Below are 55016 nucleotides of genomic sequence, written 5' to 3'. Positions count from 1 at the left end.
TGCGGATGTAGCGCAGTTGGTAGCGCATCACCTTGCCAAGGTGAGGGTCGCGAGTTCGAGTCTCGTCATCCGCTCCATTTTTCGACGCCGTCCCCGTTGGGGGCGGCGTTTTGTATCTTCGCGCTCGGGTGGGGGACAATCGGGGCACAACTAGTAGCAGTGAGATCTGCGCCATTGTTGGGAACTACTTCCAGCAATGGGGCGACTAGTCGGATACGCGTCGCGCAGCGCGGCGGCAAGCCCGCGGTGTGTGCCGCTGCGACCTTGGAACGACCAGGCGAGTCCTCGCCGTAAGGAGCAGTACATGTTTTCATTTTCCCCGCGCACTGCAGGCGCCGCGGTGGCAGCCGGGGCCCTCGGCCTGTCCGCGTGGGCAGCGCCGGTAGCCCTGGCTCACGATGCCGTCATCGGCGGCACCGTCACCGAAGGTCAGGTCCTCGACGAATTCCCCGAGACCATCACCCTGGAATTCTCCGGAATCCCGCGGGAGGGCTTCAACAACTTCGCCGTGACCAACGAGGAAACCGGGGACGTACTGTTTTCTGCCGAGCCTAAGCTCGACGATCGCAACCTGACCATCGAGACCCCGGACGACGTCGACCCGGGTCCCGGTGACTACCAGGTCGGCTTCCAGATCACCTCTTCGGACGGGCACGCCACCCGCGGGGGAGTCAGCTTCACCGTGGCCGGCGATGACGACTCCAGCGTCGCCGTCGACGAGTCCGCCGTCCCCGAGCCCGGCGAAGAGATCGGCGGCGCCGATGGCCCGCTGAAGTGGATCCTCGCCGTCGGCGGCGTGTTGGTGCTGGCCGCCGTCGTCGTGCTGGTTCTGGCCAAGCGTCGGCCCATTGATGAACAGTAAACAAAGGAATCTGTCATGAAATACCCCCGTCTTGTAGTCTCCGCTGTAGCCGCCTCGGCCCTGTCCCTGGCGGCCTGCTCCCCGAGCGAAGAGCCCGCGGACCAGAACGACACGCAGACCACCACCTCCGCCGAGTCGGAGCAGGCCGCCGAAACGGACGTCACCTTTGAAGGCGGCGTCGTGCGCGCGATGGCCGAGGATTCGGACATGACCGCCATCTTCGGCACCCTGGTCAACCACACCGACTCCGACCTGGAGGTGGAGTCGTTTAGCACCAGCATCGAAGCGGAGATGACCCAGCTGCACGAGACTGTCGATGGCCAGATGTCCGAGATGACCGAACCGCTGACCATTCCGGCCGGCGGCGAGGCCACCCTGGAGCCGGGCGGCGACCACCTGATGCTGATGGGTGTGAAGGAGCCGGTCATGGCCGGCGAGTCTGTGACGATTACGCTGCACCTGACCGACGGCAAGACCATCGACCTGGGCGAGGTGCCGGTGCGCAGCATCGGCGCCGGCGACGAGGACTACGGCGACCTGGGCTCCACCGATCACAGCAACCACGGCGACCCGGGTGACCACGCCGAGGACACCGACCACGGCGATCACAGCGATCACGCCGAGCACAACAAGCACGGCGACCACGCCGATCACGGTGATCACGGCGACCACGCCGATCACGAAGGCCACAGCGGCCACTAGGGGAAGGTAAGCGAAAGCCATGACGGGACTTAATCGCCGGCACTTCCTGCAGGGCGCGGGCGCGGTGGGGGCGGCATCGTTCGCCTTGAGCGCGTGCAGCCAGGCGGAGGAAAAGGACGCGATTGAGCAGGCCAGCCAGTCCGAGCCGCTGGCGGAGGCGATCGTTGCCTTTGACGGCGAGCACCAGGCGGGCGTGGACACGGACATGCAGGCCCACCTGAACTTGGTGGGCTTTGACCTGAAGCCGGGCATCGGCAAGCGGGGCTTTCGCAACCTGATGAGCCTGTGGACGGAGGACGCCCGGGCGCTGTGCACGGGCGAGACCCCGCTGGGCTCCCTGGAGCCGGAGATGGTGGACGTGCCCGCCAACCTCACCATCACCTGCGGCTGGGGCGAGCCGGTTTTCGACAAGCTCGACGCCGCGGACCTGAAGCCGGAGTGGCTGCGGGACATCAAGCCCTTCTCGCGGGACCAGCTCAGCGACAAATGGGGCCAGACCGACGTCGTGCTGCAGATCTGCTGCGACGACGCGGTGATGGCCTCCCACGCCATGCGGCACATGATCCGCGCCGGTACCGATTACGCCAAGGTCACGTGGCTGCAGCAGGGCTTCGCCAACTCCTTCGGCTCCCTGCCGCAGGGCGCGACCCACCGCAACCTGTTCGGCCAGCTCGACGGCACGGTTAACCCGCGCGGCGAGGAAGAATACGACGAACAGGTCTGGATTGATGAGGGCCCCGACTGGGCCCAGGGCGGGACCTGCATGGTGGTGCGCCGCATCCGTATGAACTTGGACACGTGGGAAAAGCTAGACCGGGCCACGCGGGAGAACTCCGTGGGGCGCAAGCTTTCCAACGGCGCGCCGCTGACGGGCGAGGAGGAGCTGGACGAGGCGGATTACTCGGCCACCGACAAATACGGCCTGCCGGTCATCGATCCGAACTCCCACATGGCCCGGGCCCGGCCGCCGGCCGACCACCCCGAGCAAAAGCTCAAGCGGCGCCCGTACAGCTACGACCTGATGCCGGACTACGCCGAATCCCAGGAAGAAGACCTCATCCAGCTGTCCAACGCGGGCCTGGTCTTCATCTGCTTCCAGAAGGACCCGACGCGCCAGTTCGAACCCATCCAGGCCCGCCTGGACGAGGCCGATCACCTCAACACCTGGATTAGCCACATCGGCTCCGCGGTCTATTTCGTCCCACCCGGGACCAGCAGCGGCGGCACGGGCTCGGCCTTTTGGGGATCCGCACTGCTGGACGCGGTAAGATAAGCCCCGGAATAATAAACCGCGGGCCGCGGCCAGGTATGCTGCTGCCCGCATGAGCGCAAAGGAGCGCACCAAATGGCGGAAGCTATTCCTGCAGTCCCCGTGAACTACGAGTCCTTCGTCTGCCCGGCGGGCACTGCCGTCGGGGCAGCGATGCGCGAGCTGGACTTGCCGAACAAGGGCCCGGAGGCCGTCGTGGTTGTGCGCGACGCCGAGGGCAACCTCAAGGACCTGTCGCACGTCCCGGAGACCGACCAGACCTTTACCCCCGTCGCCGCCAGCGAGGAGGAGGGCCGCGCGGTGGTCCGCCACTCCTGCGCCCACGTGCTGGCCCAGGCCGTCCAAGCGGAGTTCCCGGGCACCAAGCTGGGCATCGGTCCGGCCATTGAGAACGGCTTCTACTACGACTTCCAGACCGAAGAGCCCTTCACCCCGGAGGACCTCAAGGCCATCGAGAAGCGCATGAAGAAGATCATCAAGACCGGCCAGCGCTTTGCCCGCGGGGTCTACGAGAGCCCGGAGCAGGCCGCCGAGGCGCTCGCCGACGAGCCCTTCAAGCTGGAGCTCATCCAGGACAAGGGCAACGTCGACCCGGATTCGGACGAGGCCGCCGAGGTCGGCGCCGGCGACCTGACCTTCTACGACAACGTCAACCCGCGCACCAACGAGGTCGAGTGGTTCGACCTGTGCCGCGGCCCGCACCTGCCGACCACCAAGTACATCCCGGCGTTCGCGCTGACCCGCTCCTCGGCCGCCTACTGGCGCGGCGACCAGTCCAAGGCCGGCCTGCAGCGCATCTACGGCACCGCCTTCGAGTCCAAGGAGGCCCTGGAGGCCTACCAGACGCTGATGGCCGAGGCCGAAAAGCGCGACCACCGCCGCTTGGGCGCGGAGCTGGACCTGTTCAGCTTCCCGGATGAGATCGGCTCCGGCTTCCCGGTCTTCCACCCGAACGGCGGCATCGTGCGCATGGAGATGGAAAACCACTCCCGCCGCCGCCACCTGGCGGACGGCTACTCCTTCGTCAACACCCCGCACATCACCAAGGGCGACTTGTTCAAGAAGTCCGGCCACCTGGACTTCTACGCGGACGGTATGTTCCCGCCCATGCAGCTGGACGGCGAGTACGACGCGGAGGGCAACTGCACCAAGCAGCCGCAGGATTACTACGCCAAGCCGATGAACTGCCCGTTCCACAACCTGATCTTCGCCTCTCGCGGGCGCTCCTACCGCGAGCTGCCGCTGCGCCTGTTCGAGTTCGGCACGGTCTACCGCTACGAGAAGTCCGGCGTGGTCCACGGCTTGACCCGGGCGCGCGGCTTCACGCAGGACGATGCCCACATCTACTGCACCGAGGACCAGCTCGAGAACGAGCTGACCAAGGTGCTGGAGTTCATCATCTCCCTGCTGCAGGACTACGGCCTGGACGACTTCTACCTGGAGCTGTCCACCAAGGACCCGAACAAGTTTGTCGGCTCGGACGAGATCTGGGAGCGCTCCACCAGCATCCTGGAGCGCGTGGCCACCAAGTCCGGCCTCGAGCTGGTCCCGGACCCGGCGGGCGCGGCCTTCTACGGCCCGAAGATTTCGGTCCAGGCGCGCGACGCCATCGGCCGCACCTGGCAGATGTCCACCGTGCAGCTGGACTTCAACCTGCCGGAGCGCTTCGAGCTGGAATACACCGCCCCGGACGGCTCCAAGCAGCGCCCGATCATGATCCACCGCGCGCTGTTCGGCTCCATCGAACGCTTCTTCGGCGTCCTGCTGGAGCACTACGCCGGCGCCTTCCCGGCCTGGCTGGCCCCGCAGCAGGTCATCGGCATCCCGGTGGCGGACGAATTCGTCTCCTACCTGGAGGACGTCACCGCGAAGCTGCGCTCCCGCGGCATCCGCGCCGACGTGGATACCTCCGACGACCGCATGCAGAAGAAGATCCGCAACCACACCACGGGCAAGGTTCCGTTCATGCTGCTGGCCGGCGGCCGCGACGTCGAGGCCGGGGCGGTCTCCTTCCGCTTCCTCGACGGCTCCCAGGTCAACGGCGTGCCGGTCGACGAGGCCGTCGAGCTCATCGACAAGTGGGTGACCCAGCGGGTCAACGACCAGCCGAGCGAGGACAACCTCCGTGGCTAGTGGCCAAAACGCGGAATCCGCACAGCCCGAACCCGGCGCCTACGTCGACGCCGGGGCGGGTGAGCCAGACCGCCTTGAGCGGCTCTGGGCCCCGTACCGCATGGCCTATATCCAGAAGCGGTCGAAGGACCCGTTCGTCGAAGCCCCGCAGGGCAGCGACGAGGACGGGCTCATCATCGCCCGCGGTAGGCAGGTCTACGCGCTGCTGAACCTCTTCCCTTACAACGCGGGACACCTCATGGTGGTGCCTTACCGCAAGGAGTCCCAGCTGGAAAACCTCACCGAGTCCGAGACCGCGGAGATGATGGCCTTTGTGAAAAAAGCAATTCGCGTCCTCAAGCGGGTGTCGCGTCCGGAGGCGGTCAACGTGGGGCTTAACCTAGGTAAGGCTTCCGGCGGCTCGGTGGGAGACCACCTGCACATGCACGTCGTGCCGCGGTGGCCGGGAGATAGCAATTTTATGACTATCCTGGATGGGGTTAAAGTACTGCCACAGCTGTTGCAGGAGACGCGTCGTCTTTTGGCCGCAGCGTGGCAGGACATAGACGAGGAGGATTCGCGTGCTTAGTGTGCACGGCAGGAAACCAGCCGCGGTAGTGGTGGAACCGGTAGCCAAGGCGGCTCTGAAGGTCGGGCTGACCCCGAATGCAGTGACCGCGGTCGGCGCCATCGTGACCATCGCCATCTCGGTGCTGTTGATCCCCTCCGGGCACCTGGTCTGGGCGGCGGTGCTGTCCGGGCTTTTCGCCGCCTTCGACATGATCGACGGGACCATGGCCCGCATCCGCGGCGGGGGCACGCCGTTTGGCGCGACGCTGGACGCCTCCTGCGACCGTGTGACCGACGGCGCGCTTTTCGCGGCCATTATCTGGTACCTGGTCTATACCGTCGACGCCCACCCGTCCACCGTGGCGGCCGGGCTCATCGTCCTGGTCTCCTCGCAGGTCATCTCCTACGTCAAGGCCCGCGGCGAGGCCTCCGGGCTGCGCATGGTCGGCGGGCTGATTGAGCGGCCCGAGCGGCTCATCATCGGCCTAGTCGGCGTGGGGCTGGAGGGCTTCGGCGTGCCCAACGCGTTGGCTATCGCCCTGTGGATCCTAGCCGTCGGCTCGGTGTTTACCATCTACCAGCGGCTCATCATGGCCATGAAGCAGGACAAGGTAGCCGACCGAGCTTAACTTTAAGGGGCAGCAATGGCGCGGTTTCTCGCACGCGATATCGATTTCTCGGCGCTCGGGTATCTGGCCGGCTGGCGGGTAGTCCGCTGGCTGCCGGAGTCCTGGGCCTCCTGGCTCTTCGACCGGATCGCGGACCTGGCCTGCGACCACGGGCGGGGCATGGACCAGCTGCGCCGCAACCTGGCCCGCGTCGTGGGGCCTGAAAACGTCACGCGCGAACTGGTGCGCGCGTCGATGCGCTCGTATATGCGCTACTGGAAAGAGGCCTTCCGCCTGCCGTCCATCCATGACGACCCGGGCCTGCACGCGGCCCTGCAGCGCGACCTGGTCGGCCGCGAACACCTGGAGGAGAGCCTGGCTCGCGGGCGCGGCGTCATCCTGGCGTTGCCGCACTCGGGGAACTGGGACATGGCCGGGGTCTGCCTGGTGGGCATGCACGGCCAGTTCACCACCGTGGCCGAGCGCCTGCGCCCCGAGGTGCTTTTCGATGCCTTCGTGGACTACCGCGAGTCCCTAGGCTTCGAGGTCCTGCCGCTGACCGGGGGAGCCCAGCCGCCCTTTGGCCGGCTGAAGGAGGTGCTGGCCGCAGGGGGCATCGTCTGCCTGCTGGCCGAGCGGGACCTGTCGCGCACCGGCGTGCCGGTCGATTTCTTCGGGGAGACGGCGAATATGGCCGCCGGCCCGGCCCTGCTGGCCGCGCAGACCGGCGCGCGCCTGCACGTGGTGCACCCCTGGTTCACCGAGGATGGCTGGGGCCTGTCCTGCGCGCCGGCACTGGAAGTGACCGACGTGGCGGAAACGACCCAGCGGATGGCGGACGGTTTCGCTGAAAATATCGCGGCACACCCGGCCGACTGGCACATGCTGCAACCGCAGTGGAACGTTGATGTCGAGCGGCGGCGGGCCGAACGCGCCCACAAGGCCGAGAAGAAGGGGAGCTAGCGCCCATGCGGATTGGTATCGTGTGCCCCTATTCCTTCGACGAGCCGGGCGGAGTTCAAGCGCACATCCTTGACCTAGCGACGGTCTACCTGGAACAAGGGCACTACGTGCGCGTTATCGGGCCGGCGGACGAGGAGACCGAGCTGCCGTATTTCGTGGTCAAGGGCGGGCGTTCTATCCCCATCGCCTATAACGGCTCCGTGGCCCGCCTGGCCGTGGGACCGCAGGTCTTTCGGCGGCTGCGGGAGTTCATCACCGAAGGTGATTTCGACGTCCTGCACATCCACGAGCCGAATTCACCGAGCTATTCCATGGTGGCGCTCTACCTCGCCACCGGGCCCATCGTGGCGACCTACCACGCCTCGGCCGCCAACTCGACCATCCTGACCCTGGCCAAGCCCGTCCTAGCGCCGATCCTGGAGAAGGTCCGCGGCGGGATCGCGGTCTCCGAGATGGCGCGGCGCTGGCAGGTCGAGCAGCTCGGCGGCGACCCCGTGCTCATCCCCAACGGGGTGGACACGTCGGTCTACGCGCGCTCCCGCCAGGCGCAGGAGGACGCGGAGCGGACAGACCCGCGCCCCGAGATCGTTTTCCTGGGCCGGCTGGACGAGCCGCGCAAGGGCCTGGACATCCTCTTAGAAGCCTTACCTCTGGTCCACCACGAGGTGCGGGTGACCGTGATGGGCGGGGGACGGGCCCGCGAGGTCGACGGGGTGGACTTCGTCGGCCGCGTCAGCGACGCCGAAAAGGCCGAGATCCTCGGCCGGGCGGATATCTACGTCGCGCCGAATACCGGCGGCGAGTCCTTCGGCATCGTGCTGGTGGAGGCCATGGCGGCCGGCTGCGCGGTCGTCGCCAGCGACCTCGAGGCCTTCGCGGCGGTCTGCGACGTGGAATCGGACGATCCCGCCGGCCTGCTCTTTAGCAACGGGGATGCCGCCGCGCTGGCCCGGCAGCTCAACCACGTGCTGGACAACCCAGAGCTGCGCGCCAAGCTGACGGCCGCCGGCACCCGCCGGGCGCAGACCTACGACTGGGATCACGTGGCCGCCCAGGTGATGGCGGTCTATGAAACCGTCCAAGACGGATCGAAAGTGCAGGTGAAATAAATGGGTACCGCGCTGATCGTGGTCGCCGCCGTGGTGGTGACCGTGGTGATGCTCTGGGCTTATTTCACGGCCCAGCGGCTCAACACGCTGCACATCCGCACGGACGCCGCCCTGGCGCAGCTGCAGGCGGCGCTGGATAGGCGCGCGGCGGTGGCGGCCGCGTTGGAGCCGCGGCTGGCGGAGGCCAGCGCGCAGGCCGAGGCGACCGCCCTGGTGCCGGGCCAGTTCACCCAGCGCAGCGACCTCGAGCACCGGTTGGGCGAGGAGATCCGCCGCCTGTGCGATCCGGCGCCGGCGCAGCTGGTCGACGCCGAGGTGCGCGTCCAGCTGGCCCACCGCTTCTACAACGAGGCCGTGGCGGACACCCGCGCGCTACGCCTGCGCCCCCTCGTGCGCACCTTCCGGCTGGGCGGCACCGCCCGGCTGCCCGAGTTCTTTGATCTCACGGCGTTCTAGCCCCTGGGCGCGCAGCTCCAGTACCCACCACACCAGCGCGAGCACGAACATGACCACGACCAGCGCGTTGCGTGCGACCAACGCGGCCACGGGGGCCAGCTGCTCGCCGACGAAATTCCAGAGGTAGTCGTAGCCGAAGGGGTAGATATAGGTCCCCAGGCCGGCGCAGACCACGGTCATCACGCCCAGGGCCGCCACCGCCTTGCGGCGCGCGCTTCCCGGCGCCGTCGTGCGTAGGGCGACCGCGACGAGCGGGCCGAACCAGATGATGTACTGCGGGGAGAAGACCTTGTTGGTCACGATAAGGCCCAGCACGACGACGGCGGCCCAGGAGATGGTGGTCTGCGGGCTCCAGCCGCCCCAGATGAAGCGGTAGAGCGCCCAGAGCAGCGCGAAGGCGATAACGATGCCCATCGCCCAGGCCGTGGCCTGCACCGCGCCGTCGGTGCCCGCGCCGGTGATCTCGAAGGACTTCGACGGCGCCATGCCAATCTCGTAGGCCGCCGGGTGCCGGTAGGCGTCCCACATAAAGGGCGTGGCCGCGACCGACTCGATCTGCAGGCCGCGGACGTTTTGGTAGTCCAGGGGACTGGTCAGGCGCTCCCACCCGCCCGCGAGCAGTGTGATGCCGGCGAAGGCCACCAGGGACACCCCGAAGCTCAGCACCCGCAGCCAGGCGCGGGCGCTGGAAAAGCGCCCGACCAACCCGGCGGCGAGTACGCCCGGCCACAGCTTCATCGCGCAGGCCAGGGCGATAAGGCTGGAGGAGAGCACGGGCCAACGGTGAATGACCAGCGCGGCAAAGCCGACGGCCAGCCCGGGGAAGATGTCCAGGCGCATGAGGAAGACGTGGCCGGCGGCCAGCCCGAACAGCACCCAGAACCAGGCGGCGGCAAAGGCGGTCGGGCGTGTGTCGTGGCGGTGGAGCAGGGCGGCGAGGAAGGCGGCGTCGCAGGCCAGGCAGAAAAGGGCGAAGACGAACATGAAGGCCATGATCTCGCTGCCGCCCAGCCAGGCGGCCAGGTAGGTCGGCCAGGTCCCGGCGTGCGGGTATTCGGTCATATCCTGCGGGTTCGAGCCGAAAATGGCCGCGTGGTAGTAGAAAAGATCGCCCCGCGGCTCGTGGTTGAGCTTGATGAGCACAGCCAGGCACAGGCGCGCGATGGCCCAGCCGACCCACACGACCGGGACGCGGCGGAGTCCACCGCGTGCCCGCAGGAGCTTAGTCATTATTCAAAAGTCTTTTCATCATCACAACACGGACAGAAACTGGCGCCAACGAGCGCCGGGCTACGGCGAGCCAAAGCGCTCGCGCAGCTGGAAGGAAGGGCCTTAAGAACCGCTGATGATTCCTTCGACATCGACGGGCGGGCCCAGCGTCACGAGGACCCCAAATACGATAGCAATAACCACTACCGCCAACAGGATAGAGCGCACGGGGTGGCGCACCGCTTGCGCCAACAGCGCGTCGGCGGGCCCGGCGGGGGTAGCCGCGCTGTCCGTGTCACGGTAGCGCCATCCGCCGGCCACCAGGCCGCGGCGGGCCGTCCAGAGGGCGAAGGGCAGGGCGGCGAAGGGGATGGCGGAAACGGCCAGGCCCAGGACGCCGACGCCCAGGGGCCACCGGTTGTTGATCCAGATCAGGCAGGTCATGACCAGGAAGCTCAAGAAACCGAAGCCATGGATGCTGCCGGCGACCGGGACGACGGCCTCGGTCATACCGGAGTATTTCAGGGCCATGCCCACCAACAACAGGGTCCAGGTAAACATCTCGAGCACGGCGGCGGACAGGTGTAGTTTCTGGGGAGTCATCGCCCGACCATCTTACGGAGGCTCGCCCCACGGGGTAAGGTGGGCAGCCGTATATGTGGTGGGCGTCATAGTTCCCGGACTGGCCCGGGCGCTAGCTCGCGCGCACTGGCGCGGCGCCCGCCTGCCAGAAGAAGGGAGTTTAGGGTGTCGTTTCGGCAGGTAATTGAGATGTCCGACCTGGGGGATAGGCGCTACCGCGGGCCCGGGGTGCCCTCGGAGATGAAGCGCACCTTCGGCGGGCAGGTCGTCGGCCAGGCGCTGCAGGCGGCGCAGCAGACCGTGGAAGGCAAGACGGCGAACTCGCTGCACGCGTATTTCGTCGGCGGCGGACTGTCTGCCGAGCCCATCGATTTCACCGTGCACACCATCCGGGACGGGCGCACCTTCAGCCACCGCCGGGTCACCGGCTGGCAGGGGGATAAGGAGATCGTGGAGATGCTGGTCAGCTTCCGCCGCCCCGGCGACCAGGGCCCGGAGCACGCCGCGCAGCTGCCGGACGTGCCGGGCCCGGAGGAGTGCCGCGCGAGCGCGGAGGATTGGCCGTCGTCCTCGCGCATCGTGTTGGGCGAGTGGAGCGACTGGGACGTGCTCATGGTCCCTGACGAGCACGACAATTCCCGCCACGCCCAGGACAAATACGGCGCCGGCGCGCGGCACATCTGGTTCCGCTACAACGCCGGGCTGGGCGACGACCCGGCCCTGAATCAGGTCGCGCTGTCCTACCTGTCGGATATGACCCTGCTGAACTCGACGCTGATTTCCCACCCCGAGGCCCGCGTGCAGATGGCCAGCCTCGACCACAGCCTCTGGTTCTTCGACGAGATCCGCGTCGACGAGTGGTTGCTCTACGAGCAGGACTCGCCGTTCGCCGGCGGCGGGCGCGGTTTCGCCCAGGGGCGGGTCTACCGCCAAGACGGGGCGCTGGTGGCCCAAGTGAGCCAGGAGGGGCTCATCCGTTGGCTGAAGGAATGACCGACTTGGGCCGCGTGTGCGGGGTCTTAGTGAGACGCGGCGACCGCGGCACGTATAATCGCGTTAGTTAAAACCAACTAGGAAGGGGCACACCTTATGTCCGGCCACTCTAAATGGGCGACGACCAAGCATAAAAAAGCTGCCAACGACGCCAAGCGCGGCAAGGAATTTGCCAAGCTGATTAAGAACATCGAGGTGGCGGCGCGGACCGGCGGCGGCGATCCCGCGGCCAACCCGACGCTGGACGACATGATCAAGAAGGCCAAGAAGGCCTCCGTTCCCAACGACAACATCGAGCGCGCCCGCAAGCGCGGCTCCGGCGAGGAAGCCGGCGGCGCCGACTGGGAAAACATCATGTACGAAGGCTACGGCCCCAACGGCGTGGCCATGCTCATCGAGTGCCTGACCGATAACCGCAACCGCGCGGCTACCGAGGTGCGCACCGCCATGACCAAGAACGGCGGCAACCTGGGCGAGTCCGGCTCCGTGTCTTATATGTTCTCCCGCGTCGGCGTCGTCGTCGTCCAGAAGGGCGAGCTGGCCGAGGACGACCTGCTGCTGGCCGTGCTCGAGGCCGGCGCCGAAGAAGTCAACGACCGCGGCGAGCAGTTCGAGATCACCTGCCAGCCCGCCGACGTGCGCGCGGTGCGCACCGCCCTGGAAGAGGCGGAGATCTCCGTCGAGGACTCCGACACCGACTTCCGCCCGTCCGTCGAGGTTCCGCTCGGCGCTGACGATGCCAAGAAGATCTTCCGCCTCGTCGACGCTCTGGAAGACTCCGACGACGTGCAGAACGTCTACACCAACATGGATCTTAGCTACGAGGTCCTGGCCGAGCTCGAGGACTAATCAGCCGGCCCAGGTCTTAAGAACCTGATAATGGGGCAGTCGGGGCGAGTATTTCTTGCCGCGGCTGCCCTTGGTCGTGTCTGCCCGGCTCTTAACAACCGCGGCACCCAGGCTGGCCTGCCTGCCACGGCGCGTGTAGGATGCGTGATAAGGTACTAGAACATATGTGTGACGGAGGTGACCGGTGAACCTGGAGGGCTTGCGCGTCATGGGCATCGACCCGGGCCTTACGCGCTGCGGCCTGTCGGTCGTACAGGCGGGCCGGGGCCGTGCCGTCATCCCCATCTCCGTCGGCGTGGTGCGCACGCCCGCGGACAAGGATCTCACCGAGCGCCTGCTGCGCCTGTCCAAGGCCGTGGCCGAGTGGATGGACGAGTACCAGCCGGACGTGGTGGCCATCGAGCGCGTCTTCGAACGCGGCAACGTCTCCACGGTCATGCAGACCGCTCACGCCGTCGGGGTCTTGGTGCTCGCCGCGGCCGAACGCGGCCTGGACGTGCACATGTACACCCCCTCGGAGGTCAAGAAGGCCGTTTCCGGCAACGGCCGCGCCGACAAGAAGCAGATGACCGCCATGATCACCCGTATCCTGGGGCTGAGCGAGCCACCCAAGCCGGCCGATGCCGCCGACGCGCTAGCACTCGCCGTCAGCCACTGCTGGCGCGCTCCGGCCCTGGCCCGCGCCGAGCAGGTGCGGGAGAGGACCCAGGCCCAGCGGCAAGCCCAACAGCAAGCCCTGGCGCGCGCCCGCTCCACCCAGTCCGGCTAGGCGGCAGGCCTAGCACCACGTCGCCCGAAACCTAAAAAACCTAGAACTCTACCCCCGGGAAGAAAGGACAACCCCGCCATGATCGCATCGCTGCGCGGAGAGGTTATCTCCATCGCGCTGGACCACGCCGTCATCGAATGCCAGGGCGTGGGCTACCTCGTGCACGCGGCCCCGCCCACCCTCGGCCGGCTGACCCGCGGGGAAGAGGCCTTCGTGCTGACCTCCATGGTGGTCAAGGAAGACTCCATGACCCTCTACGGCTTCGGCACCGCCGAGGACCGGGAGATGTTCCACCTGCTGCAGTCCGTCTCGGGGCTCGGCCCGAAGCTGGCGCTGGCCGCACTGTCGGTGCTGGAGGCCAACGAGCTGGCGCAGGCGATTAGCCAGTCGGACGCCAAGCGCCTGCAGACCATCCCGGGCGTGGGCAAGCGCATGGCGGAGCGGCTAGCGCTCGAGCTCAAGGACAAGGTGGCAGGCTTCGCCGGGGCCGGCGCGGCCGCGGGCGAGGGCGCAGCCGCCGGCGGGGTCCCCGCGGCCAGCGAGCCGGTCGTCCAGCAGGTCACCGAGGCGCTGGTGGGCCTGGGCTTTACCGAAAAGGCCGCGGCCGGGGCCGTCGAGGCGATCGTCGCCGAGCAGCCCGATGCCGCCACGCCGGTGGTCCTGCGTAGCGCGCTGGCCCGGCTGGGCAAGAAATAAGTAGGCGCACGCCAGGGGTTCACGACGGGTAGGGTGTTAGGACATGTCAGATATTGAGCGCACCGAGTTTCAGCTGCCAGACGGGCTAGAAGCCGCCCGGCAGGGCAGCGCGCAGGCGGCGGAGCGCCGCAACGACGACGTCGACGGGCACGCGCAGCAGGGCGAGCGCGACATCGAGCGCTCCCTGCGCCCGAAGAGCCTGGACGAGTTCATCGGGCAACCGAAGGTCCGCGAGCAGCTCTCGCTGGTGCTGCAGGGCGCGAAGAAGCGCGGCGTGACCCCGGACCACGTGCTGCTGTCCGGCCCGCCCGGGCTGGGCAAGACCACCATGGCCATGATCGTCGCCCAGGAGCTGGGCACCAGCCTGCGGATGACCTCGGGCCCGGCGCTGGAGCGCGCCGGCGATCTGGCCGCCATGCTCTCCAACCTCATGGAGGGCGACGTGCTCTTTATCGACGAGATTCACCGCATCGCGCGCCCGGCCGAGGAAATGCTGTACATGGCCATGGAGGACTTCCGGATCGACGTCATCGTGGGCAAGGGCCCGGGTGCGACCTCCATCCCACTGGAGATCCCGCCGTTTACCCTGGTGGGTGCGACCACCCGCGCCGGCATGCTGACCGGCCCGCTGCGGGACCGCTTCGGGTTTACCGCGCAGATGGAGTTCTACGACACCGCGGATCTGACCCGGGTTATCAAGCGCGCCGCGCAGATCCTCGACGTGGACATCACGCGGGAGGCCGCCGTGGAAATCGGCTCGCGCTCGCGGGGTACCCCGCGTATCGCCAACCGCCTGCTGCGCCGCGTGCGCGACTACGCCGAGGTCAACGGCGACGGCGAGATCGATCTGGCGGCCGCGCAGGGGGCCTTGGCCGTCTTCGACGTGGATGAGATGGGCCTGGACCGCCTGGACCGGGCGGTCCTGCACGCGCTCATCGAAGGCCACAACGGCGGGCCCGTCGGCGTGAACACCTTGGCCATCGCCGTGGGGGAGGAGCCCTCCACCGTCGAGGAGGTCTGCGAGCCCTACCTCGTGCGCGCCGGCATGATCGCGCGCACCGGGCGCGGGCGCGTGGCCACGGCGGCGGCCTGGCAGCACCTGGGGCTGACCCCGCCCGACGGGGCGATTGGCCTGTTTTAATAGATTCTTACTGCCAAACGGCGTTTGATTAACAGTTAAACTGAAATTTCTGGCACACTGGACGGTATGGAACTAGTACTATTTATCGTCCTCGTTGTCCTTCTAGTCCTGCCTACCTTCTTCGCAATGCGCAAGCAGCGCCAGCGCCAGAAGGAAGTTGCCGCCTTCCAGGCCTCGCTGACCCCGGGTAAGCGCGTCGTGACCGCCGGCGGCATCCACGGCACCGTGACCGCGGTGCGCGAAGGGGATATCGACCTGGAGGTCGCCCGCGGCATGATCATCACCGTCGACAAGATGGGCATCCTGCGCGCGGCCAACACCGCCCCGAACGTGGTGGGTGATGCCCCGGCCGATCCGCAGCAGACCGACTTCCACCCCGACGACAACCCGCGCAACCCGGACGAGCGGAACTAGGTCAAGCGGACCCGCCCGTCCTGGATTCCACTCACCGCCCGCCTTGGGCGTGCCGAGCGCACGCCACCGGCAGGCGGATTTTTTCTATTTTCCCCGCACTGTGATCGTTGTCATGGTCACACTATGCGCTTTTCTGGCTCCCTGTTGAGGTTTTGCCAGCGATATGACGTACCATGATGGATCGTGTTCGCTCCTTTCACCGTTAAAGGTAGCGATTTTTACTTAGCCCTGTAACTTGCAATGCACAGGAGATTGTATTCGTGTCCGCTCCTCACAAAGGCGCCATCAACAACGCCAGTAGGAAATGGCCGAAGCGCGCCATCATGCTCTTCGTCGTCATCCTGCTGGCGGTGTGGGCGCTCGTATTCTTTACTGGCGATCGCACCGCCAGCACCAAACTCGGCATCGACCTGCAGGGTGGTACCCGCGTCACGCTGGTCCCGCAGGGCGAAGAACCGACCCAGGACCAGCTGCAACAGGCTCGCGAGATCCTGGAACAGCGCGTCAACGGCATGGGCGTGTCCGGATCCGAGGTAGTCATCAACGGCAACACCCTGGTCATTACCGTCCCGGGCGAGGACACCCAGGAAGCGCAGTCGGTGGGCCAGACCTCGCAGCTGCTCTTCCGCCCGGTGGCCGAACAGCCCACCCCGGACATGACCAAGCTGCTGCCGGAGATGGAAGACATGGCCAACCGCTGGGTCAAGTACGGCGTCTTGAGCAAGGATGAGGCGAACCAGTCCCTGAAGCGCGTGACCGACGCCATCAACCAGGCTAACGAGCAGGCCGAGGGCCAGGGCTCGAACAACACCAAGGTGGATGAGAAGAAGGTCAGCGCCGAGCCGCTGCCGGAGCCGGAGAACTCCCTGGAGCAGGCGGAGCGCCGCGAAGAGATGACCGACATGCTGCTCAAGGACCGCCAGTCGGAGGACCCGACCACGCTGTCCGCGGCCTCGGCTCTGATGACCTGCACCCAGGACACGGATCCCCTGGCGGGCGCGGACGATCCCGCCAAGCCGCTGGTGACCTGTGACTACTCGCAGGGCATGCCGTACATCCTGGACCCGGCCCCGCTGCTGGACGGCGTCGAGGATCCGAACGGCACCCGCCTGACCGGCTCGGAAATCGACACGGATTCCCCGATCGACGGCGGCCTCAACCCGGACACCGGCCAGATGCAGATCAGCTTCTCCTTCCAGACCGGCGACGGCCCGAACGGCTCGGCCACCTGGGCCAAGCTGACCGAGGAGTACCTTCAGAAGCAGATCGCCATCACCCTGGACTCCGGGGTCATCTCCGCGCCGCAGATTCAGGGCGCGACCCCGTACGGCTCGGCCACCTCGATTACCGGTGACTTCAGCCAGGAAGAGGCGCAGTCGTTGGCCAACAACCTGCGCTACGGCGCGCTGCCGCTGTCGTTTGTCGGCGAAAACGGCGAGCCGGGCGGCACCACCGAGACGGTCCCGCCGTCGCTGGGCCACGCCGCCCTGCAGGCCGGCCTCATCGCCGGCCTGGTCGGCCTGATTCTGGTTCTGGCCTACTCGATCTACTACTACCGCGCCTTCGCCTTCGTCTCCTTCCTGACGCTGGTCGGCGCCATGGCCCTGACCTACGGCTCCCTGGTGCTGCTGGGCCGCTGGGTCGGCTACTCGCTGGACCTGTCCGGCATCGCCGGCCTGATCATCGGTGTCGGCGCCATGGCCGACTCCTTCGTGGTCTACTACGAACGCATCAAGGACGAGATCCTGGAAGGCCGCACCTTCCGATCTGCGACCACCAAGGCCTGGGAGCGGGCGCGCACCACCATCGTGACCGGTAACGCCGTCACGCTGATCGGCTCCGTGGTCGTCTACTTCCTGGCCATCGGCGAGGTCAAGGGCTTCGCCTTCACCCTGGGCCTGACCACCGTCTTCGACCTGGTCGTCTCCTTCCTCATCACCGCGCCGCTGATGATGCTGGCCGCCCGCAAGCCGGTCTTCGCCAAGCCGTCCATGAACGGCCTCGGCGGCATCTTCGCACTGGCCGAAGAAAACCGGGCGAAGGGCCACTATGGTAAGACGCATCCGCGCGGCGACCAGGCCGCGGACGCTCAAGACACGAAGCCTGAGCACACCGAGCGCACCGTACGCAGCAAGCGCAACGAGCAGGGCGAGGAGAACAACTAATGGCTAAGAACAAGATTTCCCGGTTGGATCGCCTCTACTCCGACGAGGGCGGCATCGACTTCATCGGCCGGACGAAGCTGTGGTACTCGATCACCATCGGCCTGCTGGTCGTGTCCATCGCCGCTATCCTCATCCGCGGCTTCAGCCTCTCGCTGGACTTCGAGGGCGGCACCACCGTGACCATGCCGGCCGCGGACCTGGTGGAAGAGGAGGTCGGCCAGACCTTCGAGGAAGCCACCGGCGTAGAACCCGAGCAGGTCCAGATCGTCGGCTCCGGCGCCTCCGAGACGCTGGAGATCACCTCCGAGCGCCTGAGCCAGGAGCAGGTCGACAACGCCCGGCAGGCCATCTACGAGGAGTACCAGCCGGAAAACGCCGAGGGCGAGGCCACCCCGGACGCCATCGGTACCTCCACCGTTTCTGAGTCCTGGGGCTCCTCGATTACCGAGCGCATGATCATCGCGATGGTGGTCTTCCTCATCGCGGCGACCGTCTACGTTGCCATCCGCCTGCAGCGCACCATGGCGTTCGCGGCCATCCTCGCGCTGATTGTCGACGGCGTCATCATCGCCGGCATCTACGCCCTGTTCGGGCTCGAGGTTTCCCCGGCCGTCATCATCGGTCTGCTGACCGTGCTGACCTTCTCCATCTACGACTCCGTGATCGTCTTCGACAAGGTCAACGAGAACACCCAGGGCATTTTGGGGCAGCGCAAACACACCTACGGCGAACAGGCCAACCTGGCCATCAACCAGACCGTGATGCGTTCTATCTCCACCTCGGTGATTTCCGCCCTGCCGATTATCGCCCTCTTCGTGGTCGCGGTCTGGCTGATGGGCATCGGCACGCTCAAGGACCTGGCACTGATCCAGCTCATCGGCGTTATCGAGGGCATCTTCTCCTCTCTGTTCCTGGCCACCCCGCTGCTGGTCAGCATGGTCAACCGGAAGAAGGAATTCCGCCGCCACAACGGCGAGGTGGAGCGCTACCGTTCGGGCGAGGCTGACGAGGAGCTCGACCCCGAGGAAAGCGGCGCGAAGCGCACCGTGGCCTCTCCGGTGACGGCGTCGGCTAACGACGACATCGCCGAATCCAGCGACGACCACGGCCCGCGCCCCGGCGAGGGCACTACCGGCTCCGGCGCCACCTGGCGCCCGGGACAGTAGCCCGGCCTAGGTAGTTCACGGTCAGTTTCTCTCCCCGGGGCCTTTGACCCCCGGGGTTTTGCAATCGGTAGTCTCAGGTAGGAGTTAGCCCGAAATGGGAAGTGGAGTCAACAAGAATCCAACGCGGTGGCGTCTGGCAGCTGCGGGCCTGGCCGCCAGCCTGGCGCTGGGCCTGGCAGCCTGCGGGCAGGGGGAGGAGCCGGCCGAGGAGGAAGGCACCGCCTCCAGCGACCATTTCGGCTACCAGACCTCCTCGGAGCTGGTGACCACCAACGCCGGCACCGCCTTCGGCTCCGCCGGCAGCGTGGCGCAGCTGTCCAGCCGCCTGTACCCGGCCGCCTTCGTGCCGGGCCCGCGCGGGCAGATGATCCCGAACACGGACCTGGTCCAGGCCCAGGAGCTCAACCCCGGCTCCGAGGACGAGTCCAAGTCGGTGCTCTACACGCTCAGCGACGACGCGAAATTCTCCGACGGCCAGCCGGTGACCTGCGTGGACTACCTGCTGGCGTATACGGCCGGCACCATGCAGGAAACCTTCGGCTCCCACATGCCGCTGGCCCAGGACATCCAGCAGTTCAAGTGCGCACCGGAGAACAAGGTCTTCGAGGTCGTCTTCGCCCCGGGCACCGGCCAGCGCTGGCGCGGGCTGTTCGGACCGGGCACGGTGATGCCGGCCCACGCTATCGCCAAGAAGCTGGGCATGGATTCCCAGGAGCTGACCAACGCCTTGTACTCGCAGGATCCCACGGTGCTGGAGGAGGTCGCGCGCATCTGGCGCTTCGACTTCCAGTTGGCCGAGTTCGATCCGGAACTGCAGGTCTCCTTTGGCCCGTATGTCATCGACCACGTGGGCGAGAGCGGGGAAGTGGTCCTGGAACGCAACCCGCACTTCTTCGGCAACGAGGCCGAGATCGCCCCGGTGACCGTCTGGCCCGCGGACGCGGATTCCGGCGCGCTGAAGGACGCCGGGACCCTTGGCGTGGTTGACTCCCGCGCGGCGAACCCTGCCTGGCTGGACCGCGACGCGGCCGATAACCCTTATGAGATTGAGCCGGTCGTCGGCGATCTGACCGAGTCGCTGGTCCTGTCGGAGTACGGCTTGTTCGCGCAGGAGGAGCCGCGGCGGGCCTTCTCCGAGTGCATCGACCAGGCCGCGCTCGCCAAGCTCAGCTCCGCCGAGTCCGGCGTGGAGGTCCCGCCGGTCTACCAGCACGTCCTGCGGCACAACGACCCCATCGGCAAGTACCTGAAGCGGGCCGTCGAGCCGCACGTGGGCACCGACAACGCCATCGCCCAGACGCTGAGCGGGCAGACCATCCGCATCGGCTACCTGGGCCCCAACGACCGCTATGCGGCCATGGTGGAAAAGATCTCGGAGACCTGCCAGCCGGCCGGGATCACGGTCGAGGACGTGAGCGCGGAGAACACCTCGCAGTACATGCTCAACCCGGATCCGGAAACGGGCCTGCCCGCCATCGACGCCTTCCTGGGGCCTATCGATCCGCTCACCGAATTCTCGACCGCGGAGCCGCGGATTTCGAATGTGGAAGAGCTCAACAAGGCCGAGGCCGAGCAGTGGCAGACGGTGCGGACCATCCCGCTGGCTGCGCAACCGAAGACCTTCGTGGTCCGCAACGATGTCAAACACGTGGTACCGTACACTGGGCTGGCGGGAATCGGTTGGAATATGGACAGGTGGGCGCTGATCCCCGAAGGCGCCACTGAATCGAAATCGAAGGATAATTAAGTGAGTTCTCAGTACTCCAACGCTAATGAAGCCCTACAAGACAAGATCCGTTACGTCCAGGACTTCCCGGAGCCGGGTGTTCTCTTCGAGGACCTGACCCCGGTGCTGGCCGACGCGGACGCCTTCAGCGTCGTGGTTGATGGCCTGGCGAAGGCCTGCGAGGACCTGGGCGCGGAGATGATCGGCGGGCTGGACGCCCGCGGTTTCTTGCTGGGGTCTGCGGTCGCCTACAAGATGGGCGTGGGGATCCTGGCCATCCGCAAGGCGGGCAAGCTGCCGCCGCCGGTCCTGCACACCGAATACGAGCTGGAATACGGCACCGCGGCCCTGGAGATCCCCGCCAACGGCGCGGAGCTTAAGGGCAAGAAGATCGCCCTGGTCGACGACGTCCTGGCCACCGGCGGCACCCTGTTTGGTGCCCGCCAGCTGCTCGAACAGGCCGGCGCCGAGGTAGTCGGCAACGTCGTGGTCATCGAGGTCGAGGGCCTGGGCGGGCGTGAGCGACTAGCGGGTACGCCTTTGGTGGTCTTACGCACACCTGAGGAGAATTAAGCGCTAGACTGAACTAATTAGTAGTTTAGTTCGGAAAGGGGCGCGTAATGACTCACGATAGACCGGCGAAACGCCCCGCTGGGTCTAGCATGCGCAGCATGTCCGCCCGCCTGGCTCGTTCCCTGACGGGTGGGCGGACCAAGGTCAATCCGGTCTTGGAGCCTTTGCTGTCCATCCACCGCGAATTCCATCCGCGGGCAGACGTGGAGCTGCTGAACAACGCCTACGAAACCGCCGAGCGCCTGCACGAGGGCGTGATGCGCAAGTCGGGGGATCCGTACATCACGCACCCGCTGGCGGTCGCCACCATCGCCGCGGAGATCGGCATGGACACCACCACGGTGGCCGCGGCCCTCCTGCACGACACGGTGGAGGACACCGATTATTCCCTCGAGGACCTGACTGGCGATTTCGGCCCCGAGGTCGCGCGGCTCGTCGACGGCGTGACGAAGCTGGACAAGGTGGCGCTGGGTGCTGCCGCCGAGGCTGAGACCATCCGCAAGATGATCGTGGCCATGGCCCAGGATCCGCGCGTGCTGGTCATCAAGGTCGCTGACCGCCTGCACAACATGCGAACCATGCGCTTCCTGCCGCCGGAAAAGCAGGCGAAGAAGGCCCGCCAGACCCTCGACGTGATTGCCCCGCTGGCGCACCGCCTGGGCATGGCCAGCGTCAAGTGGGAGCTCGAGGACCTGGCTTTTGCCATCCTGTACCCGAAGAAGTACGACGAGATCGTGCGCATGGTCGCCGCCCGCGCCCCCTCGCGCGACCGCGCCCTGAAGCAGATCAAGGAAGAGGTCGGCGCCGCCCTCAAGGAGAACGGCATCCAGGCTGAGGTGATGGGCCGGCCGAAGCACTACTGGTCGATCTATCAGAAGATGATCGTGCGCAGCCGCGACTTCGACGAGATCTTCGACCTGGTGGGCATCCGCATCCTGGTCGAGGACATCAACAGTTGTTACGCCGCCATCGGCGTGGTCCACGCCCTCTACTCGGCGCTTCCCGGCCGGTTCAAGGACTATATCTCCTCGCCGCGCTTCGGCGTCTACCAGTCGCTGCACACCACGGTGCTAGCCGACGGTGGCTCCTCCCTGGAGGTGCAGGTGCGCACCCACGAGATGCATTACAACGCCGAATTCGGCGTGGCCGCGCACTGGCGCTACAAGGAGACCAAGGGCAAAAACTCTGGCCACCAGGAAGAGGTCGACCAGATGGCGTGGATGCGCCAGCTGCTCGACTGGCAGAAGGAAGCCGCTGATCCGAACGACTTCCTGGACTCCCTGCGTTACGACCTGTCGGCCAAGCAGATCTTCGCGTTCACCCCGAAAGGTGACGTCATCAACCTGCCGGCCGGCTCCACGCCGGTCGACTTCGCCTACGCGGTCCACACGGAGGTTGGCCACCGCTGTATCGGCGCGAAGGTCAACGGCAAGCTGGTGGCGCTGGAATCGACGCTGAAATCCGGCGACAAGGTGGAGATCTTTACCTCCAAGGACACTAACGCCGGCCCGTCGCGCGACTGGCAGGAGTTCTTGGTCTCGCCGCGCGCGAAGGCGAAGGTGCGCCAGTGGTTCGCCAAGGAGCGCCGCGAAGAACACCTCGAAGCCGGCCGCGACGCCCTAGCCACGGAGGTCCAGCGCGGCGGCCTGCCGCTCTACCGACTGTTTACGGCCAGCTCGATGAAGCAGGTGGCCAAGCAGCTGCACTACCCGGACGTGGACTCGCTGTATACGGCCATCGGCTCGGGCAATGTCTCCGCCCAGCACGTGGCCAACCAGCTGACCTCCCTGTTCGGCGACCGCGACGACGCGGTCGAGGCCCTGGCCGATCGCACCCCGCTGTCGGCGCTGGAGAATTCCCGCACCAAGGAAACCGAAGATTCCTCCTCGGGCACCGGCATCCTGGTCGAGGGCAGCCCGGACGTGATGGCGAAGATGGCCAAGTGCTGCCAGCCGGTCCCGGGCGACGAGATCTTCGGCTTTGTCACCCGCGGCGGCGGGGTCTCCGTGCACCGCGTGGATTGCACCAACGCGGAGAAGCTGCGCAGCCAGCCGGAGCGCATGATGGACGTCTCCTGGGCCAGCGGCAATTCCGCCTCCGGCGCCTTCGCGGCCACGCTGCAGCTGGAGGCCCTGGACCGCCAGGGCCTGCTGTTTGAAATCACGCGGATCTTCAGCGATCAGAACCTCAACGTGCTGTCGATGACCTCGAACCGCGGCGACGATCACATCGCGACGCTGAAGTTCACCTTCTCGGTCTCCGACACCAAGCAGCTGGGCCAGCTGATGACCACGCTGCGCAACACCGAGGGCGTCTTCGACGTCTACCGCGTCACCGCTTAACCCCGCGGGACCGCGAATCCTCGGCGCCAGCGACGGAGGAACGAGCGGCAGGGGAGAGCGCAGTGCCCCCGTCCGGTGACCGGCAGGTGAACTCTGCGCCGCGGGCAGGTTAACACCGCAGGGGAAGCCGCGACCTACCGCCGGGAGCGCTGCGGGGGCTTGGTCACGGGTTTATAAAGGGACTTGTCTCTAAGTCCCTTTTCCCAAGTCTCGTAGGAGAACTCCCATGAGTAACTTCCGTCGCATTGGCCGCCTCGTGGCGGCTACCACCGTCACTGCCGTCGCCCTGCAGGGCGCTCCGGCCGCCTTCGCCGAGGACAAGGTCAGCTTCTCGGTCTCCAACTTCACCGACTTCCACGGCCACCTGGAAGAAGCGGATCCGGAACTGGGTGCCGCTAAGCTGATGAGCCTGGTCGAGCAGGTCAACCAGGACCAGAACTACGATCTGACCACCTCGGGCGATAACGTCGGCGGTTCCGCGTTCGTCTCCGCCATCACCGACGACGAGTACACCCTGCAGGTTCTTAACGCCATGGGGGTCGAGGCCAGCGCCGTGGGCAACCACGAATTCGATCAGGGCTTTGATGACCTGACGGGCCGCATCATCCCGAAGTCCGACTACCCGGTGCTGGGCGCCAACGTCCTCAAGGACGGCCAGCCGGCGATGGAAGCGTCCCACGTTTCTGAAATTGACGGCGTCAAGGTCGGCTACGTGGGCACCGTGACTCAGCTGACCGCTGAGAAGGTCGCCCCGAGCGCCATCGAGGGCATCACCTTCACCGACCCGGTCGAGGCCACCAACAAGGAGGCCACCCGCCTGAAGGAGTCGGGCGAGGCCGACGTCGTCGTGGCGCTGATGCACGAGGACGCGGAGCAGTACGCCGAGGGCTTCAACAACGACGTCGACGTCCTCTTCGGCGGCGATTCCCACGTGCGCTCCCAGGGCACCGTCGAGCGCGAGGGCGCGCTGCCGCTGCACTGGGCCCAGGGCCACGAGTACGGCAAGGTGCTCAACGACGTGGACTTCACCTACGACAAGACCGCCGGCGAGCTCACCGACGTGGAACTGACCCAGTACGACTACACGGATGCGGCAGCCCTGGAGCCGCACGCGGAGATCGCGGGCCTGGTGGCGGAGGCCAAGGACAAGGCCGCTGAGAAGGGCGCCGAGGAAGCCGGTGAGACCCCGCAGGCCATGTTCCGCGGCTCCGACGAGGGCAAGGAGCCGGGCTCCAACCGCGGCGTCGAGTCCACCCTGAACAACTTCATCGCTGAGGGCCAGCGCGTGAGCATGTCCAAGCAGGTCGACAAGGACATCGACCTGGGCCTGATGAACGCCGGCGGCGTGCGCGCCGACCTCAAGGGCGGCAAGGTGACCTACCAGGACATCTTCGAGGTCCAGCCGTTTGGCAACTCCATCGCCTACGGCACCATCACCGGCCAGGACCTGGTCGATGCCCTGGAGAACCAGTGGCAGCCGGGCAACTCCCGCCCGCGCCTGGCGCTGGGCCTGTCGGAGAACGTCTCCGTGGCCTACGACCCGCAGGCGGAGCAGGGCCAGCGCGTCCAGTCGGTCATCATCAACGGCGAGCCGCTCGACCTGGGCAAGAACTACACCGTGGCCCTGTCGACCTTCCTGGCCGGCGGCGGCGACGGCTTCTTCGCTGAGGATCAGGTCAAGGACATTGTGGATGTGGGCTACATGGACACCCAGGCGATGATCGATTACATCGCCAGCGGCGAGGCCGACGTCCGCACCGGCCAGGGCCAGGTCGGCGTGCACCTGTCCGGCGAGCCGAAGGCCGGGGAGAAGCTGACTGTGGAGCTTTCCTCCCTCAACTACACCAGCGAGGGCGAGCCGATGGCCAAGACCGCCACCGTCTCCCTGGGTGAGGCCAGCGCCGAGGCCGAGATCGACAACGCCCGCCAGGACGGCGACGACCAGATGGGTGAGCGCGGCCGCGCCACCGTCGAGCTGACCGTCCCGGAGGACCTCTCCGGCGAGCAGGAGCTCAAGGTCACCACCGACCAGGGCACCGAGGTCATCATCCCGGTCACCGTCACTGCCGCCGACGGCAATGGCAACGGTGGCGATGACAACGACGACGACACCGACGACAGCGACAACGGCTCCAGCCTGAGCTCCACCTCCAGCCTGAGCTCCGGTTCCAGCGACTCGCTGCTGTCCTCGGTCGGCATTGGCGCGGGCGTTATCGTCGCTCTCGTCGCCGGCCTGATGGGCGCGGTCGGCACCGGCATCATCACCCTGCCGGCCCCGGTCCGCAAGATGATTGAGGGCCTGCGCAAGCAGTTCGGCCTCTAAGACCACCCACCGCGCGGCCCAAACGCTTGCGCAACCACGACAACAAGGCCCTGGGGATTACCCCAGGGCCTTCGTTCGCCCTACCGCAGCCAAGCAATAACCACCAGCGTTCCCATAGCCGTACCTATCAGGGACTAAGCTAGGGCACGTGAGTTGGCAGCAAATTCTTCTGGACGAGGCCTACTACCAGCTGGGGCTGGAGTGGCACCGCATCCCGATCGTCATCCTGGCCTCCATCGGCATCTACCTGGCCTTCATGCTCTTGGTGAAGGTCTTTGGCTCCCGCGTGCTGACCTCCATGACTGCTTCCGATGCTGTCATTATCATCATGTTCGGCGCCGTCGCCGGCCGCGTCATCGTCGGCGTGCCCCCGTCACTGGCCGCCGGCGTCCTAGGCCTAGCCACGCTCATGGGGCTGGAGGCCGCCTTCGGTGTGCTGCGCAACGCTGTGGGCTGGTCCCGGTTCATCGACCGCAAGCCCATCCTCATCATGCACCACGGGGAGAAGGTCGAGGCCAACGCCGATTTCGCCCACGTCAGCGACACCGACATCTACTCGGCCATCCGCAAGGCCGGCCTCGGCAGCACGCAGGAAGTCCAAGCCATGATCCTGGAGCCCACCGGCCAAATCGCCGTCATCCAAGAAGGCAAGACCATGGACCCAGACGTCTTCCGCGACGTCAAGGGCCTCGGCCAAGACTAAGCTCCAAAACAGATCAGCAAAGCCGAAAGCCGAACACACAACCGGATCCCGAACCAAGGCATAAAAAATACCCCGTGGATAAAACCACGGGGTATAAAGCGTGCTAGCTAGCAGCTAGTACAAGCCGAATTACTTCTGGCCCGGCAGGTCGATGTACTTGCTGAAGAAAGCGAACAGGGAGCCCAGCACACCGATGATGGCGCTGGCGACGCCGACCCAAGCCTTGACTTCCTCAGCGATCTTCTTGGTGTCCTTCTTCTCGCCGTTCTCGCCCTCGCTGGAGGACAGGTCAGAGATGGAGGAAGAACCGTTGTCGTTCTGGTCCTTGTCGTCCTTCGGAGCCTCGGGGGTCGAGGTGGCGGCGGTGGAGGTCTCACCGGCGCCGGACTCTTCAGCGGTGGCAACGTTGACGCCAGCGAAGGAAACGGCGATGGCGGTTGCACCAGCAACCAGGGACTTACGGGAGAAAAGCTTCATTATCAAAATCCTTAGATTCCGTGGAGTACTTGCAGACGCTACAAATAGTAGCGATACGGGCAGGGGTTTGCAAGACCTGTCTAAGGAAACTGCCAAATCGGACCGTAATCGTAGAGTTCTTAGTGAATCTAGAATCGCAGGTAAACAAAGGGTTAACTGGTAATGCCTAAAGAAAAACTAAGAATCTACTGAGTGTGGGTAACCTAAGTTGGAGGGGTCTATGGGGGCTGCTTGGCGGGGGTGGTGCGGATACGGGAAAGCCCCGGCACGGCGCGAGGGTGCGCGGGTGCCGGGGCTTGGCGTTTAGAAAGGTGGCCTGGGGGCTTCACCTCCTGAGTATTCGTTAGGACTCGACGGAGACCTTGTCGATCTTGACCTCTTCGGCGGGCTTGCCGTCGGGCTGGCCGCCTTCGACGCCCTTTTCGGCGATCTTGTCGAGGGTTTCCTGGCCCTTGTCGGTCAGCTTGCCGAAGTAGGTGTAGTCCGGTGCCAGCTGCGAGTCGGCGTAGTTGACGAAGAACTGGGAGCCGTTGGTGTCCTTGCCGGAGTTAGCCATGGCGATGGATCCCTTCGGGTAGGTCACCGGCTGGCCGGCCTCGGCATCTTCCTCGGTCGGGTACTCGTTGGCGAAGCTGAAGCCCGGGCCGCCGGAACCGGTGCCGGTCGGGTCGCCGCACTGCAGGACGTTCAGGCCGCCGGAGGTCATGCGGTGGCAGACGCTGCCGTCGTAGTAGCCCTCATCGGCCAGGTGGGTGATGGCGTTGACGGTACAGGGGGCCACGGAGCGGTCGAGCTCCATTTCCATGTCGCCCTGGTTGGTAGCGAAGTTAACCTTCACGGTGCCCTTGGTGGAGATGTCGTCGCCGTTCGGGACGGTAGCGCCGTTGGAATCCTGGCCTTGCGTTTCCGGGTACTCGCAGGTGACGGTTTCCGGGAGTGCCTGGGCGCGCTTGCCGGTCAGCGCGACGGCCTCCGGCTGCTCCTCGGACTCGGTAGTCTCTGTAGTGTTCTGGTCCTCCGCGGTGATTTCCTCGTCGGAGCTATCGCGGGAGGCCATGAACCAGACGCCGCCGACGAGGGCGACGATGGCGAGCAGGGCGATCAAAGCCACGCCGATGGGGCGGGTCTTGGTCTTGCGCTCGCGGGACTTGAGCTCACGGTTGAGGTTGGCCAAGGCCTCCTCGCTGCGCTTCTTGTTATCAGGCACTGTAGTTTTCCTCGTTACACAGTAGGCAGAATGAACACTTCTTCCGGTCCGGGACGCTTTCGGCGCGGCCCGAACCAACTGGCACACAATCCTATCGCGTCGCCCGTCCTAGGTGGGGGATTAGGCCGGGGACTGTGTGGCTTTAGCAGGACCGTGGCAGGCATTAGGCAGTGTGGGTATCCTCGGGGCCATGGCAAACGTTAACTTTGATGGAAATGCAACGACGACCACCGGTGAGCTGCCCGCAGTAGGCGAGCAGATTCCGGACTTCACCCTGGTCGGTACCGACTTGAAGGAAATTACCGCGCAGGACTTCGCCGGCAAGCGCCTGGTTATCTCCATCTTCCCGTCGCTGGACACCGACGTCTGTGCGGCCCAGCTGCGTAACTTCAACGAGAAGGCCGCCGGCCTGGACAACACCGTGGTGCTGTCCGTCTCCCGCGACCTGCCCTTCGCGCAGGCCCGTTTCTGCTCCACCGAGGGCATCGAGAACGTCGTCAGCGGCTCCGACTTCCGCACCGACTTCGGCGAGAAGTTCGGCGTGGCCCTGGAAGGCTCCCCGCTTAAGGGCCTGCTGTCGCGCTCCGTGGTCGTCACCGATGCCGACCACAAGGTCGTCTACACCGAGCTGGTGGACGAAATCACCACCGAGCCCGACTACGACGCCGCCCTGGCCGCCCTGAAGTAGTCCGCGCTCGCGCGCTTCAACGCCGTCGTCCTGCACTTGCGGGGCGGCGGCTTTTCCTATTGCGGTTCGTCAGGTTGTTGTTGAATGGGGCGTGGCGGCCGGTGGTGGCGGAGGAGAGCGGTCGTAGTCGCTGCGGGGCCGAGTCACTATTCTGGAGGGCATGCAGTATTACGGTTTCACCGCGGGTCCCTACAAGACGAATTGCTACCTGGTCACGCACGAGGACAAGGCATTCGTCATCGACCCCGGTATGCACGCGCTGGATCGCGTGGAAGGATTGCTGAACGAACACCAGGTCACCCTGGAAGCGGTGGTGCTCACCCACGGGCATATCGACCACACGCGCAACGCCGGAGACCTGGCCCAAAAGCACAACTGCCCGGTCTATATTCACGCTGAAGACGAGTCCATGCTGGCAGACGGCTCGGGCGTATCCGAGGAATCCAAGGTGCTTTTCGACGCCGCCCACATGGTCCCGATTACTGATGTACGCCACCTGCGTGACGGGGAGGACCTCGAGCTGATTGGCCTGAAGTTTGCCATCCGCCACGCGCCGGGGCACTCGCCGGGCAGCGTCCTGCTGGTCAACGAGGAGGTGGCGTTTACCGGTGACGTGCTCTTCCGTGGCTCCATCGGGCGCACGGACCTGCCGCATTCGGATCCGGCGGCCATGGACGCCTCCCTGCGTGGGCCCGTGTGGAACCTGGCCGATAACCTGGCGGTCCTGCCGGGCCACGGGATGACCTCGACCATGCGGCAGGAGCGGGGGGCCAATCCCTTTTTGCTCAAGGTCGGACGGGTAATGTAGATGAGCGTGAGTGACAAGAAGAAGCAGTTTAAGCCCCTGTCCGCCCCGAAGGGAGTGCCGGACTACCTGCCGCCGGAGTCCGCCACCTTCTACAAGGTCCGCCAGACCATGGTCGAGCAGGCCCATCTGGCCGGATTCCAGCACATTGAGCTGCCCGTCTTCGAAGACACCTCCCTGTTCGCCCGCGGCGTGGGCGAGTCGACCGACGTGGTCTCCAAGGAGATGTACACGTTTGCCGATCGCGGCGACCGCTCGGTGACGCTGCGCCCGGAGGGCACTGCCGGCGTGATGCGCTCGGTGATCCAGCACAACCTGGACCGCGGCCAGCTGCCGGTCAAGCTGAACTACTACGGCCCCTTCTTCCGCTACGAGCGCCCGCAGGCCGGCCGTTACCGCCAGCTGCAGCAGGTTGGCGTCGAGGCCATCGGCGTGGACGACCCGGCCTTGGACGCCGAGGTTATCGCCCTGGCAGACCGCTCCTACCGCGCGCTGGGCCTGAGCGGCTTCCGCCTGGAGCTGACCAGCCTGGGCGATCACACCTGCCGCCCGCAGTACCGAGACAAGCTGCAGGAATTCCTGTTCAAGCTGGACCTGGACGAAGAGACCCGCCACCGTGCGCAGATCAACCCGCTGCGCGTGCTGGACGATAAGCGCCCGGAAATCCAGGAGGCCACCGCGGACGCCCCGCTCATGCTGGATTACCTGAGCGACGAGTGCCGGGAGCACTTCGAGACCGTCAGGGGCCTGCTCGAGGACATGGAGGTCCCGTACACCATCAACCCGCGGATGGTGCGCGGCCTCGACTACTACACCAAGACCACCTTCGAGTTCGTCCACGACGGCCTGGGCGCCCAGTCCGGCATCGGCGGCGGCGGCCGCTACGACGGGCTGATGGCCCAGCTGGGTGGCCAGGATCTCTCCGGTATCGGCTACGGCCTGGGCGTGGACCGCGCGGTGCTGGCACTCGAGGCGGAGGGCATTACCCTCGACGGCACCGAGCGCCGCGTTGACGTCTACGGCGTCGCGCTGGGTACTGAGGCCAAGCAGAAGATGGCGCGGCTGGTTAACGATCTGCGCGCCCGCGGGATTTCGGCCGACATGGCCTACGGCGACCGCGGCCTGAAGGGCGCTATGAAGGGTGCGGACCGCGCCGGCGCCCGCCTGGCGCTGGTGCTGGGCGAGAACGAGCTCGCCGCCGGCACCGTGGCGGTCAAGGACCTGGCCGCCCACGAACAGCAGGAGGTCTCGCTCGACCAGGTCGTCGAGACCATCGCTAGTCGGGTCTAATCCCGACCCGGATACCGGCGAGGTAGATCCGAACCATCGCGTTGTCGAGGTCGGACTCGGCCTCGCCTAGGTCGATGTCGCGCGGCCGCTGGAGTGCCAGCAGGCCGGCGATGAACTCGAGGTGCGTGACCCCGGGGCCAACGTGTCCCAGGGCGCGCGTCTTTTCTATGAAACGGGCACCGTTGTCCATCAGCTCGTTCTGCAAGGCCTTCTGCTCCGGGGGCAGAGAATCCAGGTTGGACGGCAGGAAATTCGGGATAAGCACGCCCAGCCCCAGCGAGAGCAACTGGCGGGCGTATTCACACACGGTCTCACCCGCGGACTCAGGTGCCGAGTCCAAACGCTCCAGCAACGTGTTCTGGGTATCGATGAAGCGTTGGGCGTACGTGCTCACGTATTCGTCGATGAGCGCCTGCCGATCGGGGAAGTTGCGGTAGAGCGTGGCGATGCCGACGCCGGCGTGCGCGGCGATCTTTTCCAAGCTGACGTTGTTGCCGTGCGCACGAAACAGCTCGAGGGCTGCGGTGATTATGGCTTGGCGGCGGCGGGCGGCATCGGCGCGCATGACGCTTCCTTTCGCGGGTTAGTTGACATTGTCGGCGGCGAGGGTTCAGTATATTTACGTTAACTGATAGTACACCCTCCGCTTTAGGTATTAACCATTTTTGAAGGGTGCTTTTTAAGTCGGAGTAACCGCCACCATGACACAAGCTTACCTGTGCAGCACCCATAACCTGGTGCTGAGCACCGGCTTTGCGGTACCGGACTTCCACCTTGTCGAAGGCCTCAACCTGCTGCACGTCAGCCGGGAGGCCTCCGCCACCGTGCTAGGCCTGACCCTTGCCGGTCGGATGAAGAAGAAAGGCGGCGAGGTGCGCTGGACCCCGTCGCAAGCCGGGCAGTACGAGGATGGCGGCGCGCACGCCGCCGGGGTAGAGCTTCCCGCCCGCAAGCTATTTTCCGACATCGCTTATGCCGGCACCCCGGAGATCGACGGCCTGGAGCGCCTCGTCCCGGTGCGGGCCGTGGTGCGCGAGCAGCTGGCCTGGACCAGCCCGTGGTACCGGCTCACGCCCCGCAAGATTATGTCCAACGAGCGCGTCCAGGACGCCTTTAGCGCGCTGGAGATCGACCTCGACGAGGAGGCCTGCCGGAAGACCAAGGTGGGCGAACTCGACGTTCTCACCCGCTTAAAGCTGCGCGTAGCACTTGCGCTTATCTCCCGGCCCGAGGCGGTGGCGCTGGTCATCGACGACGTGGACCAGCTGCGCTCCTGGCGCCTGCGCGAGGACTTCCTTGCCACCGTGCGCCGCCTGGCGGACCGCCTGCCGGTGGTCTGCATTAGCGCGAACGCGGATACCTCCGGCTTCGCCGACCACGAAGTGCGCATCCACGATTCGGAGATGGCTATGGCTGAGTCTCCGACTGGGAACGCGGATGGGGAAGGAGAGCAGGCATGAACCTGACACACCTAGGCACTGAGATCCGCCGCTTCGGACACGGCAAGCTGCCGCCGCTGGCCTTCGTGGTCACTATCCTGCTGCCGTTGCTCTTCGGCGGCCTCTTCGTCTGGTCCTACTGGGACCCGTTCGGCAAGGTCAACGAGCTGCCGGTCGCCTTCGTCAACTCCGACAAGGGCGCCGACGCCGACGGCGAGCACCTAGACGCCGGCCAGCAGATCACCGACCGGCTGGCCGAGTCCGGCCAACTCAACCTGGACGTCGTGGACGCGGATACCGCCCGTGACGGGGTCCGCAGCGGCGAGTACTACTTCGCCATGGAACTGCCGGAGGATTTCTCCGAGTCGGTGCTCTCCGTCCGTGGGGATAACCCGCGGCGGGCGAGCCTGAACGCCACGTTCAACAACGACAACGGGCAGATCGCGCAGACCCTGGGCAACCAAGTGGTCTCCACGGTGCTGGGACGATCAACGAGGAGCTGGGCACCCGCGTGACCGACAACCTCCTGGTCGGCTTCAACACCATCGGGGACGGGGTGAACCAGGCCGCCGACGGCGCGAACGAGCTCTCCGACGGTGCCGGCAGTGCGGTTGACGCGTCGAAGAAGCTGGATTCCGGCGCCGGCGAGCTCCACGACGGCATCGTGACCGCGGACGAGGGCGCGAAGAAGCTCGAGTCCGGCGCCCAGGAGCTCGACCGGGGCCTGGGCACGGCAAGTAATGCGGCCGACCAGCTGGCCGGCGGGCTGGGGCAGCTCAACTCCGCCACGCAGCGCCTGGGTGAGGGCGCCAGCCAGGTCTCCGGCGGCGTGGATCAGATTTCCGGCATGGTCGGCCAGGCCGCCGACGCCCAGGCACAGCTGCTGGCGGGACTGGTTAACGTCTCCAGCCAGCTACGGGCCACCGGCCTGCCGCCGGCCCAGGACCTGGCCAACCAACTGGACGGGGTCATCGAGCAGGTGCGCACGCAGGCCCTCGGCCCGGACTCGCCGGTGCTCGGCGACGTGGAAAAGCTCAGCGGTGGCGCGCGGGAAATCGCTCGCCAGCTCACCGACCCGGCCAGCGAGTATTCGCAGGGCATGCAGCGCGCCTCCGACGGCTCTCAGCAGCTGGCGACGGGCCTGCACAAACTCAACGACGGCTCGAGCCAGCTCGTAGTCGTCACGCAGACGCTGAGCCAGGGCACCAGCAAACTCGTGGATGGCTCGCAACAGCTCTCAGTGGGCGCGAAGCAGCTAAGCGACGGGCTGGTCCAGCTCGACGAGGGCTCGGACACGCTCGCCCTGAAACTGTCTGAGGCCGGCGGCAAGGTTCCGCACTACGGCGACGACGAGCGCGCCGATTACGCCGGCGCCATGTCGAGCCCGGTGGAGCAGAACCAGCAGGGCGACGGCCTGGCCATCTTCGGTGAGGGGCTGGCCCCGATCTTCATCTCGCTGGGCCTGTTCATGGGCGCCACGGTCACCTTCATGGTGCTGCACCCGTTGCAGCGCCGCGCCATCGAGTCCGGCATGTCCCCGCTGCGCGTGGTGCTGGCGAGCTACCTGCCCGCGGCCATCGTCGGCGTCGCCCAGGCCACCGTCATGTTCTTGGTGCAGAAGCTTGCGCTGGGCCTCAACGCCAGCCACGATGTGGGCATGTGGCTGGCCATGTGCCTGACCGCGGTGACCTTCCAGGCCATCGCGCTGGGCATCAACGCCCTGCTGGGCGCTACCGTGGGCCGGGTTATCTGCATCTCCTTGATGTCGCTGCAGATCGTCTCCTCCGGCGGCCTGTACCCGCCGGAGACCCAGCCGGCCTTCCTGCAGTGGTTCCACAACTACGACCCGATGACGTACTCGACGAACCTCCTGCGGCAGATGATCTTCCACTACGACGCCGCCGATCCGCGCTTGCAACAGGGCGTCGGGGTCCTGGCGCTCATCTGGGTCATCTTCCTGGCCGTCGCCGTGGTGGGCGCCTGGCGCGGGCGCCACATCGCGATGAAGGACCTGCACCCGGAGGTGGCGGTCTAGGCGGGCCGGAGAGCCCACGACCCGGCGGCTAGGCTTAGCACTCGACCTGGGTGACGGAAAAGCCCATGGTCTTGGCCAGGCCGCCGAGGGAGGTCTCCTTGTACTTGGTGAGCATGTCCCGGCCGGTTTCCGCCATGGTCTGCACGGCGTTGTCGAGGGAGACGTAGTGCGTGCCCTCGCCCAGCATGGCCATGCGGGCGGCGTTGATGGACTTGACCGCGCCGATGGCGTTGCGCTCGATGCACGGGATCTGCACCAGGCCGCCGACCGGGTCGCAGGTCAGCCCCAGGTTGTGCTCGAGGGCGATCTCCGCGGCGTTTTCGATCTGGCGGGCGTTGCCGCCCAACAGCTCGCACATGCCGGCCGCGGCCATCGCGGAGGCCGAACCGACCTCGCCCTGGCAGCCGACCTCGGCGCCGGAGATGGAGGCGTTTTCCTTGATGATGGTGCCAATAGCCCCCGAGGTCAGCAGGTAGCGGCGGGCGTCCTCGCGGGTGAAATCCGCCATGAAGTCGCGCGCGTAGTGCAAAACGGCGGGGATGATCCCGCAGGCGCCGTTGGTGGGCGCGGTAATGACGCGGCCGCCGGCGGCGTTTTGCTCGTTGACGGCCAGGGCGTAGAGGTTCGTCCACTCCATCGCCGAGAAGCCGCAGGAGGGATCCTCCTGCTTGTCCAGCAGGGTCTGGTAGACCTGCGGGGCGCGGCGCGGCACGCGCAGCCCGCCCGGCAGGGTGCCCTTGGTGGAAATGCCCTCGGTCACGCACTCGCGCATGGTGTCCCAGACGGTGTCGAGGTGGCGCAGGACGTGGTCCGCGCCGCCGGAGCTGCGGTGGAGCACGGCCTCGTTGGCCAGGACGATTTCCCACACCGGCATCTCGTGGGCCTCGCACAGCTCGAGCAGCTCTTCGCCCGAGGTAAACGGGTAAGGAACCCGGTCCTCGACGGCGGCCGCGGCGACACCGGCGGGCACCTCGCTGGTGGCTTCCTTTTCCGCCTCCAGCTCCGCGCGGGAGAGGATGAAGCCGCCGCCCACGGAGAACCACTCTTGGCCCGTGGCGATCTCGTTGCCCGCGGCGTCCCAGGCGCTAAAGATGAGGCAGTTCGGGTGCTCCGGTACCGGCTCATTGTTGAAGCTGATCTCGAACTCGAGGCTGCCCGCCGGGCCGGACACGCTGCCCTCGGAGGGGATGGGGCTGGACGGATCCGGCTCGGCGTCCAGCGGCACCGTCAGCGGGGTCCAGCCGGCCAGGCCCAGGATGACCGCGCGGTCGGTCGCGTGCCCGCGGCCGGTCGCGGCCAGGGAGCCGCGCAGCTCCGTGTGGACACGCGCGGGCAGCTGGGGCAGCGAGTCGATGAACGCCTTGGCGGCGCGCATGGGGCCGACGGTGTGGGACGAGGAGGGCCCGATCCCGATGGAGAAGATATCAACGACGCTAATTGTCATGTTGAGTTCAAGCCACCTTTCTCTGAGCGAACAGACGTGGATTGTAACTTAAGGGGAAAGTTGTCTCGCCCCAGTCTACGTGACGAACCCCACAGTGGGTGTGTGAGCTACTTCTCCGGGTTCTTCGTGTCCTGCTCGCTCGTCGCGGCGTTCGGGCTGACGTCGACAAACCCGGTCGCATCGCGCACGTCCGCGCCCGGTTCGGGGGCAGTGGCAGCGCTGGCCTCGGGTCCGGGGCTTGCTTCGGTCTCGCCGCCGAGGAGCTCGCTCATGGGGGTGAAGTCGTCCTCGTAGTCGATCCCGTTGCGGCGTTGGTTTGCCGAACGCGTGTCCGCGGGGGAGGCGGACAGGCCGCCCACCCGGTCCGTCGGTGTCACGATGAGGTCGGCCAGCTGCTCGGCGGCCTGGCTAATGCGGTTGGGGCTAAGTCCCCCGTGGCCGGCCTCGCCGCCGACGGGGGCCGCGCCGTAGTCCTCCGTGGCGCGGTAGATACCCGTGGGGACGACGACAGCGTGCAGGTAGTTCATCAGCGGACGCAGGGCGTAGTCCAGGATGAGCGCGTGGCGCGAGGAGCCGCCGGTCGCGGCGATGAGGGTGGGCATGCCGGTGATGGCCTGCGGGTCCAGGGTGTCGAAGAACATCTTGAACAGCCCGGAGTAGCTGCCCTGGAAGACCGGGGTGACCGCGATGAGCGCGCTGGCGGAGCTGAGCAGCCGGCGGGCATCGTCCAGCGCCGGGGTGGCCGCGCCCCAGTTGGTCATGGCGTTGGTCAGATCCTGGGCCAGGTTGCGGGCCTCAATGAACTCGATGTTAAGGCCCTCCCCGCGGGCGGTGACGCGGGCTTCGGTGGCCGCGGCGAGTTCCTCGCCCAGCTGGCGGGTAGTAGAGGGGGTGGACAGGCCGGCGGTCACGACCACGAGGGTGTGCACGGTAAAAACCTCCTTGGGTTGGTATACGGGGCCGGTGAATAGGGCGGGGGCTAGGTTCCTGGCAGTTTAGCTTTCCTCGCCGGGGTTGACGCGAAAGTGCGGCGAATCCGGGGTGTTGCGCAGGCTGGCGTGGGTCGGCGGATCGGAGGGGACGTGATCCGGGCGGCGCTGCTCGAAGCGGCGGCGCAGCTCCGGCACGACCTGGGTGCCCAGGCGCTCAATCTGGTCGAGGACGACCTCCTGGGGCAGGCCGGCGTGGTCGATGAGGAAGAGCTGGCGCTGGTAGTCGCCCACCCAGTCGGCGAACTGCATGGTGCGCTCGATGACCTGCTCGGCGGTGCCGACGGTCAGTGGGGTCATCTCGGTGAAGTCCTCGAGCGACGGCCCGTGGCCGTAGACCGGGGCGTTGTCGAAGTAGGGGCGGAAGAAGTCCTTGGCCTCCTGCTCGGTGTCCGCGATGAAGACCTGGCCGCCCAGGCCCACGATGGCCTGGTCCTCCCGGCCGTGGCCGTACTTGGCGTAGCGGCGGCGGTACATGTGCACCATCTTGGCGGTGTGCTCCTTGTTCCAGAAGATGTTGTTGTGGAAGAAGCCGTCGCCGTAGTAGGCGGCCTGCTCGGCAATCTGCGGCGAGCGGATAGAGCCGTGCCACACGAACGGCGGGATACCGTCCAGTGGGGCGGGCGTAGAGGTAAACGCCTGCAGCGGGGTGCGGAACTTGCCTTGCCAGTTGACCGAGGGCTCGCGCCACAGGCGGCGCAGCAGATGGTAGTTCTCCACGGCCAGCGGGATGCCCTGGCGGATGTCCTTGCCGAACCACGGGTAGACAGGACCGGTGTTGCCGCGGCCCATCATCAGGTCGACGCGCCCGCCGGATAGGTGCTGCAGGAAGGCGTAGTCCTCGGCGATCTTGACCGGATCGTTGGTGGTGATAAGCGTTGTCGAGGTCGACAGCTGCAGGCGCTCGGTCTGCGCGGCGATATAGGCCAGGTGCGTCGTGGGCGAGGACGGGACAAACGGCGGGTTGTGGTGCTCGCCGGTGGCGAAGACGTCGAGGCCGACCTCCTCGGCCTTGAGCGCAATCTCCGTCATGTTGCGGATGCGCTCTGCCTCCGTGGGGGTGGTGCCGTTGGTCGGGTCAGTGGTCACATCGCCAATGGTGAAGATGCCGAATTGCATGGTGGGATCCTTTCTCGATCAACTATCTATGACGTGTCAACAAAATCTCGAGGGGAGTTATTCCCACTCCACGGCCTCCAGCAAAACGCCCACGTCAGACTGGGTAATCACGCGGATGGGCCGCTGGGACTTCTCGCCGGTCTCGGTGATAATGAGCGCGAAGGGCAGGGAGCCATCGCGCGCCGGGGAGGTCAGGGCATCGGTAGCCGCCTGCGCGCCCACCGTCTTCGGCATAAAGACCGCCCGATCGGTGTTTTCCGCCCGCTCCAGCACGTCGGCCACCGTGCGGGCGTCGATGGTCTGGTTATCACCCAAATCGGCCGCCACCCAGTGCGCGATGGTGTTGGTGGTCAAAAGCTGGCGGAAGGTGCCGGAGTCGTAGACCGGCAACTGCGAAAACCCGTGGGTACGGATGAGTTCCAGCGCCGAGAGCAGCGAGTCCTCGGGCGTTACCGTCTCCACCTTCTGATCCCCCAGCCGCGCCACCGCGCCGGGCGGGTCCATCAGCAAGTCCCGCAGCCGCTCGATCTGGTCAATGACCCGGGGGTTCGGCTCGGCAATCGGCGCGCCGTCGTGGTAGCGCCCGTGGGAGATGGCGTTGCGCAGGCTCGTGTAATCATGCAGTGCCTCGGCCTGCTGGGCGCTGAGCAAGTGCTCGTGCCGGGCGGAGTCGATAAGCCGGCGGAAAGAGTCCCCGTCCCGGGCCTTGAGCCGGGCTCTCAGGTGTTGCTCGATGTCGTTGAAAGCAGCGATAAAGCGGTGGGCGCCGTGGCCGGAGTGCGCGTCAGAAGTCATGGCACCCAGTGTAGAGCGCGGAGCAGCGCGTGCCGTGGGGAGCAGCGACGGGGGAGCGGACGGGATTTGCGCAGACTAAAGCCCCGGTGTGGTATCCCACCCGGGGCCTGAGTCGGCTACTGGGCTACTGGCTTATTTGTAGGCGCCGCGGCCCAGGGTGTCGCAGGACTTCATGGAGCCGGTCTGGTAGCCGGCGAGGAAGGACTCCTGGCGCTGCTCGGAGGTGCCGTGGGTAAAGGAGTCCGGATCCACCTGCCCGCCGGAGCGGGACTGGATGTTGTCATCGCCCACCGCGCGGGCGGTCTCGATGGCCTCGGCGACCTGCTCCTTGGTAATCGGCTCCAGGAGGGCGTCCTCGCCCTTGTCCGCGTGGGAGGCCCAGATGCCGGCGTAGCAGTCGGCCTGCAGCTCAATCTTGACCGCGTTGGAATCCTCGCCCGGGTCGTCGTAGTTCGACAGCCCCAGGGTGTCCTCGAGGTTCTGGATGTGGTGGCCGAACTCGTGGGCCACGATGTACATCTGCGCCAGCGGGGCAGAGGAGCCGCCGAAGCTTTCCAGCTGCTGGAAGAAGGAGGTGTCGAAATACGCGGTGTTATCCGCCGGGCAGTAGAAGGGGCCGGTCGCGGCCGAGGCGGCGCCGCAGCCCGACTGGGTGGCTTGCTCGAAGACCACGCGCTCCGGCTCGGTGTACTCGATGCCGGCCTGCTCCGGCAGGACCTCGCTCCACACGCGGTCCAGGGACACGCCCGTGAAGTCCACGCGGCAGTCATCGTACTTATTGCCGTCCTCCGGGGTCTGGCAATGATCCAGCTGGCCGCCGGCTTCTGCCCCGGAACCGGACTGGGACGCCGGCTCCTCGGAGCCGAGCAGGCCGCCCAGCTGCCCCGGGCTGCCGCCCAGCAACAGGTAGAGGCCGATCAAAACCACGGTGCCCAGGCCGCCGCCGGCCGCCACGACACCGCCGCGCCCGCCACCGCCGGTACGCGCCCGTTTACCACTAATGTCACCGCCACTGCGAAAAGTCATGGCTTAAGTGTGCCATGTCCGAGCCCTATCTACCTGTTTAGCGTCCGAAAATTTCCGCGTGAAATAAGAGATTGGGCCGGGCAGACGCGGCTGAAAAGGGCGGCGAGGGTCGAACAAAGACCACGTAAAGCCGGGGTTCAGCCGGAGGCCACACCGGATAACGGTCGGCGCCCAGTGCCGGCAGGTGGGGGATAAGTCACTGCCCGTTGCCGTGGGTGGGTAGACTGAAAACGTCAACTTCTGCCTCCCTTCGCCGGGCTGGCAGCTGGGACGCCGCGGGCGCTGCGTGATGCGCGCTCAGCGGTGACTGCAGCGCGCCGGGCTTTGGGTGCGCGGAAGCTACCGAGGAAGCTATGTGTGAAGGGATTTGAGCAACAGTGCTGCGTACCCATTTGGCGGGCGAGCTCCGCAAGGATATTGCCGGCGAGACAGTAACGCTTACGGGGTGGGTGTCTCGACGCCGTGACCACGGCGGAGTTATCTTCATTGACCTGCGCGACCGGAGCGGTCTGGCGCAGGTAGTCTTCCGCGAGTCCGAGGTCGCCGAGCGCGCCCACGACCTGCGGTCCGAGTACTGCATCAAGGTCACCGGCGTGGTCGAGGCCCGCCCGGAGGGCTCGGAGAACCCGAACCTGCCCTCCGGCGAGATCGAGGTCAACGTCACCGACCTGGAGGTGCTGAACAAGTCGGCGGCGCTGCCGTTCCAGATTGACGATCCGTCGACCTCCGGCGAGGTCGGCGAGGAAGCACGCCTGCGCTACCGCTACCTGGACCTGCGCCGCGAGAGCCAGGGCAACGCCCTGCGCCTGCGCTCGGCCGCCAACCGCGCGGCCCGCCAGGTCCTGGACTCCCACGACTTCACCGAGATCGAGACCCCGACCCTGACCCGCTCCACCCCGGAGGGCGCGCGCGACTTCCTCGTGCCGGCCCGCCTGAAGCCGGGCTCCTGGTACGCGCTGCCGCAGTCCCCGCAGCTGTTCAAGCAGCTGCTCATGGTCGCCGGCATGGAGCGCTACTACCAGATCGCGCGCTGCTACCGCGACGAGGACTTCCGCGCCGACCGCCAGCCGGAGTTCACCCAGCTGGACGTCGAGATGTCCTTCGTGGACCAGGACGACGTCATCGCCCTGGCCGAGGAAATCCTGGTCGCCCTGTGGAAGCTCATCGGCTACGACATCACCACGCCGATCCCGCGCATGACCTACGCGGACGCCATGAAGTTCTACGGCTCCGACAAGCCGGACCTGCGCTTCGACATCAAGATCGTGGAGTGCACCGACTTCTTCAAGGACACCACCTTCCGCGTCTTCCAGAACGAATACGTCGGCGCGGTCGTCATGGACGGCGGCGCCTCCCAGCCGCGTCGCCAGTTCGACGCCTGGCAGGACTGGGCCAAGCAGCGCGGCGCCAAGGGCCTGGCCTACATCACCATTGCCGAGGACGGCACCCTGGGCGGCCCGGTGGCCAAGAACATCACCGACGCCGAGCGCGAAGGCATCGCCGAGCACGTCGGCGCCAAGCCAGGCGACGCCATCTTCTTCGCCGCCGGCGACACCAAGTCCTCCCGCGCCCTGCTGGGCGCCGCTCGCGGCGAGATCGCCCGCAAGCTGGACCTCATCAAGGAAGGCGACTGGGCGTTTACCTGGGTCGTCGACGCCCCGCTGTTCGAGCCGGCCGCCGACGCCACCGCCTCCGGCGACGTGGCCCTGGGCCACTCCAAGTGGACCGCCGTGCACCACGCCTTCACCTCGCCGAAGCCGGAGTGGATTGACTCCTTCGACGAGAACCCGGGCGAGGCCACGGCGTATGCCTACGACATCGTCTGCAACGGCAACGAGATCGGCGGCGGCTCCATCCGTATCCACCAGCGCGACGTCCAGGAGCGCGTCTTCAACGTCATGGGCATCGGCGAGGAGGAAGCCCGCGAGAAGTTCGGCTTCCTGCTGGACGCCTTCGCCTTCGGCGCCCCGCCGCACGGCGGCATCGCCTTCGGCTGGGACCGCATCGTCTCCCTGCTGGGTGGCTTCGACTCCATTCGCGACGTCATCGCCTTCCCGAAGTCCGGCGGCGGCGTCGACCCGCTGACGGATGCCCCGGCCCCGATCCCGGCCGCGCAGCGCAAGGAGACCGGCGTGGACTTCAAGCCGGAAAAGAACGCCAAGGCGGCTAAGGAAACCAAGCCGAAGGCGCCCGACTCGACGGATAACTAAGGCGGCACGCCCCGGGCCACGCGGTGCGTGTTCCGGGGCTTAACGCTTACCCAGGAGGAGATTTTAGGTGGAGACTGCACAGCCCGACCAGCAGGCAATTGTCGCCTTTGCGGAGGACTTATTGTCCAACCGATTCGGGGGAACGCAAAAGCTCAGCGACGTCGAAGCCTTGGTTGGTTCGGGGCATGCGGTCGTGCTGCGGGCCCGCGTGGCCAACTCCCCGTTCCTCCCGCACCGCTCCGTGGTCATCAAGCACAACCCGGCCACGGGCTACGCCGTCGATGACGCCGCCTTCCTCCGGGAGATCGTGGCCTACCAGTTCACCAACTCCCTGGCGGCGGACGTGCGCCCCGGGCCGGTGCTGCTGGCGCACGACGTGGACAAGCGCACGGTGGTGCTCACCGACTCGGGCAACACCGACACCTTCGCCGAGGCCCTCGAGTCCGCCGACGCGGACGTGCGGCGCACGCTGCTGCGTTCTTTGGGCGCGGAGCTGGGCCAGATGCACGCTGGCACCGCCGACCGGGAGCAGGACTACGACCTGCTGCTGTCCCGGATGCTGAAAAAGCACCCGGAATACGCCGAGAACCAGGTCATGCGCGACAAGGCGCTCTATGACTCCATCTACCGCGGGGTGACCATCGCCGAGGCCGCCGGCCTGGAGGTCCCCGAGGAGGTCAAGGACCTGGCGGACCAGGCGGCCAAATCGCTGCAGTCCGGCCGCTACCGCGCCTTCACGCCCTTTGACCTGTCGCCGGACAACATCATCGTGGCCGACAACATCCACTTCCTGGACTACGAGTGGGCCGGTTTCCGCAACGTCGGCTTCGACGTCGCCTGCGTTATCGCCGGCTTCCCGCAGTTCCTCTTTGCCCAGCCGGTCTCCGACGGCGAGGCCGACGTTTTTATCGAGGCCTGGGCCCGCGAGGTCCACAGCCTGTGGCCGCAGTTTAAAGACGCCGGCCAGATCCAGCACCTGGTCACCGCCTGCCTGGTCGGCTGGGCCTTTTCCAGCTTGACCACCATGTCCGCCGGCGGGCTAGAGGTGCTCGCCGCCGTGCTGCGCGGACACGAGGAAATCCCGCTCGGCCCGGAGCAGTCCCTCCTGCGCACCGCCGAGCACGGGCCGTTCAACGACGACGAGCTGCTCATCCGCCGCGATCTCTTCGAGACCTTCGAGGCCCTGTCGCGCTTTGCCAACCGCTGCGAGGACGGCGACTGCCGCCCGGCCGCCGACTTCGGCGCGGTCGTAGCCCAGCGCCTGCGCGAGCCCGGCCAGCGCTAGGTCGGCGCGGCGCGGACCCCGGCGTTGCCGCCCCGGACGTTGTAGAAGAAAGTGAGGTGCCAGCCACCGTGGCTCAAGAAGATCTCTTCGGTGGGATTTCCCCGACCCCGGAATCCGAACAGTCCAGCGGGCTGGCCGGCCGCGGGCAGCAGATGTTTAGCACCCACGCGGGCTCGCCGCTGGCCGCGCGCATGCGCCCGCGCACCCTGGACGAGGTCGTCGGCCAGAAACACCTGTTAGACCCCGGCAAGCCGTTGCGCCGGCTGGTGGAAGGCTCCGGGGAGGCCTCCGTCATCCTTTATGGCCCGCCGGGGACGGGCAAGACCACGATCGCCTCGCTGATCGCCAGCGCGATGGGGCAAAACTTCGTGGGCCTGTCCGCGCTGGACTCCGGCGTCAAGCAGGTGCGCGAGGTCATCACGCAGGCCCGGCACGAGGCCGCCCGCGGCGCGCGCACCGTCCTCTTCATCGACGAGGTCCACCGCTTTTCCAAGACGCAGCAGGACGCGCTGCTGGCGGCCGTCGAAAACCGCACGGTGCTGCTGGTCGCCGCGACCACGGAGAACCCGTCGTTCTCCGTGGTCTCCCCGCTGCTGTCGCGCTCGCTGCTGCTGCAGCTCAACCCGCTAGGCGACGAGGATCTTAAGACGCTGGTGGACCGGGCGGTGGGCGACGAGCGGGGCCTGGCCGGCCGCATCACCGTTAACGCCGAGGCCCGGGACCAGCTGGTGCTGCTGGCCGGCGGCGACGCGCGCCGCGTGCTGACCTACCTGGAGGCCGCGGCCGAGGCCGTGCCCGACGGCGGGGAGCTGGATACCCAGACCATCAAGGACAACGTCAACAAGGCGGTGGTGCGCTACGACCGCGACGGCGATCAGCACTACGACGTCGTCTCCGCGTTCATCAAGTCGATCCGTGGTTCCGATCCGGACGCGGCCCTGCACTACCTGGCCCGCATGATTGAGGCGGGGGAGGACCCGCGGTTTATCGCCCGGCGGCTCATCGTGCACGCCTCGGAGGACATCGGCATGGCGGATCCGACCGCGCTGCCGACCGCCGTGGCCGCCGCCCAGGCCGCGCAGCTCATCGGCCTCCCGGAGGCCCGGATCCCGCTGGCGCAGGCCACCATTCATCTGGCGACGGCGCCGAAGTCGAACTCGGTCATTGGCGCTATCGATGCCGCCCTGGGCGACGTGCGCGCCGGCAAGTCCGGCTTCGTGCCCGCCCACCTGCGCGACGGCCACTACGCTGGGGCGAAGGATCTGGGCAACGCCGTGGGCTACGTCTACCCGCACGACGATCCGCGCGGGGTGGTGGCCCAGCAGTACCTGCCGGACACCTTGGCGGACGCGGTCTACTACCAGCCCACCGATCACGGCGCGGAAAAGCGCGTGCGCGGTTTCCTGGGCCGCCTGCGGGACATCGTCCGCGGGCGCGGGCGCGGCTAGCGGCCGAGCAGGGACGAGCCGGGGCTAGCGCGGTGCCGGAGCGGCGCGCGGTACAGCCGGTGGGACGGGGCGATTTGGGCGTCCCGAACTTCACCCGCAGCTGTGGGGCGGGTAAAGTTGAGCGCTGTTACTGACGTTAGTCGATAGTCAAAGGAAGTTACCTGGTGAAGACCCACGAGATTCGGGAGCGCTTTACTGCGCATTTTGTGAAGAAGGGCCACGAGCCCGTCCCCAGCGCCTCGCTGATCCTGGACGATCCTAACCTGCTGTTCGTCAACGCCGGCATGGTTCCCTTCAAGCCCTACTTCTTGGGCCAGCAGAACCCGCCTTTCCCGAACGGGCTGGCTACCTCCATCCAGAAGTGCGTGCGCACCCTGGACATCGAAGAGGTCGGCATCACCACCCGCCACAACACCTTCTTCCAGATGGCCGGCAACTTCTCCTTCGGCCAGTACTTCAAGGAAGGCGCTATCACTAACGCGTGGGAGCTGCTGACCAACTCGGTCGACGACGGCGGCTTCGGCCTGGACCCGGATCGCCTCTGGGTCACCGTCTACGAGACCGACGACGAGGCCGCCAGCATCTGGCACGACAAGATCGGCGTGCCGGAAGAGCGCATCCAGCGCATGGGCATGGAGGACAACTACTGGTCCATGGGCGTGCCCGGCCCCTGCGGTCCGTGCTCCGAGATCTACTACGACCGCGGCGCCGAATACGGCAAGGAAGGCGGCCCGGCGGCGGACGACAACCGCTACATGGAGATCTGGAACCTGGTCTTCATGCAGAACGAGCGCGGCGAGGGCAACGGCAAGGGCGATTTCGAAATCGTCGGCGAGCTGCCGAAGAAGAACATCGATACCGGCCTGGGCATCGAGCGCGTCGCCTGCCTGCTCCAGGGCGTGGATAACGTCTACGAGACGGACCTGCTGCGCCCGGTCATCGACGTGGCCGAGGAGCTGACCGGCTCGAAGTACAACTCGAACCACGAGGACGACATCCGCTTCCGCGTTATCGCCGACCACTCCCGTACCGGCATGATGCTGATCCTGGACGGGGTGACCCCCTCCAACGAGGGCCGCGGCTACATCCTGCGCCGCCTGCTGCGCCGCATCATCCGCTCCGCCCGCCTGCTGGGCGCGACCGGGGAGACCATCGAGCGCTTCCTGACCACGGTCATGGACACCATGGAGCCGTCCTACCCGGAGATCGGCGACAACCGCGAGCGCATCCTGCGCGTGGCCAAGAACGAGGAAAAGGCCTTCCTGAAGACCCTCGAGTCCGGCACCTACCGCTTCGACGAGGCCGCCGCAGCCGTTAAGGCCGCCGGCAAGAAGACCCTGCGCGGCGAGGACGCCTTCGCGCTGCACGACACCTACGGCTTCCCGATCGACCTGACCCTGGAGATGGCAGCCGAGGCCGGCCTCGAGGTCGACATGCCCGCCTTCGAGGCCGCCATGGCCGAGCAGAAGGCCCGCGCCAAGGCCGACAACCGCGCCAAGAAGCACGAGCACACCGACGAGTCGCTCTACCGCGAGTGGGTGGACAACCAGCCGACCGTCTTCACCGGCTACGAGGAGCTGAGCTCCGACGCACAGGTCATCGGCCTGGTGCGCGACGGCGAGAAGGTCACAGAGGCCGAGGTAGGCGACCAGGTCGAGGTCATCCTGGACCAGACCCCGCTCTACGCCGAGTCCGGCGGCCAGATGGCCGACCGCGGCCGCCTGGTGGCAGGGGAGACCACCCTGCAGATCGACGACGTGCAGAAGATCGGCAAGAAGCTCTGGGTCCACAAGGCCACCGTCACCGCCGGCGGTCTGGATCTGGGCACGCGCATGACCGCGGAGGTCGACGCCGCCTGGCGCCACGGCGCTACCCAGGCGCACACGGCCACCCACCTCATCCACGCCGCGCTGCGCCAGGTGCTGGGCCCGACCGCGGTCCAGGCCGGTTCTATGAACCGCCCGGGCTACCTGCGCTTCGACTTCAACTTCACCGACCAGCTCACCGAGGCCCAGATGGAGGAGATCGCGCTTATCACCAACCAGGCGGTGGACTCCAACCTGGCGGTCAACACCATCGAGACCTCCCTGGAGGAGGCCAAGGCGATGGGCGCGATGGCCCTGTTCGGCGAGAACTACGGCCGCAACGTCCGCGTCGTCGAAATCGGCGGGCCGTTCTCCATCGAGCTCTGCGGCGGCACCCACGTGGGCGCCTCCTCCCAGGTCGGCCCGGTCTCCGTGCTGGGTGAGTCCTCGGTGGGCTCCGGCGCCCGCCGTATCGAGGCCTACACCGGCCTGGATGCGTTCAAGTACTTCTCCAAGGAAGCCGCCCTGGTCGAGGGCGTGTCCCGCGACCTGAAGGTCCAGACCGAGGAGCTGCCGGAGCGAATCGCCCAGCTGAGCGAGAAGCTCAAGGCTGCGGAGAAGGAAATCTCCACCCTGCGCAAGGCCCAGCTGCAGGCCCAGGCCGCGGACTTCGTGGCCGCCGCCCGCGAGGTCAACGGCTTCCAGACCATCATGCTGCGCCTGCCGGAAGGCACGGACGGCAACGACCTGCGCACCGTGGCTACCGACCTGAAGAACCGCCTGAAGGACCGGGACGGCGTTATCGCGCTGGGCGCGAAGAACGGCGAGAAGTTCTCCTTCATCATCGCCGCGACCCCGTCCGCGGTGGAGCGCGGTGTGAAGGCCGGCGACATCGTCAAGCTCTACGGCGAGTACGTCGACGGCCGCGGCGGCGGCAAGCCGGACATGGCGCAGGGCTCCGGCCGGCTGGCCGAGGGAGCCGAGCGCGGCTTCGAGGCCGTCAAGGACATGCTGGAAAGCCTGTAAGCGCTATGGCGAAAGTCACACCGGATGCTCCCGGCCAAGACGACCCCGGCCCCGGCCGGCGTCTCGGCGTGGACGTCGGCACCGTCCGAATTGGGGTAGCAGTCAGCGATCGCGACGCGCGCCTGGCTACCCCCGTGGAAACTGTCACCCGGGTGACCGGGTTCAAGGACCGCGACGGTGCGGACATCGATCGGCTCGTTGAGCTGGCCGAACAGTACGAGGTGGCGGAAGTGGTCGTGGGTCTGCCGCGAGATTTGCAGGCCAACGGCTCCAAGAGCGTTAAGCACGCCAAAGAGATCGCGTTTCGTATCCGTCGCCGTTTGGCGAAGTCTGAAACGATGGTTTCGTTAGCACCTGTCAGATTGGCGGATGAGCGTCTCACCACGGTGGTCGCCACTCAAGCCTTGCGTGCCTCTGGAGTTTCTGAGAAAAAGGGCCGTAAAGTGATTGACCAAGCCGCTGCTGTGGAGATTCTCCAAAGCTGGCTGGACGCCCGCGCGCGAGTATTATCCGATAACCAGAATGACGCAAACCAATAAAGCCTTCGAACTCAGGAGACTAATTTAGTGAGCCGCAATGAACAGCGCTTGGCTAGGCGCATGGAACCGAAGTTCGTGAAGCGACGCCAGCGGGGCTTAGCCGTGCTGATCGCCTCCTTCGTGCTGATCATCGGCGCGATCGTCTATATCGGCGGCCAGATCCTGGTGGGCGACAAGGGCGGTTCGCGCACCGATTTCGAAGGGACGGGCAACGGCGTGACGCAGCTTATCCAGGTGCCGGAAGGTTCCTCCATCTCCCAGCTGGGCCCCGACTTGGTGGACAAGGGCGTGGTCAAGAGCGACGAGGCCTTCCAGACCGCGGCCGCCAACAACGTCGACGCCGGTTCCCTGCAGCCCGGGTTCTACCGCCTGCAGGAGGAGATGAGCGCGGAATCCGCCGTCAAGGCGTTGCTCGATCTAAACAACCAGGTGGATCTGCTCGACGTGCAGGGCGGTGCCACGCTCCAGGATGTCTCCGTCATTGGCGGCGACGTGCGCTACGGCATCTACTCCATGATTGAGAAGGTCACCTGCGAGGAAGGTAACTGCGTCAACAAGGACGAGCTCGAGCGCGTCGCCTCGACCGTGGACCCGGAGCAGCTGGGCGCGCCGGAATGGGCCGTCGGGCCGGTTAAGGCCCGCGGCGACGATCCCAAGCGCCTGGAAGGCCTCATCGCGCCCGGCCGCTACATTCTGGACCCGAACATGAGCGCCGAGGAGATCCTGACCGACCTGGTCTCGCGCTCGGCGGAGCAGTACAACGAGACCGACATTGTGGGCCGGGCCCAGGCCATCGGCGTGAGCCCCTACGAGCTGCTGACCTCTGCCTCCCTGGTTGAGCGCGAGGCGCCGGCCGGTGAGTTCGACAAGGTCGCTCGCGTCATCCTGAACCGCCTGGACGAGCCCATGCGCTTGGAGTTCGACTCCACCGTCAACTACGGGCTGGAGGACGTGGAGCTGGCCACCACCGACGAGGACCGCGAGCGCAAGACGCCGTGGAACACCTACGCCAAGGAAGGCCTGCCGGATACGCCGATCGCGTCGCCGTCGGAGGAGGCCATCCAGGCGATGGAGCACCCGGCCGAGGGCGAGTGGCTCTTCTTCGTTACCGTCGATGATCAGGGCACGACCGTGTTCACCAACAACTTCGACGAGCACCAGGAAAAGGTCCGCGAGGCCCTCGACTCCGGCATCCTGGACCACCAGCGCCAAGGCACCAACCCGGCGGATGCGGACAACGCCGAAAACTAGAACGCTATAAAGCTAGAAAGCTAGGAGGCCTCGGACATGCCACGCGCGGCGGTATTGGGTTCGCCCATCGACCATTCGCTCTCCCCGGTGCTGCACAACGCCGGCTACGCGGCCCTCGGCCTGGAGGACTGGGAGTACGGTCGGCAGGAGTGCACCGCCGAGCAGCTGCCCGGACTGGTGCGCGAGGCCGCGGCTGACGTGCGCGGCTTCTCCGTGACCATGCCCGGCAAGTTCGCCGCGGTGGAGGTCGCCGACGAGGTCACCGATCGGGCGCGGCTGCTCGGCTCGGCGAATACGCTGGTGCGGCTCGACGGCGGGCGTTGGCGGGCCGACAACACCGACACCGAGGGCGTTGTGGGCGCGCTGCAGCGCCTGCTGGGGGACCAGCAGGTCGGCGAGGCCGTGCTGATCGGCGCCGGCGGCACCGCGCGCCCGGCGCTGTGGGCGCTGGCCCAACGCGGGGTGGAAACCGTCACCGTGCTCAACCGCTCCGACCGTCGGGCCGAGCTCGATCCGCTGGCCCGTGAGCTCGGCCTCGAGCTGCGTACCACGGATTTCCACACCGACCTGGAGCAGCTGTCCCTGAACACCGGGGTCATCGTCTCCACGGTCCCGTCGGCGGCGCTGGAGGACTACCTGCTGGATCTGGCGCACGCGCCGGTACTCGACGTTATCTACGAGCCCTGGCCGACCCCGCTGACCGTGGCTGCGGCCGCGAACGGCTACGCGACGGTCAACGGGCATATCATGCTGGCGCACCAGGCCTTTAGCCAGTTCGAGCAGTTCACCGGCCGGCCCGCGCCGCAGGAAGAGATGATCTCCGCGCTCAACAACGCGCTGGCCGCCCGCCAAAGCTCGGTCATCAACCGCGCCAAACGCAGCTAGCCGCAAGGCGCCCTCCCCGGGCAGCCTCGCGCCAGATCCCCTAAGCTAGGTACCAAGAGCTAAAGCTTTGGGGGAGCGGGGGAATAGTTCATGGTGCACGCTGCGCCTAACGGGCCCGGATTGGGTGACCCACTACTGGTCAGTGCCGCACAGATCGCAGGCCTTGCGGCGCTGGCCGCCTGGGCCGCGGCGCTGTGCTGGTGGGATCTGCGCGCCCGGCGCCTGCCCAACTGGCTGACCCTGCCCGCCGGGGTGCTGGCGGTGCTCGCTCTGTTTATTAACCCCGCCTGGGCCGTGGGGCTGGTCTGGCCGGGCATCTACCTGGCCCAGGCGTTGCTGCCGGGCCCGGCCGGGGGCTTAGGCGGCGGGGATATCAAGCTCGCGCTCCCGCTCGGGGTCGCCTGCGCGGCGCTGGCCGGGGCCGCCGGGGTGCTCGCCGCGATGGTCATCGCCGGGCTGGTGACCCTGGCGGCCGGATTATTATGCAGCGCGACCAGCCGGCGGCCGGGCGCGGCCCGCGGCGGCATTCCCCATGGTCCGGCCATGCTCTTCGCAGCCGCCGCGGTAGCGGTGGGGAGGTGGGCCGCTACCCCCATTATGTAGACGGATGCACCACTTCACAGGGCCGGCGTGAAATAATGACAGCCATGCTTCGTTGGACAACTGCGGGAGAATCCCACGGGCAGGCGCTCATCGCGCTGCTTGAGCACCTGCCGGCCGGGGTTCCGATTACTAAGGACGAAATTGCGCAGCAATTATCGCGGAGGAGGCTCGGCTACGGCCGCGGCGCCCGAATGAAGTTCGAGGCCGATGAGCTGACCCTGCTCGCCGGCGTCCGCCACGGCAAGACGCTGGGCAGCCCCATCGCCGTGATGATCGGCAACACCGAGTGGCCGAAGTGGACCACCGTGATGAGCCCGGATCCGCTGGATATGGACGACGCGCAGGTCGCGGAAGCCATGCAGTCGGGCCGTGGGGCGGCGCTGACCCGCCCGCGCCCGGGGCACGCGGACTTCGCCGGCATGGTCAAATACGACCACGCCGAGGCGCGCCCCATCCTGGAGCGTTCCTCGGCCCGGGAGACCGCCGCCCGCGTGGCCGCGGCCACCTTCGCCCGCAACTTCCTGCGGGAGACCCTCGGCGTGGAAGTCATCTCCCACGTCATCTCCATCGGGGCCTCCGAGCCCTACGAAGGCCCGGCCCCAGCGCCCGCGGATCTTAGCGCCATCGATGCCTCCCCGGTGCGTTCCTTCGACAAGGCCGCCGAAGAGAGCATGGTCACCGAGATCGAAACCGCCAAGAAGCAGGGCGACACCCTGGGTGGCGTCGTGGAGGTCGTCGTCGACGGCCTGCCCATCGGCCTGGGCTCGCACATCAGCGGCGAGGACCGCCTCGACGCCCAGCTGGCGGCTGCGCTGATGGGCATCCAGGCCATCAAGGGCGTGGAGATCGGCGACGGCTTCGCCGAGGCCCGCCGCCGCGGGTCCGCCGCGCACGACGAGATGGTGCGCACCGACGACGGTGTCGACCGGCTCAGCAACCGCGCGGGCGGCCTCGAAGGCGGCATGACCAACGGGCAGCAGCTGCGGGTGCGGGCGGCCATGAAGCCGATTTCTACCGTGCCGCGCGCGCTGAAGACCGTGGACATGGCCGACGGCTCCGCCGCGACCGCCATCCACCAGCGCTCCGACGTGTGCGCCGTGCCCGCCGCCGGCGTGGTGGCCGAGGCCATGGTGGCACTCGTCGTCGCCCGCGCCGTGCTGGAGAAGTTCGGCGGCGACAGCCTGGCGGAGACCAAGCGCAACATCGCCGCGTACCAGGACTATGTTGCCGAGCGCTTGAGCTTCCCGCAGGATAAGCCTGAATCATAACGACTAAGAACAGTGGAAAGGCCAGGACTACGATGACCGTACCTCCTCTAGCGACGGGAGCTCCGCGACCGCTGGCGGTGCTGGTGGGGCCGCCCGGCGCCGGTAAATCCACCATCGGGCGCCGGCTCGCTCGGGCCCTGAACGTGGGGCTGGTGGACTCGGATCAGCTGATCGAGGTCGCCCACGGCAAGCCCTGCGGCGAGGTTTTCGCCGAGCTGGGCGAGGAAGCCTTCCGCCGCGAGGAAGAAGAGCACGTGGCAGAGGCCCTGTCGGCCGGCGGCGTGGTCAGTCTCGGCGGGGGAGCCGTAGTCAGCCCGGCGACCCGGGACCTTCTGGAGCGCCACACCGTCATCTGGGTGGAAGTCAGCGCCGAAGAAGGGGTGCGCCGCACCTCCAGCAACAACTCCCGCCCGGTCCTGCAGTCCGCGGATCCGCTGGCGCGCTACCAGGAGCTACTGGACCAGCGCGCCGATTTCTACCGCGAGGTCGCCGACTACCGCGCCCGCACCGACGGGCGCAGCCCGCAGCAGGTCGTCGGGGATATCCTCGGGTTCTTGGAGACCCTCTAGACACACCCGCCCGGGTCGGAGCTCGGCCCGGGCGCGCACCAGCACACCACAACCTACTTCTTGTCGAGGAGAAGCCCATGTCCGTCATCCCGGTCAACGGTCCGGCACCGTACCACGTCCACATTGGTCACGGGCTGGCCCCGGCCATCGTGGAGACCATCCGCGAGTCCGGGGCAGCGCAGGTAGCCATCCTCTGCCCAGAGGTCTTGAGCGCTTCCGCCCGCCGCCTGGCCGATGCCGCGGAGGCCGCTGGAGTGCGCTGCCACGTGTGGCTCCTGCCGGACGCCGAGCGCGCCAAGCAGCTCAGCGTGGTCAGCGAGCTCTGGGACAAGCTCGGTGCGGCCAGCTTCGGCCGGCAGGACCTCATCGTCAGCTTCGGCGGCGGCGCGACCACGGATCTGGCGGGCTTCGTCGCGGCGACCTGGATGCGCGGCATCCGCGTGGTGCAGGTGCCGACGACCCTGCTGGCCATGGTGGACGCCGCCGTCGGCGGCAAGACCGGCATTAACACCGCGGCCGGCAAGAACCTGGTCGGCTCCTTCCACGAGCCCTTAGCCGTCTTCGCGGACATTGAGGTGCTGCGCAGCCTTCCGGCAGAAGAGATGGTGGCCGGCTCGGCGGAAATCATCAAGACCGGCTTCATCCACGACCCGGAGATCATCGAGCTCTACCGCCGCGATCCGGCCGCCTGCCTGGACCCGGACGGCGCCCTGCCGGAGCTCATCGCCCGTTCGGTGGCGGTCAAGGCCCGTGTGGTGGGCGAGGACCTCAAGGAGTCCGGCCTGCGGGAGACCTTGAACTACGGGCACACCTTCGGGCATGCCATCGAGCGCGCGGAGGATTACTCCTGGCGGCACGGTAACGCGGTGGCCGTGGGCATGATGTTCGTCGCGTACCTGGCCGAGGCCCGCGGGCTCATCGACGCCGACGTGGTCGAACTGCACCGCACGATCCTCGAGTCCGTCGGCCTGCCGGTGGCCTACCGCGACGGCCAGTGGCCGGAGCTGCACGCGGCCATGCGCCACGATAAGAAGAACCGCGACGGGAAAATCCGCTTCGTGGCCTTGACCGCGGTGGGGGCTACCACCCGCATCGAGGGGCCGAGCGACGAGGAGCTGCGCCAAGCTTTTGAGAAGGTGAGCAACTAATGCAGGTAGTTATCATCAACGGGCCCAACCTGAACCGGCTCGGTAAGCGCCAGCCGGACGTCTACGGCACGACCACCCTGGCCGATATCGAGGAGATGATCCGCCAGCGCGGGGAGAAGCTGCGCGCGGCCGGCGCGGATATCGAGCTGGACTTCTTCCAGTCGAACCACGAGGGCGACATCATCGAGCGCGTCCACGCCGCCGCCGACGCCGGGGCCGGTGTCATCATCAACCCCGGGGCCTTTACCCACACCTCCGTGGCCATCCGCGACGCCCTCGCGGAAATCGCCGATGGCGCGGGCTTCGTCGAGGTCCACCTGTCCAATGTGCACGCCCGGGAAGAATTCCGGCATCATTCCTATCTGTCCGGCATCGCCCGCGGCGTCATCGCCGGCCTGGGCCCGGTCGGCTACCTCGCGGCGCTGGAATACCTGACCGCCGAAGCCTGAGCGCGCCGCGGCCCAGCCGGTGTGAAAACGGTTACCGTGTCCGCGGACACAGGCTAGAATGGGTGTCCTACGCGGTGGGCCTTTCTAAGGCCTGCCTTTAGTGCATTGTCCGAGCGGAAAGGATTAACCATGGCCTTGGCAGATACTCGTTTCAGCGACCGGCGCCGCAAGCTGGCGGCGAAGCTAGCCGGGCAGCGCATCGACGCGATTTTGGTCACGGACCTGATTCACGTGCGCTACCTGTCGAATTTCTCCGGCTCGAACGGCGCGCTGCTGCTGAAGAAGGATCTCTCCGCCGCGATCGCCACCGACGGGCGGTATACCACCCAGATTAAGCAGGAAGTGCCGGACATCGAGCCGATCATCGAGCGCGGCGTCGGCACGGCCCTGCTCAAGCCCCTGGAAGGGCAGGGTCCGCTGCGGGTTGGCTTCGAGGCCGACACGGTCTCGGTCAACCAGCACGCGGCACTCGAGAAAGCCTGCCCGGAGGACGTGACCCTGGTGCCGATCTCCGGCGTGATTGAGGAAATCCGCCTCTACAAGGATCCGCTCGAGCTGGAACGCCTGGACTCCCTGGCGCAACTGGCTACCGACGCCTTCGAGGAGATGCTGGCCGCCGGAGAGGTGCGCGCGGGCCGCACCGAGCGTCAGATCGCGGCCGACCTGGAGTACCGGATGCGCGCGGCCGGCGCGGAGCGCACCAGCTTCGACACCATCGTGGCCTCCGGCCCGAACTCCGCGCTGCCGCACCACGGCGCCGACGACCGCGTGCTGGAGGACGGCGACCTGGTCACCATCGACTTCGGCGCCCACCTGCGCGGTTTCAACTCCGATATGACACGCACCGTCGTCATCGGCCAGCCCAACGACTTCGCCCGGGAGATCTACGACATTGTCAAGCGCTCCCAGGAAG

At 66.8% G+C, this 55016-nt stretch carries 51 protein-coding genes and 1 tRNA gene (1 of these 52 only partly in view); 42 read left to right on the top strand and 10 right to left on the bottom strand.

All coding sequences use genetic code 11. The features are described from left to right. Position 1 precedes the first annotated feature (1 nt). From ACEE23_RS01075 to ACEE23_RS01030, 10 genes are all read left to right on the top strand, one after another. A tRNA-Gly gene (locus ACEE23_RS01075) sits at positions 2 to 77 on the top strand. Between the two features lie 227 nt (positions 78 to 304). Then, entirely contained in the window at positions 305 to 862 is a 558-nt protein-coding gene (locus tag ACEE23_RS01070) for a copper resistance CopC family protein (protein WP_368519216.1), read from the top strand. 15 nt (positions 863 to 877) lie between these two features. Then, entirely contained in the window at positions 878 to 1564 is a 687-nt protein-coding gene (locus ACEE23_RS01065) for a copper chaperone PCu(A)C (RefSeq protein ID WP_448871114.1), read from the top strand. A gap of 19 nt (positions 1565 to 1583) precedes the next feature. Next, positions 1584 to 2837 (top strand): Dyp-type peroxidase, encoded by a 1254-nt coding sequence (locus ACEE23_RS01060; RefSeq protein WP_448871116.1) that lies wholly within the window; start codon positions 1584 to 1586, stop codon positions 2835 to 2837. Positions 2838 to 2909: 72 nt separating this feature from the next. Next, positions 2910 to 4967 carry a threonine--tRNA ligase gene (gene thrS, locus ACEE23_RS01055; protein WP_448871118.1) on the top strand — a complete coding sequence of 686 codons (2058 nt, stop codon included), beginning with the start codon at positions 2910 to 2912 and terminating at the stop codon, positions 4965 to 4967. Further along, the gene (locus ACEE23_RS01050; RefSeq protein ID WP_368519220.1) at positions 4960 to 5535 is read left to right on the top strand and encodes an HIT family protein; all 576 of its coding nucleotides are present in this window, start codon (positions 4960 to 4962) and stop codon (positions 5533 to 5535) included. Before thrS ends, ACEE23_RS01050 begins: the two co-directional genes overlap by 8 nt. Continuing rightward, positions 5528 to 6145: a phosphatidylinositol phosphate synthase gene (pgsA, locus tag ACEE23_RS01045; RefSeq protein WP_368519221.1), complete on the top strand. Its 618-nt coding sequence runs from the start codon at positions 5528 to 5530 to the stop codon at positions 6143 to 6145. The genes ACEE23_RS01050 and pgsA overlap by 8 nt, the downstream gene beginning before the upstream one ends. Before the next feature lie 15 nt (positions 6146 to 6160). After that, positions 6161 to 7087: a phosphatidylinositol mannoside acyltransferase gene (locus tag ACEE23_RS01040; protein ID WP_448871121.1), complete on the top strand. Its 927-nt coding sequence runs from the start codon at positions 6161 to 6163 to the stop codon at positions 7085 to 7087. 5 nt (positions 7088 to 7092) lie between these two features. Then, entirely contained in the window at positions 7093 to 8196 is a 1104-nt protein-coding gene (locus ACEE23_RS01035; protein ID WP_448871123.1) for a glycosyltransferase family 4 protein, read from the top strand. After that, positions 8197 to 8652, top strand: a complete 456-nt coding sequence (locus ACEE23_RS01030; protein WP_448871125.1) for a hypothetical protein — start codon at positions 8197 to 8199, stop codon at positions 8650 to 8652. It abuts the gene before it with no gap. Here ACEE23_RS01030 and ACEE23_RS01025 read toward each other — a convergent pair. Together ACEE23_RS01025 and ACEE23_RS01020 are read right to left on the bottom strand one after the other, a co-directional pair. Further along, a complete protein-coding gene (locus ACEE23_RS01025) occupies positions 8569 to 9882 on the bottom strand; it encodes a DUF2029 domain-containing protein (RefSeq protein WP_448871127.1) in 1314 nt (437 codons plus the stop codon). The two genes, ACEE23_RS01030 and ACEE23_RS01025, sit on opposite strands and share 84 nt — an antisense overlap. A gap of 102 nt (positions 9883 to 9984) precedes the next feature. After that, positions 9985 to 10464, bottom strand: coding sequence for a DUF3817 domain-containing protein (locus tag ACEE23_RS01020; RefSeq protein ID WP_368533934.1), 480 nt, complete (start codon positions 10462 to 10464; stop codon positions 9985 to 9987). Between the two features lie 144 nt (positions 10465 to 10608). Between ACEE23_RS01020 and ACEE23_RS01015 the strand changes: the two genes are divergently transcribed. The 13 genes from ACEE23_RS01015 to ACEE23_RS00955 all read left to right on the top strand — a co-directional run bounded on the left by ACEE23_RS01015 (position 10609) and on the right by ACEE23_RS00955 (position 26303). Continuing rightward, positions 10609 to 11436: an acyl-CoA thioesterase gene (locus tag ACEE23_RS01015; protein ID WP_448871129.1), complete on the top strand. Its 828-nt coding sequence runs from the start codon at positions 10609 to 10611 to the stop codon at positions 11434 to 11436. A 96-nt stretch (positions 11437 to 11532) separates the two neighbouring features. Next, complete coding sequence (locus ACEE23_RS01010; RefSeq protein WP_448871131.1) at positions 11533 to 12285, top strand: YebC/PmpR family DNA-binding transcriptional regulator; 753 nt, start codon at positions 11533 to 11535, stop codon at positions 12283 to 12285. Positions 12286 to 12469: 184 nt separating this feature from the next. After that, the gene (gene ruvC / locus ACEE23_RS01005; RefSeq protein WP_368519229.1) at positions 12470 to 13054 is read left to right on the top strand and encodes a crossover junction endodeoxyribonuclease RuvC; all 585 of its coding nucleotides are present in this window, start codon (positions 12470 to 12472) and stop codon (positions 13052 to 13054) included. A 78-nt stretch (positions 13055 to 13132) separates the two neighbouring features. Beyond that, positions 13133 to 13750: a Holliday junction branch migration protein RuvA gene (gene ruvA / locus ACEE23_RS01000; RefSeq protein ID WP_368533938.1), complete on the top strand. Its 618-nt coding sequence runs from the start codon at positions 13133 to 13135 to the stop codon at positions 13748 to 13750. A 43-nt stretch (positions 13751 to 13793) separates the two neighbouring features. Beyond that, complete coding sequence (gene ruvB / locus ACEE23_RS00995; protein WP_368533939.1) at positions 13794 to 14891, top strand: Holliday junction branch migration DNA helicase RuvB; 1098 nt, start codon at positions 13794 to 13796, stop codon at positions 14889 to 14891. A gap of 66 nt (positions 14892 to 14957) precedes the next feature. After that, positions 14958 to 15305 carry a preprotein translocase subunit YajC gene (yajC, locus tag ACEE23_RS00990; protein ID WP_368533940.1) on the top strand — a complete coding sequence of 116 codons (348 nt, stop codon included), beginning with the start codon at positions 14958 to 14960 and terminating at the stop codon, positions 15303 to 15305. Positions 15306 to 15628: 323 nt separating this feature from the next. After that, positions 15629 to 17470 carry a protein translocase subunit SecD gene (gene secD / locus ACEE23_RS00985; protein ID WP_448871242.1) on the top strand — a complete coding sequence of 614 codons (1842 nt, stop codon included), beginning with the start codon at positions 15629 to 15631 and terminating at the stop codon, positions 17468 to 17470. Next, a complete protein-coding gene (gene secF, locus ACEE23_RS00980; RefSeq protein WP_448871134.1) occupies positions 17470 to 18636 on the top strand; it encodes a protein translocase subunit SecF in 1167 nt (388 codons plus the stop codon). Before secD ends, secF begins: the two co-directional genes overlap by 1 nt. A 94-nt stretch (positions 18637 to 18730) precedes the next feature. Beyond that, entirely contained in the window at positions 18731 to 20383 is a 1653-nt protein-coding gene (locus tag ACEE23_RS00975; RefSeq protein ID WP_368533942.1) for an ABC transporter substrate-binding protein, read from the top strand. After that, the gene (locus ACEE23_RS00970) at positions 20384 to 20935 is read left to right on the top strand and encodes an adenine phosphoribosyltransferase (protein WP_368519235.1); all 552 of its coding nucleotides are present in this window, start codon (positions 20384 to 20386) and stop codon (positions 20933 to 20935) included. It begins immediately after the preceding gene. Positions 20936 to 20982: 47 nt separating this feature from the next. Continuing rightward, the gene (locus tag ACEE23_RS00965; RefSeq protein WP_448871136.1) at positions 20983 to 23277 is read left to right on the top strand and encodes a RelA/SpoT family protein; all 2295 of its coding nucleotides are present in this window, start codon (positions 20983 to 20985) and stop codon (positions 23275 to 23277) included. 226 nt (positions 23278 to 23503) lie between these two features. Next, positions 23504 to 25600 carry a bifunctional metallophosphatase/5'-nucleotidase gene (locus ACEE23_RS00960; protein WP_448871138.1) on the top strand — a complete coding sequence of 699 codons (2097 nt, stop codon included), beginning with the start codon at positions 23504 to 23506 and terminating at the stop codon, positions 25598 to 25600. A 148-nt stretch (positions 25601 to 25748) separates the two neighbouring features. Beyond that, positions 25749 to 26303: a DUF421 domain-containing protein gene (locus tag ACEE23_RS00955; RefSeq protein ID WP_448871140.1), complete on the top strand. Its 555-nt coding sequence runs from the start codon at positions 25749 to 25751 to the stop codon at positions 26301 to 26303. 129 nt (positions 26304 to 26432) lie between these two features. On the opposite strand, the gene ACEE23_RS00950 is transcribed toward ACEE23_RS00955, so the two are convergent. Together ACEE23_RS00950 and ACEE23_RS00945 are read right to left on the bottom strand one after the other, a co-directional pair. Then, positions 26433 to 26780, bottom strand: a complete 348-nt coding sequence (locus ACEE23_RS00950) for a hypothetical protein (protein WP_368534553.1) — start codon at positions 26778 to 26780, stop codon at positions 26433 to 26435. A 343-nt stretch (positions 26781 to 27123) separates the two neighbouring features. Then, complete coding sequence (locus ACEE23_RS00945; protein WP_448871142.1) at positions 27124 to 27987, bottom strand: peptidylprolyl isomerase; 864 nt, start codon at positions 27985 to 27987, stop codon at positions 27124 to 27126. Between the two features lie 190 nt (positions 27988 to 28177). Between ACEE23_RS00945 and tpx the strand changes: the two genes are divergently transcribed. The 3 genes from tpx (at position 28178) to hisS (ending at position 30770) form a co-directional block, all read left to right on the top strand. Further along, positions 28178 to 28675, top strand: coding sequence for a thiol peroxidase (tpx, locus tag ACEE23_RS00940; RefSeq protein ID WP_368534551.1), 498 nt, complete (start codon positions 28178 to 28180; stop codon positions 28673 to 28675). 160 nt (positions 28676 to 28835) lie between these two features. Then, positions 28836 to 29483 carry an MBL fold metallo-hydrolase gene (locus ACEE23_RS00935; protein ID WP_448871144.1) on the top strand — a complete coding sequence of 216 codons (648 nt, stop codon included), beginning with the start codon at positions 28836 to 28838 and terminating at the stop codon, positions 29481 to 29483. After that, entirely contained in the window at positions 29484 to 30770 is a 1287-nt protein-coding gene (gene hisS, locus ACEE23_RS00930; protein WP_368519243.1) for a histidine--tRNA ligase, read from the top strand. It abuts the gene before it with no gap. On the opposite strand, the gene ACEE23_RS00925 is transcribed toward hisS, so the two are convergent. Further along, positions 30757 to 31335 (bottom strand): TetR/AcrR family transcriptional regulator, encoded by a 579-nt coding sequence (locus ACEE23_RS00925; protein WP_368519244.1) that lies wholly within the window; start codon positions 31333 to 31335, stop codon positions 30757 to 30759. The genes hisS and ACEE23_RS00925 overlap by 14 nt on opposite strands. 136 nt (positions 31336 to 31471) lie before the next feature. Here ACEE23_RS00925 and ACEE23_RS00920 point away from each other — a divergent pair, with 136 nt between their 5' ends. The 3 genes from ACEE23_RS00920 to ACEE23_RS00910 are packed head-to-tail and all read left to right on the top strand — an operon-like array spanning position 31472 to position 34244. Then, complete coding sequence (locus ACEE23_RS00920) at positions 31472 to 32230, top strand: hypothetical protein (RefSeq protein ID WP_368521205.1); 759 nt, start codon at positions 31472 to 31474, stop codon at positions 32228 to 32230. Continuing rightward, positions 32227 to 32724, top strand: coding sequence for a YhgE/Pip family protein (locus ACEE23_RS00915; RefSeq protein WP_448871147.1), 498 nt, complete (start codon positions 32227 to 32229; stop codon positions 32722 to 32724). The genes ACEE23_RS00920 and ACEE23_RS00915 overlap by 4 nt, the downstream gene beginning before the upstream one ends. Continuing rightward, positions 32721 to 34244, top strand: coding sequence for a YhgE/Pip family protein (locus ACEE23_RS00910; RefSeq protein ID WP_448871149.1), 1524 nt, complete (start codon positions 32721 to 32723; stop codon positions 34242 to 34244). Before ACEE23_RS00915 ends, ACEE23_RS00910 begins: the two co-directional genes overlap by 4 nt. Positions 34245 to 34278: 34 nt before the next feature. Here ACEE23_RS00910 and ACEE23_RS00905 read toward each other — a convergent pair whose 3' ends face one another. From ACEE23_RS00905 to ypfJ, 5 genes are all read right to left on the bottom strand, one after another. After that, positions 34279 to 35688 carry an L-serine ammonia-lyase gene (locus ACEE23_RS00905; protein WP_368519247.1) on the bottom strand — a complete coding sequence of 470 codons (1410 nt, stop codon included), beginning with the start codon at positions 35686 to 35688 and terminating at the stop codon, positions 34279 to 34281. A 107-nt stretch (positions 35689 to 35795) separates the two neighbouring features. Continuing rightward, positions 35796 to 36617, bottom strand: a complete 822-nt coding sequence (locus tag ACEE23_RS00900; protein ID WP_368519248.1) for an FMN reductase — start codon at positions 36615 to 36617, stop codon at positions 35796 to 35798. A gap of 66 nt (positions 36618 to 36683) precedes the next feature. Then, the gene (locus ACEE23_RS00895) at positions 36684 to 37796 is read right to left on the bottom strand and encodes an LLM class flavin-dependent oxidoreductase (protein ID WP_368521203.1); all 1113 of its coding nucleotides are present in this window, start codon (positions 37794 to 37796) and stop codon (positions 36684 to 36686) included. Positions 37797 to 37853: 57 nt separating this feature from the next. Beyond that, complete coding sequence (locus ACEE23_RS00890; RefSeq protein WP_448871152.1) at positions 37854 to 38591, bottom strand: CBS domain-containing protein; 738 nt, start codon at positions 38589 to 38591, stop codon at positions 37854 to 37856. 132 nt (positions 38592 to 38723) lie between these two features. After that, positions 38724 to 39617, bottom strand: coding sequence for a KPN_02809 family neutral zinc metallopeptidase (gene ypfJ, locus ACEE23_RS00885; RefSeq protein ID WP_368521201.1), 894 nt, complete (start codon positions 39615 to 39617; stop codon positions 38724 to 38726). Positions 39618 to 39994: 377 nt separating this feature from the next. Here ypfJ and aspS point away from each other — a divergent pair, with 377 nt between their 5' ends. The 13 genes from aspS to ACEE23_RS00820 all read left to right on the top strand — a co-directional run. Then, positions 39995 to 41827 (top strand): aspartate--tRNA ligase, encoded by a 1833-nt coding sequence (gene aspS, locus ACEE23_RS00880; RefSeq protein ID WP_368521200.1) that lies wholly within the window; start codon positions 39995 to 39997, stop codon positions 41825 to 41827. Positions 41828 to 41894: 67 nt separating this feature from the next. After that, on the top strand, positions 41895 to 43112 hold the full coding sequence (locus ACEE23_RS00875; protein ID WP_368521199.1) for a phosphotransferase family protein: 1218 nt from the start codon (positions 41895 to 41897) through the stop codon (positions 43110 to 43112). 68 nt (positions 43113 to 43180) lie between these two features. Beyond that, positions 43181 to 44560 (top strand): replication-associated recombination protein A, encoded by a 1380-nt coding sequence (locus ACEE23_RS00870; RefSeq protein ID WP_409338328.1) that lies wholly within the window; start codon positions 43181 to 43183, stop codon positions 44558 to 44560. Positions 44561 to 44724: 164 nt separating this feature from the next. Then, positions 44725 to 47391: an alanine--tRNA ligase gene (gene alaS / locus ACEE23_RS00865; protein ID WP_448871156.1), complete on the top strand. Its 2667-nt coding sequence runs from the start codon at positions 44725 to 44727 to the stop codon at positions 47389 to 47391. A gap of 5 nt (positions 47392 to 47396) precedes the next feature. After that, on the top strand, positions 47397 to 47930 hold the full coding sequence (gene ruvX / locus ACEE23_RS00860; protein WP_448871158.1) for a Holliday junction resolvase RuvX: 534 nt from the start codon (positions 47397 to 47399) through the stop codon (positions 47928 to 47930). Between the two features lie 60 nt (positions 47931 to 47990). Beyond that, entirely contained in the window at positions 47991 to 49181 is a 1191-nt protein-coding gene (gene mltG / locus ACEE23_RS00855) for an endolytic transglycosylase MltG (RefSeq protein WP_448871244.1), read from the top strand. Between the two features lie 36 nt (positions 49182 to 49217). Next, entirely contained in the window at positions 49218 to 50066 is an 849-nt protein-coding gene (locus ACEE23_RS00850) for a shikimate dehydrogenase (RefSeq protein ID WP_448871160.1), read from the top strand. Positions 50067 to 50186: 120 nt separating this feature from the next. Next, complete coding sequence (locus ACEE23_RS00845) at positions 50187 to 50669, top strand: prepilin peptidase (protein ID WP_368519257.1); 483 nt, start codon at positions 50187 to 50189, stop codon at positions 50667 to 50669. A 44-nt stretch (positions 50670 to 50713) separates the two neighbouring features. Further along, positions 50714 to 51937, top strand: a complete 1224-nt coding sequence (aroC, locus tag ACEE23_RS00840; RefSeq protein ID WP_368519258.1) for a chorismate synthase — start codon at positions 50714 to 50716, stop codon at positions 51935 to 51937. Positions 51938 to 51969: 32 nt separating this feature from the next. Continuing rightward, positions 51970 to 52506 (top strand): shikimate kinase, encoded by a 537-nt coding sequence (locus tag ACEE23_RS00835; protein WP_368519259.1) that lies wholly within the window; start codon positions 51970 to 51972, stop codon positions 52504 to 52506. A 77-nt stretch (positions 52507 to 52583) separates the two neighbouring features. Beyond that, positions 52584 to 53654 carry a 3-dehydroquinate synthase gene (gene aroB, locus ACEE23_RS00830; protein WP_448871163.1) on the top strand — a complete coding sequence of 357 codons (1071 nt, stop codon included), beginning with the start codon at positions 52584 to 52586 and terminating at the stop codon, positions 53652 to 53654. Continuing rightward, positions 53654 to 54103 (top strand): type II 3-dehydroquinate dehydratase, encoded by a 450-nt coding sequence (aroQ, locus tag ACEE23_RS00825; RefSeq protein WP_368521191.1) that lies wholly within the window; start codon positions 53654 to 53656, stop codon positions 54101 to 54103. Before aroB ends, aroQ begins: the two co-directional genes overlap by 1 nt. A 129-nt stretch (positions 54104 to 54232) precedes the next feature. After that, positions 54233 to 55016, top strand: partial view of a M24 family metallopeptidase gene (locus tag ACEE23_RS00820; protein ID WP_368521190.1) — the 5' portion only. The gene runs 314 nt beyond the window's last position; the window shows 784 of its 1098 coding nt (coding positions 1-784); its start codon is at positions 54233 to 54235; its stop codon lies beyond the right edge, outside the window.

The organism is Corynebacterium sp. 32222D000AT (genome assembly GCF_053546955.1).
The sequence above is the reverse complement of the archived record's forward strand: the minus strand, read 5'-3'. Positions and strand labels throughout refer to the sequence as shown.

Excerpts from the sequence above, each read along its gene's own strand:
- ACEE23_RS01070 (WP_368519216.1), top strand. The coding sequence starts at position 305 with ATGTTTTCATTTTCCCCGCGCACTGCAGGCGCCGCGGTGGCAGCCGGG.
- ACEE23_RS01065 (WP_448871114.1), top strand. The coding sequence starts at position 878 with ATGAAATACCCCCGTCTTGTAGTCTCCGCTGTAGCCGCCTCGGCCCTG.
- ACEE23_RS01060 (WP_448871116.1), top strand. The coding sequence starts at position 1,584 with ATGACGGGACTTAATCGCCGGCACTTCCTGCAGGGCGCGGGCGCGGTG.
- thrS (WP_448871118.1), top strand. The coding sequence starts at position 2,910 with ATGGCGGAAGCTATTCCTGCAGTCCCCGTGAACTACGAGTCCTTCGTC.
- ACEE23_RS01040 (WP_448871121.1), top strand. The coding sequence starts at position 6,161 with ATGGCGCGGTTTCTCGCACGCGATATCGATTTCTCGGCGCTCGGGTAT.
- ACEE23_RS01035 (WP_448871123.1), top strand. The coding sequence starts at position 7,093 with ATGCGGATTGGTATCGTGTGCCCCTATTCCTTCGACGAGCCGGGCGGA.
- ACEE23_RS01030 (WP_448871125.1), top strand. The coding sequence starts at position 8,197 with ATGGGTACCGCGCTGATCGTGGTCGCCGCCGTGGTGGTGACCGTGGTG.
- ACEE23_RS01025 (WP_448871127.1), bottom strand. The coding sequence starts at position 9,882 with ATGACTAAGCTCCTGCGGGCACGCGGTGGACTCCGCCGCGTCCCGGTC.
- ACEE23_RS01020 (WP_368533934.1), bottom strand. The coding sequence starts at position 10,464 with ATGACTCCCCAGAAACTACACCTGTCCGCCGCCGTGCTCGAGATGTTT.
- ACEE23_RS01010 (WP_448871131.1), top strand. The coding sequence starts at position 11,533 with ATGTCCGGCCACTCTAAATGGGCGACGACCAAGCATAAAAAAGCTGCC.
- ruvA (WP_368533938.1), top strand. The coding sequence starts at position 13,133 with ATGATCGCATCGCTGCGCGGAGAGGTTATCTCCATCGCGCTGGACCAC.
- ruvB (WP_368533939.1), top strand. The coding sequence starts at position 13,794 with ATGTCAGATATTGAGCGCACCGAGTTTCAGCTGCCAGACGGGCTAGAA.
- yajC (WP_368533940.1), top strand. The coding sequence starts at position 14,958 with ATGGAACTAGTACTATTTATCGTCCTCGTTGTCCTTCTAGTCCTGCCT.
- secD (WP_448871242.1), top strand. The coding sequence starts at position 15,629 with ATGCTCTTCGTCGTCATCCTGCTGGCGGTGTGGGCGCTCGTATTCTTT.
- secF (WP_448871134.1), top strand. The coding sequence starts at position 17,470 with ATGGCTAAGAACAAGATTTCCCGGTTGGATCGCCTCTACTCCGACGAG.
- ACEE23_RS00975 (WP_368533942.1), top strand. The coding sequence starts at position 18,731 with ATGGGAAGTGGAGTCAACAAGAATCCAACGCGGTGGCGTCTGGCAGCT.
- ACEE23_RS00965 (WP_448871136.1), top strand. The coding sequence starts at position 20,983 with ATGACTCACGATAGACCGGCGAAACGCCCCGCTGGGTCTAGCATGCGC.
- ACEE23_RS00960 (WP_448871138.1), top strand. The coding sequence starts at position 23,504 with ATGAGTAACTTCCGTCGCATTGGCCGCCTCGTGGCGGCTACCACCGTC.
- ACEE23_RS00950 (WP_368534553.1), bottom strand. The coding sequence starts at position 26,780 with ATGAAGCTTTTCTCCCGTAAGTCCCTGGTTGCTGGTGCAACCGCCATC.
- tpx (WP_368534551.1), top strand. The coding sequence starts at position 28,178 with ATGGCAAACGTTAACTTTGATGGAAATGCAACGACGACCACCGGTGAG.
- ACEE23_RS00935 (WP_448871144.1), top strand. The coding sequence starts at position 28,836 with ATGCAGTATTACGGTTTCACCGCGGGTCCCTACAAGACGAATTGCTAC.
- hisS (WP_368519243.1), top strand. The coding sequence starts at position 29,484 with ATGAGCGTGAGTGACAAGAAGAAGCAGTTTAAGCCCCTGTCCGCCCCG.
- ACEE23_RS00925 (WP_368519244.1), bottom strand. The coding sequence starts at position 31,335 with ATGCGCGCCGATGCCGCCCGCCGCCGCCAAGCCATAATCACCGCAGCC.
- ACEE23_RS00920 (WP_368521205.1), top strand. The coding sequence starts at position 31,472 with ATGACACAAGCTTACCTGTGCAGCACCCATAACCTGGTGCTGAGCACC.
- ACEE23_RS00915 (WP_448871147.1), top strand. The coding sequence starts at position 32,227 with ATGAACCTGACACACCTAGGCACTGAGATCCGCCGCTTCGGACACGGC.
- ACEE23_RS00905 (WP_368519247.1), bottom strand. The coding sequence starts at position 35,688 with ATGACAATTAGCGTCGTTGATATCTTCTCCATCGGGATCGGGCCCTCC.
- ACEE23_RS00895 (WP_368521203.1), bottom strand. The coding sequence starts at position 37,796 with ATGCAATTCGGCATCTTCACCATTGGCGATGTGACCACTGACCCGACC.
- ACEE23_RS00890 (WP_448871152.1), bottom strand. The coding sequence starts at position 38,591 with ATGACTTCTGACGCGCACTCCGGCCACGGCGCCCACCGCTTTATCGCT.
- ypfJ (WP_368521201.1), bottom strand. The coding sequence starts at position 39,617 with ATGACTTTTCGCAGTGGCGGTGACATTAGTGGTAAACGGGCGCGTACC.
- ruvX (WP_448871158.1), top strand. The coding sequence starts at position 47,397 with ATGGCGAAAGTCACACCGGATGCTCCCGGCCAAGACGACCCCGGCCCC.
- mltG (WP_448871244.1), top strand. The coding sequence starts at position 47,991 with ATGGAACCGAAGTTCGTGAAGCGACGCCAGCGGGGCTTAGCCGTGCTG.
- ACEE23_RS00850 (WP_448871160.1), top strand. The coding sequence starts at position 49,218 with ATGCCACGCGCGGCGGTATTGGGTTCGCCCATCGACCATTCGCTCTCC.
- aroC (WP_368519258.1), top strand. The coding sequence starts at position 50,714 with ATGCTTCGTTGGACAACTGCGGGAGAATCCCACGGGCAGGCGCTCATC.
- ACEE23_RS00835 (WP_368519259.1), top strand. The coding sequence starts at position 51,970 with ATGACCGTACCTCCTCTAGCGACGGGAGCTCCGCGACCGCTGGCGGTG.
- aroB (WP_448871163.1), top strand. The coding sequence starts at position 52,584 with ATGTCCGTCATCCCGGTCAACGGTCCGGCACCGTACCACGTCCACATT.
- aroQ (WP_368521191.1), top strand. The coding sequence starts at position 53,654 with ATGCAGGTAGTTATCATCAACGGGCCCAACCTGAACCGGCTCGGTAAG.